The 56,189-nt window shown below is 58.9% G+C and carries 53 protein-coding genes, 1 pseudogene and 1 riboswitch (1 of these 55 running past the window's edge); of the genes and pseudogenes, 27 read left to right on the top strand and 27 right to left on the bottom strand.

Going from position 1 to position 56,189, the window contains the following annotated elements; all coding sequences use genetic code 11:
- The 3 genes in view from QZ766_RS00845 to QZ766_RS00835 are tightly spaced (each overlapping or abutting the next) and all read left to right on the top strand, a layout consistent with a single transcriptional unit that may run on beyond the window.
- Window positions 1-513 carry the 3' portion of a SprT-like domain-containing protein gene (locus QZ766_RS00845; protein ID WP_297196262.1) on the top strand. 87 nt of this gene lie to the left of the window's left edge, so only the last 513 of its 600 coding nucleotides appear in the window; its start codon lies beyond the left edge, outside the window; its stop codon occupies window positions 511-513.
- Window positions 500-1,900 carry a DEAD/DEAH box helicase gene (locus QZ766_RS00840; protein ID WP_297196261.1) on the top strand — a complete coding sequence of 467 codons (1,401 nt, stop codon included), beginning with the start codon at window positions 500-502 and terminating at the stop codon, window positions 1,898-1,900. The genes QZ766_RS00845 and QZ766_RS00840 overlap by 14 nt, the downstream gene beginning before the upstream one ends.
- Complete coding sequence (locus QZ766_RS00835; protein WP_297196260.1) at window positions 1,897-2,148, top strand: pyocin activator PrtN family protein; 252 nt, start codon at window positions 1,897-1,899, stop codon at window positions 2,146-2,148. The genes QZ766_RS00840 and QZ766_RS00835 overlap by 4 nt, the downstream gene beginning before the upstream one ends.
- A gap of 64 nt (window positions 2,149-2,212) precedes the next feature.
- On the opposite strand, the pseudogene QZ766_RS00830 reads toward QZ766_RS00835, so the two are convergent.
- Both QZ766_RS00830 and QZ766_RS00825 read right to left on the bottom strand, forming a co-directional pair.
- Window positions 2,213-2,284: pseudogene (locus QZ766_RS00830) on the bottom strand (hypothetical protein); the annotation flags it as partial.
- 94 nt (window positions 2,285-2,378) lie between these two features.
- Entirely contained in the window at window positions 2,379-2,867 is a 489-nt protein-coding gene (locus QZ766_RS00825) for a cupin domain-containing protein (protein WP_297196259.1), read from the bottom strand.
- 114 nt (window positions 2,868-2,981) lie between these two features.
- Between QZ766_RS00825 and zur the strand changes: the two genes are divergently transcribed.
- The gene (gene zur, locus QZ766_RS00820; RefSeq protein WP_297196258.1) at window positions 2,982-3,506 is read left to right on the top strand and encodes a zinc uptake transcriptional repressor Zur; all 525 of its coding nucleotides are present in this window, start codon (window positions 2,982-2,984) and stop codon (window positions 3,504-3,506) included.
- A gap of 70 nt (window positions 3,507-3,576) precedes the next feature.
- Here zur and QZ766_RS00815 read toward each other — a convergent pair whose 3' ends face one another.
- The 4 genes from QZ766_RS00815 to QZ766_RS00800 form a co-directional block, all read right to left on the bottom strand.
- Window positions 3,577-3,786: a CsbD family protein gene (locus QZ766_RS00815; protein ID WP_297196257.1), complete on the bottom strand. Its 210-nt coding sequence runs from the start codon at window positions 3,784-3,786 to the stop codon at window positions 3,577-3,579.
- 153 nt (window positions 3,787-3,939) lie between these two features.
- Window positions 3,940-5,259 carry an MATE family efflux transporter DinF gene (gene dinF / locus QZ766_RS00810; RefSeq protein ID WP_297196256.1) on the bottom strand — a complete coding sequence of 440 codons (1,320 nt, stop codon included), beginning with the start codon at window positions 5,257-5,259 and terminating at the stop codon, window positions 3,940-3,942.
- Window positions 5,260-5,332: 73 nt separating this feature from the next.
- Complete coding sequence (lexA, locus tag QZ766_RS00805) at window positions 5,333-5,941, bottom strand: transcriptional repressor LexA (protein ID WP_297196255.1); 609 nt, start codon at window positions 5,939-5,941, stop codon at window positions 5,333-5,335.
- Window positions 5,942-6,097: 156 nt separating this feature from the next.
- Window positions 6,098-6,466 carry a diacylglycerol kinase gene (locus tag QZ766_RS00800; protein ID WP_297196254.1) on the bottom strand — a complete coding sequence of 123 codons (369 nt, stop codon included), beginning with the start codon at window positions 6,464-6,466 and terminating at the stop codon, window positions 6,098-6,100.
- A 131-nt stretch (window positions 6,467-6,597) separates the two neighbouring features.
- On the opposite strand from QZ766_RS00800, the gene plsB reads away from it, so the two are divergent.
- Window positions 6,598-9,021 carry a glycerol-3-phosphate 1-O-acyltransferase PlsB gene (gene plsB, locus QZ766_RS00795; protein ID WP_297196253.1) on the top strand — a complete coding sequence of 808 codons (2,424 nt, stop codon included), beginning with the start codon at window positions 6,598-6,600 and terminating at the stop codon, window positions 9,019-9,021.
- Between the two features lie 81 nt (window positions 9,022-9,102).
- Here the strand turns inward: plsB and ubiA are convergent, their stop codons facing one another.
- The 5 genes from ubiA to malK form a co-directional block, all read right to left on the bottom strand.
- Entirely contained in the window at window positions 9,103-9,972 is an 870-nt protein-coding gene (gene ubiA, locus QZ766_RS00790) for a 4-hydroxybenzoate octaprenyltransferase (RefSeq protein WP_297196252.1), read from the bottom strand.
- Window positions 9,973-9,985: 13 nt separating this feature from the next.
- Window positions 9,986-10,483, bottom strand: a complete 498-nt coding sequence (gene ubiC, locus QZ766_RS00785; protein ID WP_297196250.1) for a chorismate lyase — start codon at window positions 10,481-10,483, stop codon at window positions 9,986-9,988.
- A gap of 207 nt (window positions 10,484-10,690) precedes the next feature.
- Complete coding sequence (malM, locus tag QZ766_RS00780) at window positions 10,691-11,644, bottom strand: maltose operon protein MalM (protein ID WP_297196249.1); 954 nt, start codon at window positions 11,642-11,644, stop codon at window positions 10,691-10,693.
- Between the two features lie 112 nt (window positions 11,645-11,756).
- Complete coding sequence (locus QZ766_RS00775) at window positions 11,757-13,073, bottom strand: maltoporin (RefSeq protein ID WP_297196247.1); 1,317 nt, start codon at window positions 13,071-13,073, stop codon at window positions 11,757-11,759.
- A gap of 83 nt (window positions 13,074-13,156) precedes the next feature.
- Window positions 13,157-14,266 carry a maltose/maltodextrin ABC transporter ATP-binding protein MalK gene (malK, locus tag QZ766_RS00770; RefSeq protein WP_297196245.1) on the bottom strand — a complete coding sequence of 370 codons (1,110 nt, stop codon included), beginning with the start codon at window positions 14,264-14,266 and terminating at the stop codon, window positions 13,157-13,159.
- Window positions 14,267-14,614: 348 nt separating this feature from the next.
- On the opposite strand from malK, the gene malE reads away from it, so the two are divergent.
- The 3 genes from malE to malG all read left to right on the top strand — a co-directional run bounded on the left by malE (window position 14,615) and on the right by malG (window position 18,437).
- On the top strand, window positions 14,615-15,805 hold the full coding sequence (malE, locus tag QZ766_RS00765; RefSeq protein WP_297196243.1) for a maltose/maltodextrin ABC transporter substrate-binding protein MalE: 1,191 nt from the start codon (window positions 14,615-14,617) through the stop codon (window positions 15,803-15,805).
- 100 nt (window positions 15,806-15,905) lie between these two features.
- On the top strand, window positions 15,906-17,450 hold the full coding sequence (malF, locus tag QZ766_RS00760; RefSeq protein ID WP_297196241.1) for a maltose ABC transporter permease MalF: 1,545 nt from the start codon (window positions 15,906-15,908) through the stop codon (window positions 17,448-17,450).
- A 96-nt stretch (window positions 17,451-17,546) separates the two neighbouring features.
- The gene (gene malG / locus QZ766_RS00755; RefSeq protein WP_297196239.1) at window positions 17,547-18,437 is read left to right on the top strand and encodes a maltose ABC transporter permease MalG; all 891 of its coding nucleotides are present in this window, start codon (window positions 17,547-17,549) and stop codon (window positions 18,435-18,437) included.
- A gap of 107 nt (window positions 18,438-18,544) precedes the next feature.
- On the opposite strand, the gene QZ766_RS00750 is transcribed toward malG, so the two are convergent.
- The 5 genes from QZ766_RS00750 to ltnD form a co-directional block, all read right to left on the bottom strand.
- Window positions 18,545-19,906 carry a GntP family transporter gene (locus QZ766_RS00750; RefSeq protein WP_297196238.1) on the bottom strand — a complete coding sequence of 454 codons (1,362 nt, stop codon included), beginning with the start codon at window positions 19,904-19,906 and terminating at the stop codon, window positions 18,545-18,547.
- Between the two features lie 120 nt (window positions 19,907-20,026).
- On the bottom strand, window positions 20,027-20,806 hold the full coding sequence (locus tag QZ766_RS00745; RefSeq protein ID WP_297196236.1) for an HPr family phosphocarrier protein: 780 nt from the start codon (window positions 20,804-20,806) through the stop codon (window positions 20,027-20,029).
- A complete protein-coding gene (locus tag QZ766_RS00740) occupies window positions 20,806-21,432 on the bottom strand; it encodes an aldolase (protein WP_297196234.1) in 627 nt (208 codons plus the stop codon). The genes QZ766_RS00745 and QZ766_RS00740 overlap by 1 nt, the downstream gene beginning before the upstream one ends.
- Window positions 21,429-22,697 carry a 3-oxo-tetronate kinase gene (otnK, locus tag QZ766_RS00735; protein WP_297196232.1) on the bottom strand — a complete coding sequence of 423 codons (1,269 nt, stop codon included), beginning with the start codon at window positions 22,695-22,697 and terminating at the stop codon, window positions 21,429-21,431. The genes QZ766_RS00740 and otnK overlap by 4 nt, the downstream gene beginning before the upstream one ends.
- Complete coding sequence (gene ltnD / locus QZ766_RS00730) at window positions 22,694-23,605, bottom strand: L-threonate dehydrogenase (RefSeq protein WP_297196230.1); 912 nt, start codon at window positions 23,603-23,605, stop codon at window positions 22,694-22,696. The genes otnK and ltnD overlap by 4 nt, the downstream gene beginning before the upstream one ends.
- A 220-nt stretch (window positions 23,606-23,825) precedes the next feature.
- Between ltnD and QZ766_RS00725 the strand changes: the two genes are divergently transcribed.
- The 4 genes from QZ766_RS00725 to lysM all read left to right on the top strand — a co-directional run bounded on the left by QZ766_RS00725 (window position 23,826) and on the right by lysM (window position 26,143).
- The gene (locus QZ766_RS00725) at window positions 23,826-24,584 is read left to right on the top strand and encodes a DeoR/GlpR family DNA-binding transcription regulator (protein WP_297196228.1); all 759 of its coding nucleotides are present in this window, start codon (window positions 23,826-23,828) and stop codon (window positions 24,582-24,584) included.
- 449 nt (window positions 24,585-25,033) lie between these two features.
- Window positions 25,034-25,282, top strand: coding sequence for a plasmid stabilization protein (locus tag QZ766_RS00720; RefSeq protein WP_297196226.1), 249 nt, complete (start codon window positions 25,034-25,036; stop codon window positions 25,280-25,282).
- The gene (locus QZ766_RS00715) at window positions 25,272-25,556 is read left to right on the top strand and encodes a type II toxin-antitoxin system RelE/ParE family toxin (protein ID WP_297196225.1); all 285 of its coding nucleotides are present in this window, start codon (window positions 25,272-25,274) and stop codon (window positions 25,554-25,556) included. Before QZ766_RS00720 ends, QZ766_RS00715 begins: the two co-directional genes overlap by 11 nt.
- Window positions 25,557-25,693: 137 nt before the next feature.
- The gene (lysM, locus tag QZ766_RS00710; protein WP_297196223.1) at window positions 25,694-26,143 is read left to right on the top strand and encodes a peptidoglycan-binding protein LysM; all 450 of its coding nucleotides are present in this window, start codon (window positions 25,694-25,696) and stop codon (window positions 26,141-26,143) included.
- A gap of 41 nt (window positions 26,144-26,184) precedes the next feature.
- On the opposite strand, the gene psiE is transcribed toward lysM, so the two are convergent.
- Entirely contained in the window at window positions 26,185-26,595 is a 411-nt protein-coding gene (gene psiE, locus QZ766_RS00705) for a phosphate-starvation-inducible protein PsiE (protein ID WP_297196221.1), read from the bottom strand.
- A 136-nt stretch (window positions 26,596-26,731) separates the two neighbouring features.
- Here psiE and QZ766_RS00700 point away from each other — a divergent pair, with 136 nt between their 5' ends.
- The gene (locus QZ766_RS00700) at window positions 26,732-27,238 is read left to right on the top strand and encodes a GNAT family N-acetyltransferase (protein ID WP_297196219.1); all 507 of its coding nucleotides are present in this window, start codon (window positions 26,732-26,734) and stop codon (window positions 27,236-27,238) included.
- Window positions 27,239-27,383: 145 nt separating this feature from the next.
- Window positions 27,384-28,805 (top strand): L-fucose/L-arabinose isomerase family protein, encoded by a 1,422-nt coding sequence (locus QZ766_RS00695; RefSeq protein ID WP_297196218.1) that lies wholly within the window; start codon window positions 27,384-27,386, stop codon window positions 28,803-28,805.
- A gap of 49 nt (window positions 28,806-28,854) precedes the next feature.
- On the opposite strand, the gene pgi is transcribed toward QZ766_RS00695, so the two are convergent.
- Window positions 28,855-30,504, bottom strand: a complete 1,650-nt coding sequence (pgi, locus tag QZ766_RS00690; RefSeq protein WP_297196216.1) for a glucose-6-phosphate isomerase — start codon at window positions 30,502-30,504, stop codon at window positions 28,855-28,857.
- A 481-nt stretch (window positions 30,505-30,985) separates the two neighbouring features.
- Window positions 30,986-31,179: riboswitch (Lysine riboswitch) on the top strand.
- An 88-nt stretch (window positions 31,180-31,267) separates the two neighbouring features.
- On the opposite strand from pgi, the gene lysC reads away from it, so the two are divergent.
- The 3 genes from lysC (at window position 31,268) to QZ766_RS00675 (ending at window position 34,128) form a co-directional block, all read left to right on the top strand.
- Window positions 31,268-32,629, top strand: a complete 1,362-nt coding sequence (gene lysC, locus QZ766_RS00685; RefSeq protein ID WP_297196213.1) for a lysine-sensitive aspartokinase 3 — start codon at window positions 31,268-31,270, stop codon at window positions 32,627-32,629.
- Window positions 32,630-32,728: 99 nt separating this feature from the next.
- Window positions 32,729-33,667: a ketopantoate/pantoate/pantothenate transporter PanS gene (gene panS, locus QZ766_RS00680; RefSeq protein WP_297196212.1), complete on the top strand. Its 939-nt coding sequence runs from the start codon at window positions 32,729-32,731 to the stop codon at window positions 33,665-33,667.
- A gap of 188 nt (window positions 33,668-33,855) precedes the next feature.
- Complete coding sequence (locus QZ766_RS00675; protein WP_297196210.1) at window positions 33,856-34,128, top strand: DUF3811 domain-containing protein; 273 nt, start codon at window positions 33,856-33,858, stop codon at window positions 34,126-34,128.
- 315 nt (window positions 34,129-34,443) lie between these two features.
- Here QZ766_RS00675 and QZ766_RS00670 read toward each other — a convergent pair whose 3' ends face one another.
- Window positions 34,444-34,716, bottom strand: coding sequence for a hypothetical protein (locus tag QZ766_RS00670; protein WP_297196208.1), 273 nt, complete (start codon window positions 34,714-34,716; stop codon window positions 34,444-34,446).
- 610 nt (window positions 34,717-35,326) lie between these two features.
- Here QZ766_RS00670 and QZ766_RS00665 point away from each other — a divergent pair.
- Window positions 35,327-37,384, top strand: a complete 2,058-nt coding sequence (locus QZ766_RS00665) for an autotransporter outer membrane beta-barrel domain-containing protein (protein ID WP_297196206.1) — start codon at window positions 35,327-35,329, stop codon at window positions 37,382-37,384.
- Between the two features lie 135 nt (window positions 37,385-37,519).
- Here QZ766_RS00665 and rluF read toward each other — a convergent pair whose 3' ends face one another.
- Window positions 37,520-38,398, bottom strand: a complete 879-nt coding sequence (gene rluF, locus QZ766_RS00660; RefSeq protein WP_297196204.1) for a 23S rRNA pseudouridine(2604) synthase RluF — start codon at window positions 38,396-38,398, stop codon at window positions 37,520-37,522.
- Between the two features lie 214 nt (window positions 38,399-38,612).
- On the opposite strand from rluF, the gene QZ766_RS00655 reads away from it, so the two are divergent.
- Window positions 38,613-39,425 (top strand): shikimate 5-dehydrogenase, encoded by an 813-nt coding sequence (locus tag QZ766_RS00655; protein ID WP_297196202.1) that lies wholly within the window; start codon window positions 38,613-38,615, stop codon window positions 39,423-39,425.
- 33 nt (window positions 39,426-39,458) lie between these two features.
- Here the strand turns inward: QZ766_RS00655 and QZ766_RS00650 are convergent, their stop codons facing one another.
- Window positions 39,459-41,090, bottom strand: a complete 1,632-nt coding sequence (locus QZ766_RS00650) for a Na/Pi cotransporter family protein (protein ID WP_297196199.1) — start codon at window positions 41,088-41,090, stop codon at window positions 39,459-39,461.
- 171 nt (window positions 41,091-41,261) lie between these two features.
- Window positions 41,262-44,945 (bottom strand): methionine synthase, encoded by a 3,684-nt coding sequence (gene metH, locus QZ766_RS00645; RefSeq protein WP_297196198.1) that lies wholly within the window; start codon window positions 44,943-44,945, stop codon window positions 41,262-41,264.
- Window positions 44,946-45,125: 180 nt separating this feature from the next.
- On the opposite strand from metH, the gene iclR reads away from it, so the two are divergent.
- From iclR to QZ766_RS00620, 5 genes are all read left to right on the top strand, one after another.
- Window positions 45,126-45,953, top strand: a complete 828-nt coding sequence (gene iclR, locus QZ766_RS00640; RefSeq protein WP_297196196.1) for a glyoxylate bypass operon transcriptional repressor IclR — start codon at window positions 45,126-45,128, stop codon at window positions 45,951-45,953.
- Window positions 45,950-46,366 (top strand): ASCH domain-containing protein, encoded by a 417-nt coding sequence (locus QZ766_RS00635; protein ID WP_297196194.1) that lies wholly within the window; start codon window positions 45,950-45,952, stop codon window positions 46,364-46,366. Before iclR ends, QZ766_RS00635 begins: the two co-directional genes overlap by 4 nt.
- A gap of 85 nt (window positions 46,367-46,451) precedes the next feature.
- Window positions 46,452-47,114, top strand: a complete 663-nt coding sequence (locus QZ766_RS00630; protein WP_297196193.1) for a CDP-alcohol phosphatidyltransferase family protein — start codon at window positions 46,452-46,454, stop codon at window positions 47,112-47,114.
- Window positions 47,111-47,752 carry a lysophospholipid acyltransferase family protein gene (locus QZ766_RS00625; protein ID WP_297196191.1) on the top strand — a complete coding sequence of 214 codons (642 nt, stop codon included), beginning with the start codon at window positions 47,111-47,113 and terminating at the stop codon, window positions 47,750-47,752. Before QZ766_RS00630 ends, QZ766_RS00625 begins: the two co-directional genes overlap by 4 nt.
- Window positions 47,745-48,677, top strand: coding sequence for a phosphatidate cytidylyltransferase (locus QZ766_RS00620; RefSeq protein ID WP_297196189.1), 933 nt, complete (start codon window positions 47,745-47,747; stop codon window positions 48,675-48,677). The genes QZ766_RS00625 and QZ766_RS00620 overlap by 8 nt, the downstream gene beginning before the upstream one ends.
- On the opposite strand, the gene aceK is transcribed toward QZ766_RS00620, so the two are convergent.
- From aceK to metA, 4 genes are all read right to left on the bottom strand, one after another.
- Complete coding sequence (gene aceK / locus QZ766_RS00615; RefSeq protein ID WP_297196187.1) at window positions 48,668-50,416, bottom strand: bifunctional isocitrate dehydrogenase kinase/phosphatase; 1,749 nt, start codon at window positions 50,414-50,416, stop codon at window positions 48,668-48,670. The genes QZ766_RS00620 and aceK overlap by 10 nt on opposite strands.
- 72 nt (window positions 50,417-50,488) lie before the next feature.
- Window positions 50,489-51,793, bottom strand: coding sequence for an isocitrate lyase (gene aceA / locus QZ766_RS00610; RefSeq protein ID WP_297196185.1), 1,305 nt, complete (start codon window positions 51,791-51,793; stop codon window positions 50,489-50,491).
- A 32-nt stretch (window positions 51,794-51,825) separates the two neighbouring features.
- Window positions 51,826-53,427 (bottom strand): malate synthase A, encoded by a 1,602-nt coding sequence (gene aceB, locus QZ766_RS00605; protein WP_297196183.1) that lies wholly within the window; start codon window positions 53,425-53,427, stop codon window positions 51,826-51,828.
- A 270-nt stretch (window positions 53,428-53,697) separates the two neighbouring features.
- Window positions 53,698-54,627 carry a homoserine O-succinyltransferase gene (metA, locus tag QZ766_RS00600; protein ID WP_297196395.1) on the bottom strand — a complete coding sequence of 310 codons (930 nt, stop codon included), beginning with the start codon at window positions 54,625-54,627 and terminating at the stop codon, window positions 53,698-53,700.
- A gap of 320 nt (window positions 54,628-54,947) precedes the next feature.
- Here metA and QZ766_RS00595 point away from each other — a divergent pair, with 320 nt between their 5' ends.
- From QZ766_RS00595 to QZ766_RS00585, 3 genes are read left to right on the top strand one after another with little or no spacing between them, the layout of a single operon-like run.
- On the top strand, window positions 54,948-55,280 hold the full coding sequence (locus tag QZ766_RS00595; RefSeq protein WP_297196181.1) for a DUF1971 domain-containing protein: 333 nt from the start codon (window positions 54,948-54,950) through the stop codon (window positions 55,278-55,280).
- A 16-nt stretch (window positions 55,281-55,296) separates the two neighbouring features.
- Complete coding sequence (locus QZ766_RS00590; RefSeq protein WP_297196180.1) at window positions 55,297-55,629, top strand: DUF1869 domain-containing protein; 333 nt, start codon at window positions 55,297-55,299, stop codon at window positions 55,627-55,629.
- Window positions 55,630-55,638: 9 nt separating this feature from the next.
- Window positions 55,639-55,962 (top strand): DUF1971 domain-containing protein, encoded by a 324-nt coding sequence (locus tag QZ766_RS00585; RefSeq protein WP_297196178.1) that lies wholly within the window; start codon window positions 55,639-55,641, stop codon window positions 55,960-55,962.
- On the opposite strand, the gene QZ766_RS00580 is transcribed toward QZ766_RS00585, so the two are convergent.
- Window positions 55,959-56,189 (bottom strand): hypothetical protein (locus QZ766_RS00580; RefSeq protein WP_297196176.1); only part of this gene is annotated, 231 nt, incomplete at its 5' end. The two genes, QZ766_RS00585 and QZ766_RS00580, sit on opposite strands and share 4 nt — an antisense overlap.

The following is a 56,189-nucleotide window of genomic DNA, read 5'->3' as shown; positions in this document are numbered from 1 at the left end:
CCAAAAATAAGGATCGCGATTGGCTTCCCGTCTGCTGGTTTGCGCGGGCGGGCAATTGGCGAGTGCTGGAGTAAGGAGTGTTCCGAGGATGAGCATTTCGAAATCTTCATCCGTCCGGATTACAGCGACCACGAAAATTTCACCATGCAGGTGCTGGCAACGCTGGCGCATGAACTTATCCACGCTGCGCTCGGCATTGAGGAAGGCCACGGCCCTAACTTCAAACGCGTGTATAAAGCAATCGGCCTCGCCGGTCGCGCAACCGCAACGTATGCGGGGCCTGAGTTTATCGAGGCAATGCGTCCGGTTATCGCCAAAATAGGCGAAATCCCTCACGGCGTAATGAAATCAGATCGTGGCGTGTCCACGCGCAAGAAAAAGCAAAAGAACCGCTATCACAAATGCGCTTGCTCAGAATGTGGCTACACCGTACGCGCTGCAAAAAAGTGGCTCGAGCTGGGGCCTCCCTGCTGCCCCTTCCACGGAGAAATGATCATCGATGGTGACCTCTAAACTTTTCACCCCCCGCCCCTATCAGGATCTCATTATCAACCACGAAATTGACATCCAACGCTGCAACATCTGGGCGGGCATGGGCATGGGTAAAACCGTGGCGACGCTCACCACGCTGGAAGATCTCTTTATGGCGGGAGCGGAGACACAGCCGGCGCTGGTTCTCGCGCCGCTGCGCGTGGCGGCCAGCACCTGGCCGGATGAATCGGAGAAATGGGGGCATCTGCGCAATATCGAAGTGCAGGCCGTTGTCGGCACGGCCAAAGCGCGTGCGGCGGCGCTGGCGAACAGAAACGCCAGCGTGTTCACCATTAATTACGACAATCTGGCGTGGCTGATTGAGGAACTCGGCGGACGCTGGCCGTTCGGTACCGTCATCCCGGACGAGAGCACCCGGCTTAAGTCGTTCCGGCTGCGCGGCGGTGGTAAGCGTGCTGCAGCGCTCGGAAAAGTTGCGCATAAGCACGTTCGGCGCTGGATGAATCTCACCGGCACGCCAGCGCCAAACGGCCTTGTAGATCTCTGGGGGCAAGCGTGGTTCGTAGACCAGGGCCAGCGCCTCGGGCGCACGTACGGCGCGTTTACCTCTCGCTGGTTCAACTCAATACAGTTCCCCGGCCAGAGCTGGACAAAGCTGGAACCGTTCGCCCATTCGCAGGGCGAGATACAGCGGGCGCTGGCCGATGTGACTATCTCTCTGGACGCTGCCGACTGGTTCGATATTGCAGAACCTATCCATAACGTGATTCGCGTGGACATGCCACCAAAGGCCCGCCAGCAGTATCGCGAGATGGAAAAAGAAATGTTCCTGGAGCTGGACGGTGAAGGTATCGAAGCGCCGAACGCCGCGGCGAAGACGGTGAAGTGTCTGCAGATCGCCAGCGGCGCGGTGTACACCGACGACGCCGGGGCGTGGTCAGAACTGCACGACGCAAAGCTGCAGGCGCTGGACAGCATACTCACCGAAGCCGCCGGGGCGCCGGTGCTGGTCGCCTACCACTGGAAGCATGATCTCGCGCGATTGCTCAAAGCGTTTCCCCGCGGCCGCCATCTTGACCAGGACCCGCAGACGCTGCGCGACTGGAACACCGGAAAAATACCGATGCTGTTCGCCCACCCGGCCAGCGCCGGCCACGGCCTGAACATGCAGGACGGCGGCAACATACTGGTGTTTTTCTCGCACTGGTGGGATCTGGAGCAGTACCAGCAAATTATCGAACGCATCGGGCCAACCCGGCAGATCCAGGCCGGACACAACCGCCCGGTGTTCATTCACCACATTATAGCCGCCGACACTATGGACGAAATGGTGATGGAGCGGCGCAACTCAAAACGAACGGTGCAGGACATCCTGCTCGATGCCATGAAGAAGAGAGGTATAGCATGAACACAATGTTTTTGCTGATGGCGGAATATGAGACGTCCACGATCCCATTGTCGGTAATCGCAGAAAGATATCTGGGAATGCGGCCATCAACGGCGGACAAGAAAGCCGGTGCGGGTCAGCTATCTATACCCACGTTTCGTATGGGGGATGGGCAAAAATCGCCGCGGATGGTGCATGTTAGCGATCTGGCCGACTTCATCGACGCCCGCCGAAAAGCAGCAAGAGAAGAGTTAAAATCCTGCCAGTAATAACCCCTTCGGTACACCATTAGTACACCGAAAGCGTTCAACCAACTGATTTTTATACTGTACACGTCCAGTCGAGCATCGGCGCAATGGAGAAGCGGTGAGCAGGCAAAACGGAAGTGTGAGTCTCTGGCTGCATGATGAAAATTTAGGCGTCCGGTTAAAAAGGGGCGCTACTATAGCATAAAGATGAACGCGTGGCGCACGGCCCGCCTGCACCGCACGCCGCGCATTTACTTGCGTCCCGGCCTGCCGTTATGGGGACCAAAAAACTGCGGCGGATGGTCTATCCAGCGGTCGGCGCGGGTCGCGGCATACTCCTGATTGAGCGGATAGTAGATGCGGTTGTGCTTTTTGTTCACCTCGCCCACCACCAGCAGGCAAACTTCCTCTTCGGTATTGTTAAGGAAGGTATGACACACGCCGGTACCGGCCGGGAAGGAGACACAGTCGCCGGGCTCCAGCGGCCAGAGGTAGCCGTTGATCCACGCCTGGGGGCGTCCTTCGAGCACGTAGATAAACTCCTCTTCGTCGCTCTCGGCGTGGGGATAAGAGGTTCGCCGCCCGGGCGGCAGGCGCTCGTGGTGAATGCCGAGCCGCAGCAGCCCCATTTTGCGTGCCAGGGGCGCGCCCACGGCAAACAGCTCGCGGCTGTCGGGATAGCCCGGCGCGTCCTGTTCCTCCAGGTCCCGCCAGTGGCGAATGCAGTCCGGTCTTTTCATCGTGGATACCCGCACAGTGTGATGAAACAGGTATAGCACAGCGCCCGCTATCTCGGTGTTTTTGCCATTCCATGATAGAATATAGGCTTACTTTTTTCCGATTCGAGAGTGCCCATGGACAAGACCACTTCGCAGAGCATGCTGGCGCAGGCTGAAAGGCTTTGCGCCCAGCGCAACGTACGTCTGACGCCCCAGCGTCTCGAAGTACTGCGTCTGCTGACCCTGCAAAAAGGGGCGATTAGCGCCTACGACCTGCTGGATCTGCTTAAAATTAACGAGCCGCAGGCTAAACCGCCTACCGTTTATCGCGCGCTGGATTTCCTGCTCGAGCAGGGTTTCGTGCACAAAGTGGAGTCCACCAACAGCTACGTGCTGTGCCACCTGTTCGACAAGCCAGCGCATACCTCGGCGATGTTTATCTGCGATCGCTGCGGCAGCGTGAAGGAACAGGGAGCGGAAGGCGTGGAAGATATCATGCACGACCTGGCGGCGAAGATGGGCTTTGCCCTGCGCCACAACGTCATTGAGGCTCACGGCCTGTGCGCCGAGTGCGTGGAAGTGGAAGCGTGCGGCAGCCAGGAGTGCTGCGATCACGATCACTCCATTCAGATCAAGCGCAAGCCGGGACACAAACACTAAAAAGGGCGGCTTGCGCCGCCCTTCAGGGTCTACTTCCTTGTACTCTTGGGGGTATGAGTCAGAAACCGGATTACCAGCGGTAATCGTTATGGGTTTCCCAGTCTTTCACTTCTTTTTCGGCCTGGTCTTTACCGTAGCCGTAGCGTTCCTGGATTTTGCCGACCAGCTGATCGCGTTTCCCTTCCATTACCGTGAAGTCGTCATCGGTCAGCTTGCCCCATTTCTCTTTCACTTTACCTTTGATCTGTTTCCAGTTGCCGCTGGCTTCGTCTTTATTCATGATCAAATCCTCGTCATTCAGTGATACAGAGTGAATTTTTATCGTCCCGTTAGCATCGTTTTATGCTGGACGTGAGAATAAGTGTAGATAAGGATTTTACCGACCGGGAAAAACTCAGAATCTTTTACCATCGGCGGCTTAAAACAAAGCGGATCAGGAAAACCAGGTGTTATTTTGCCAGTGCCGACGCCAGATCCACGCCAGCGACAGTCCGCGCAGGGCGAGAAATACGGCCAGCGCCAGCCACAATCCGTGGTTGCCGAGATACGGCACGCTCAGCAGCGTAAGGCCAAACCCCAGCGCCGCCACTGCCATGCTGTTGCGCATTTCAGCCCCCCGGGTGGCACCAATAAACATGCCGTCGAGCAGGTAGCACCAGACGCCCACCACCGGCAAAATCATCTGCCAGACCAGATAGCGATCCGCCAGCTGCTGCAGCTCCGGCAGCGAGGTCAGCAGCGCCACAATTCGCTCGCCGCATAAAGCATAGACCAGCGCAAACGCCAGCGCGACCAGCTCGGACTGGCGGATGGCCGCTTTCCATACCCGCGCCAGCTGGCTGCCGTCCCGGGCGCCGTAGGCCTGACCAGAGTGGGCTTCAACCGCATAGGCGAAGCCGTCCAGCGCGTAGGCGGTAAAGGTGAGCATTGTCATCAGCACGGCGTTGATCGCCACGATGTCGCCGCCGAGCCGGGCGCCGTAAACCGTCAGCGCGCCGAAGCAGAGCTGCAGCAGCAGCGAGCGCAGCATAATGTCGCGGTTGAGGGCCAGCAGGCGGCGGAGGTTGCCGCGCCAGGCATCTTTCAGCAGCGCGAAAGAGATACCGCGCAGGCGCAGCACTTTTGCCACCATCAGCAGCCCCACCAGCAGCGTGGCGTACTCGGCGCACATGGTCGCCAGCGCCGCGCCGCGCACGTTCATCTGCAGGCCCATCACCAGCCACAGATCGAGGGCAATATTGAGCACGTTGCCCACCACCAGCAGGATCACCGGGGCGCGGGCGTACTGCACGCCGAGCAGCCAGCCGAGCAGCACCAGGTTCGCCAGCGAGGCCGGCGCGCTGAGCCAGCGGATTTCCAGAAAGCGCCGGGCCTGCTCAAGCACCGCGTCGCTGCCGCCGACCACGTAAAGCGCGAGTTCGATTAGCGGGCCGCGCAGCAGCACGATAGCTATCCCCGCGCCGAACGCCAGCAGCAGGGGCTGCACCAGCGCCCGGGCGAGAGCGAGGGGATCTTTCGCGCCGAACGCCTGCGCGGTCAGACCGGTGGTGCTCATGCGCAGAAACAGCAGCAGCATAAACAGGAAGCTGGTGGCGGTAGCGCCGACGGCAACGCCGCCCAGATAGACGGCGCTGTCGAGATGGCCAATCACGGCGGTATCCACCAGCCCCAGCAGCGGAACGGTGACATTAGACAGGATCATCGGCAGCGCGAGGCGCCACAGGGCTTTATCCGCGTCGTTGAGCAGAGTCATGGGAAGAGATCGCCGGGGTCGGTAAGCAGGGAGAAATAATATGGCGCCGGAGAGGCGCCATAAACAGGCAGCGTTACTGCCAGTTGCCGTTGCGGATCACGCCGACCGCAAGACCTTCAATGGAGAAGCTCTGCTGGCGAAGATCGACAACGATAGGGGAAAAGTCGCTGTTTTCAGGCAGCAGCTCAACGGTGCTGCCCTGCTTTTTCAGGCGTTTGACGGTCACTTCGTCGTCAATGCGCGCCACCACCACCTGGCCGTTACGCACGTCCTGGGTTTTGTGAACCGCCAGCAGATCGCCGTCGAGAATGCCGATATCGCGCATCGACATCCCGCTAACCCGCAGCAGGAAATCAGCGCTCGGTTTGAACATGTCGGGAGCGACCTGATAATGCCCTTCGATGTGCTGCTGGGCCAGCAGCGGCTCGCCTGCCGCAACGCGGCCGATCAGCGGCAGCCCAACTTCTTCTTCCACCAGCAGACGAATGCCGCGGGAAGCGCCGGAAACAATCTCGATAACGCCCTTGCGCGCCAGCGCCTTGAGATGCTCTTCAGCAGCGTTCGGGGACTTAAACCCCAGGCGCTGCGCAATTTCTGCACGCGTTGGTGGCATGCCGGTTTGAGCGATGTGATCCCGGATGAGATCGAACACCTCTTGCTGCCTGGTCGTTAACGCTTTCATTCCGCCCCCTGGGTGTATATACAGTTATGCTGTGAGTATATACAGCTAATGGTGATTTTGGAACCGCAAAATGCACAAAAAACCAGGCAGTTGTGGCTGTCTGGCGCGAACGGATACCTGATGCGCGGGAAATCATGCACAAAAAGTGCGGAAATATCAGTGGTAGCGCGCCCACAGCAGCATCGCCCAGGTAAAAGCGGCGATAATAATTGCCAGCAGCACCGCCGCAGAGGCCATATCTTTTGCCCGTCCTGAGAGTTCGTGATGCTCCGGGCCGATGCGATCGACCACCGCTTCAATGGCGCTGTTGAGGATCTCCGTTAGCACGATGAGCAGCATGGAGCCAATCATCAGCACCCGGGAGATGGCGTCAACATCCAGCCAGCAGGCCACAATAATCGCGACGACGCTGAGCGCGGTTTCCTGGCGGAAGGCGGCTTCATATTTCCACGCGGCGTGAAAACCTTTCCAGGAGTAGCCTGCTGCTTTGATGATTCGGGTTAAGCCGGTGTTATCATTGGCCATTGGGAAGAACCTTTTCGTTTATTAAGCGTCATATGTTACTGCGCGCCGGGCGAGGCACAACAGAAATCGTCTCTTCTTTCTGTTATCCTTCCGGCGCAATTGCTCGATTAACCAGAGGCTTTACATCGTCTATGTCTGGCTGGCCAAGAATTTACTACAAATTACTGAATTTACCATTAGGCTTGCTGGTGAAAAGCAAGTCTATTCCGGCAGAACCTGCGCAGGAGCTGGGGCTCGACACGTCGCGACCTATCATGTACGTGCTCCCCTATCACTCCAAGGCAGATCTGCTTACCCTGCGCGCCCAGTGCCTGGCGCACGATCTTCCGGATCCGCTTGAACCGCTGGAAATCGACGGGACGCTGCTGCCGCGCTACGTCTTTATCCACGGCGGGCCGCGCGTGTTCACCTACTACACGCCGAAAGAAGAGTCTATCAAGCTGTTCCACGACTATCTCGATCTGCACCGCAGCAACCCGTCGCTCGACGTGCAGATGGTGCCGGTGTCGGTGATGTTTGGCCGCTCGCCGGGGCGCGAGAAGGGCGAGGAAAATCCGCCGCTGCGGATGCTCAACGGCGTGCAGAAGTTCTTCGCCGTCACCTGGCTCGGCCGCGACAGCTTCGTCCGCTTCTCGCCGTCGCTCTCCCTGCGCCGGATGGCCACCGAGCACGGCACCGATAAAATCATCGCCCAAAAGCTGGCCCGCGTGGCGCGCATGCACTTTGCCCGCCAGCGCCTGGCCGCGGTCGGCCCGCGCCTGCCCGCCCGTCACGATCTGTTCAATAAGCTGCTGGCGTCGAAGGCTATCGCCAAAGCGGTAGAAGACGAAGCGCGCAGCAAGAAAATTTCCCACGAGAAAGCGCAGCAGAATGCGGTCGCGCTGATGGAAGAGATTGCGGCGAACTTCTCCTACGAGATGATCCGCCTCACCGACCGCGTGCTGGGTTTTACCTGGAACCGGCTGTATCAGGGGATTAACGTCCACAACGCCGAGCGCGTGCGCCAGCTGGCCCACGACGGCCACGAAATTGTTTACGTGCCCTGCCACCGCAGCCACATGGACTACCTGCTGCTCTCTTACGTGCTCTATCATCAGGGCCTGGTGCCGCCGCACATCGCCGCCGGCATCAACCTGAACTTCTGGCCCGCCGGGCCGATTTTCCGCCGCCTGGGCGCCTTCTTTATTCGCCGCACCTTTAAGGGCAACAAGCTCTACTCCACCGTCTTCCGGGAATATCTCGGCGAGCTGTTTAACCGCGGCTACTCGGTGGAATACTTTGTAGAAGGTGGACGCTCGCGCACCGGCCGCCTGCTGGATCCGAAAACCGGCACCCTGTCGATGACCATTCAGGCGATGCTGCGCGGCGGCTCGCGCCCGATTACCCTGGTGCCGATCTACATCGGCTACGAGCACGTAATGGAAGTAGGCACCTACGCGAAAGAGCTGCGCGGCGCAACCAAAGAGAAAGAGAGCCTGCCGCAGATGCTGAAAGGCCTGAGCAAGCTGCGCAATCTCGGCCAGGGCTACGTTAACTTCGGCGAACCGATGCCGCTGATGACCTACCTCAACCAGCACGTTCCGGAGTGGCGCGAGTCTATCGATCCTATCGAAGCCACGCGCCCGGCCTGGCTGACGCCGACGGTGAATAATATCGCTGCCGACCTGATGGTGCGCATCAACAACGCCGGGGCGGCCAACGCCATGAACCTGTGCGTAACCGCCCTGCTCGCCTCGCGCCAGCGCTCGCTCACCCGCGAGCAGCTGACTCAGCAGCTGGAGTGCTATCTGCAGCTGATGCGCAACGTGCCGTACTCGCCGGATTCAACCACGCCGTCAGTGAGCGCCAGCGCGCTTATCGATCACGCGCTGCAGATGAACAAGTTCGAGGTGGAGCAGGATACCATCGGCGAAATTATCGTTCTGCCGCGCGAGCAGGCGGTGCTGATGACCTACTACCGCAACAACATCACCCACATGCTGATGATCCCGTCCCTGCTGGCGGCGATTGTCACCCAGCACCGCAAGATTAGCCGCGCCGAACTGGTGACCCATGTGGAAATGCTCTATCCGATGCTGAAAGCCGAGCTGTTCCTGCGCTGGGACAGCGCCGAGTTGGCGGGGGTTATCGATCTGCTGCTGGCTGAAATGCAGCGCCAGGAGATGATTTCGATTGCGGACGACGCGATAAGCGTTAATCCGTCCCACGCGCGCATTCTCCAGCTGCTGGCCGCCGGCGCCCGGGAAACGCTGCAGCGCTACGCCATCACCTTCTGGCTGCTGAGCGCCAATCCGTCCATGAACCGCAGCACGCTGGAGAAAGAGAGCCGCACGCTGGCCCAGCGCCTGTCGGTGCTGCACGGTATCAACGCGCCGGAGTTCTTTGATAAAGCGGTATTTAGTACGCTGGTGCTGACCCTGCGTGACGAGGGCTATATCAGCGATACCGGAGATGCGGAACCGGAAGAGACGATGAAGGTGTACCAGATCCTGGCGGAGCTGATCACCTCCGACGTGCGCCTGACGATTGAGAGTGCTACGCAGGACGCGGTGTAACGCAAACTGCCCCGGCCTGCCGCGCGGTAACGCGCGTTCAGGCCGGATGCCAAAACAAAAAACGCCCGGCGGGCGTTTTTTTTAGCGCAGGAAACTGACCGCCAGACCGACAAACAGCGCCAGCCCAACGTAGTTATTGTTGAGGAACGCCTTAAAGCAGGCATCGCGATCGCGGTGTTTAATCAGCTGCTGCTGGTAGATAAACAGGCCTCCCGCCACCGCAATTGCCGCGTAGTACGGCCATCCCAGACCGCTCAGCGCACCTACCGCGGCCATCAGCGCCATCACCACCACCTGCAGAATGCCGATAATCAGCTTGTCGTACTGGCCGAACAGAATGGCCGTCGACTTCACGCCGATTTTAATATCGTCGTCCCTGTCCACCATCGCATACTGGGTGTCGTACACCACCGACCAGCAAATGTTGGCGAGGAACATCAGCCAACAGCTCAGGGGCAGGGTTTGGCTAACGGCGGCGTACGCCATCGGGATCGCCCAGCCGAACGCGGCACCCAACACCACCTGCGGCAGATGGGTGTAGCGCTTCATAAACGGATAGACCCACGCCAGCGCCAGGCCGCCCACCGAGAGCACAATGGTCATGGTGTTGAGCGTCAGCACCAGCAGAAACGACAGCACCACCAGCACCACAAACAGGGTGCGGGCCTCTTTCTCGCTGACGTCGCCACTGGGCATTGGCCGCCGGGCGGTACGCTTAACGTGGCCGTCGATTTTGCGGTCCGCGTAGTCGTTAACCACGCAGCCGGCGGCACGCATCAGCCACACCCCCGCCACAAACACCGCTAAAATCCACACCGGCGGCACCCCGGGGGTTGCGACCCACAGCGCCCACAGGGTGGGCCACAGCAGCAGCAGCGCGCCGATAGGCTTGTCGGTGCGCATCAGGCGGTGATAGGCCAGCAGCTTATTCTGCGTCAGACTCCTCTCCATATTCTCCTTCCTCTCAGTACAGCGGCGATGCAGGTAAAAAAAGTTCGGTCAGCAGCAGCGGCTTGCCGCCCAGGCGCAGGCGCGAGCGGCGCCCCCACAGTTCATCACATCTTCCCACCTCGATAAAATCCCGCGTCAGGGACGAGGCGGTGAACAGGTAGCGGCCCAGCGGCGTGTTGCCCAACTGCTTCAGGGCCAGTTCCGGCCCGTTGAGTGTAGACTCAGGCACCACCGTTCGCCCGGCCAGCCACGGTTCGCCGTCGGCGCAAAGCAGGATTTCCCGCAGCCAGTAGCGCGGTTCCTGGCCGAGCAGCGGCTGCTCCAGCGTTATGTCATCCGGCCCAACCCAGGATTCACCCAGCATCGTGACGGTGATGCGCTTTCCCTGCTGTTCAAAACGTTGGGTCATCGAGTCCTCGTGCAGCAGCCAGTCCAGCTGGCGCGCGTCGGGAGGGGGAGGGGTTGCGTCGTAGCGTAGCGCGCGCAGCTGCGCCAGCGCGGGGTGTGGCATGGCTGTCTCTCCGGTACCTGATCAGAAGGCATTGTATCTCAGAAACGGCGCGGCGAAAGGAGTAAAGGGCAATATACGATCGTTGTAGCAACACCCGTGCAACAACTCAGCGAAATGGCGTAGCAGAATCCGTCCAGCACAAAAAAAGGCGCACCCGCCCGGGCGCGCCTAATGGCTAAGGCCAAACATCAACAATGCGGGGTGCGATCACCCCTTGCCTTTTACACTGCTGATAAAGGTGGAACGCGCGGAGGTCGAGCCGAGGCGCTCGGCTTCGTTCAGCAATTTCAGCGCTTTATCAATATTGCCCTCTTTCACCGCCTGCTTAATGGCGCGGTTGAAGTAGGTTTCAGTGTCGTTAAGGACCGGCGCGGCTTTTGCCGGCGCAGAGGCCGGGGCTGGCGCGGCGACAGGTGCGGGCGCTGCCGCGGGCGCGCTGTAGGCCGGTGCCGCGGTATTGCCGACGGTAACCGGCGCCGGGCCGGAGGAGCCGAACAGCGGGCCGACCAGCACGCTGGAACTGGTATTAGTTTTCACTTTCAGCTTCACCACGCCGTCGGTGGTGTGGCGGGCGATCGGGTCAGGAATATCCGGCACCGCGTTGCCGGTGCCTTTGGCGTAGGCTTTGGCCGGATCGAGCAGCGTGGTGGTTTTCTGCAGATCCTGGGCGGTGGTGAAGACCAGCACGTAAATTTTCTGCTGGCCCAGCGCCGGGGTCAGGCGCATCACGCCCTCAAGACGATCGGCGCTCATCACGCCCGGCTCCTGATACGGGAAGTAGCTGCTGGGGAAGAAGGCGGACGGCGTCATGTTCTGATCGAGGATCAGCACGTTCGGTGCGAAGACGCTGGCCTGCTTATTCACTTCGCTGGTCAGCGTCAGGGTTATCTCGCCGATATTGGCCGGGACGCTGTAGGCGGCCACCGGCCCGGAAATACCGGGGACGTTAAGATGCTGCCCGCCGGTTGCGAGCGGCGTGGTCTGGGTTTTGGATTGATCCACCGGCGTCCACACCAGCTGCTGCAGGGCAGCGGCGGGAATGGCCGGGGCGGCCGTGGTGTTCTGCGGCACCACGTTAACATCGGCAAAGCTGACTGCCGGAGCGCAGGCCATCAGGCCGGCGGAGAGGCAGAGGGCAACGAGCGTTTTATTCATTTTCATTGTTATCACCTCAAAGCGGGGCGCAGCGGTAGCCTGGCAATAGCGCGCTGGGCCGAAGGAGAGGGGCTTGCGCCCCTCTTTGGTTCAGGCATGACAGTGGGTTAACGGACGATTACCACCAGATTTCCATCTGGGCACCGAAGGTGACTTCGTCGTCGTTGCCGCGGCTGGTGGTATTAAAACCGGAGCCGTTAGCGGCAGCGTAGCGGGTCGCAGAGTCGCCGGTTTTCACGTAGCCCCAGTTCTCATCCCACTTGGCGTAGGTGGCGAACACGCGGATAGCCGGACGGGACCAGATGCTGTCCCCCGCCTGCCACTGCTGCGCCAGGGTAATTTTGTACTGGCCGTTGCGCTTGTCGGCCTGCTCGGACTTGACGTTGTCGTAGCCCACTTCCAGCAGGGTGCTCATGATCGGCGTCCATTTGAACATCGGGCGCACGCCGACGGTCCACCACTTGGTGCCCATCTTGTTGTCCAGATTCACGTCCTGGTACATGCCGACGTACATCAGATCCCAACGGTCAGAAAGAGTGATCGCCCCGTGATCGAGCACGCGCCACAGGTGTCCGTCGTTGTTGATATTGCGATCGATAGCGTCAGAGAACGATCCCTGCGGGATCCCTTTGCCCTGCGCGGTCATCGCGTCGGTGCCGTACTGCAGCACAAATTTGTTGTAGCCCTTGAGCATGCTCTGGGTATGCTCGGCGGTGAACAGCCAGCCCTTCTTGCTGGCGCCGTCCGCCAGCTTGTAGTGATCGGTGGTGTTGGTGTGGCCGTAGTCAACGCCCAGCTCCAGCACGCCGTCCGGGTTGGTTTCAATGCCTGCCAGGCGCACGTCGAACACGTCGTTGGCGGTGTCTTTCACTTCTTTACGCGCGTCGTCGCTGCGGAAGGAGGTAGAACCGCCGGATTCCTGAGAGCGGGTCGCCGCTAAAGAGAGTTTACCGAAGCCGAGATCGATATTTTCGATACCCGCGCCCGGGCCGGAGATATCCCAGTAGTAGAAGTCGATCATGTGAACATCATGACGCTGATAGAAGCGCTTACCGGCCCAGATGGTGGAGCCCGGCAGCCATTCGATCAGGTTTTTACCCTGCACGTTAGCTTCGCGGAACGCCGGGTCGGTTGCTTCCCAGTCGTTCTGCTGTGCCACGGAGTACGCCACGTTAGTGTCGAAGTAGAAGCTCTTATCGCCCTCCTTCCACACTTCCTGGCCCAGCTTCAGTTCGGCATAGGTTTCACATTCGTTACCGAGGCGGTATTTGCTTTGCGCCCCGGTTGCCTGGAAACACTTCTGCTCGCCGCCGCTGCCGGTCCAGCCGATACCGGAACGGGCATAGCCGTGGAAATCCACCGCCAGCGCCTGAGCTGACAGCACGCCTGCCGCGACGGCCACCGCCAGAGGAAGTTTGCGCAGAGTTATCATCATTTTCTCCTGAGATCGTTGCTTTTCTTTGGACACTTCCCCCTTCTCCAGGAAGGGCTTTGTGCTTTTATTGTCATTGGGAAGCCTTATACGCCCGGCTCTTTATGCAGCCGACGACAGGCCGTACCGTCCTCGCGGAACAGATGACAGCGCTCTGGCGGCAAACCGATGGCGAATGTGGCTCCCTCTTCTACCAGCACCACGTCGGCCTGGCGGTACACCAGGTTTTGACGAATTGCGGGGATCTGGATATGAATTTGCGTTTCATGACCGAGCTGCTCGACCACCTGCACGTCGCCTTCAAGAGTGACGTCGGCGATCTCGCTGGGCAGCAGGTGCTCCGGACGAATGCCCAGCGACATGTTGCTTCCCGGCTGCACGCCGCCGCTCTCCACCGGCAGCCAGATTTGCTGGCGGTTGGGCAGCTCAACCTGCACCTGATCGATAGCGGTGGCGGTGACTTTCACCGGCAGGAAGTTCATTTTTGGCGAGCCGATAAAGCCCGCCACGAAGCGGTCGGCCGGATAGTGGTACAGCTCCAGCGGCTTACCCACCTGCGCCACGCGCCCGGCATCCAGCACCACGATTTTGTCGGCAAGGGTCATCGCCTCCACCTGATCGTGGGTGACGTAAATCATGGTGCGGCCCAGGCGCTTGTGCAGGCGGGAGATTTCAATGCGCATCTGCACGCGCAGCGCGGCGTCGAGGTTGGAGAGTGGCTCATCGAGCAGAAACACCCGCGGTTCGGCCACCAGCGTTCGCCCGATAGCCACGCGCTGGCGCTGGCCGCCGGAGAGCGCCTTCGGCTTTCTGTCGAGCAGGTGCGCCAGTTGCAGCACTTCCGCCACCTGGTTGACCCGCTGCTGGATCAACGCTTTGTTCGCCCCGGCAAGCTTGAGGCCGAACGACATATTCTCGGCGACAGAAAGATGGGGATAGAGCGCGTAGGACTGGAACACCATGCCGATACCGCGCTCCGCCGGCGGCGTGTCGTTCATCCGCTTATCGCCAATCAGCAGCTCGCCGCTGGTGATGGTTTCAAGCCCGGCGATCATGCGCAGCAGGGTTGATTTGCCGCAGCCCGACGGCCCGACAAACACCACGAACTCGCCGTCGGCGATGTCGAGATTGATATTTTTCGACACCACGACGTCGCCCCAGGCTTTTGTCACATCTCTAAGCTGAACGCTCGCCATGCCCTTCTCCCTCATTCCTTCATGTTGGCCCGACTATGCGTTATCGCCGCCCGGCGTAAATCCTCCACCCGGGCGCTTTTTTGTGGGGGAGGAGGCGGGAGGATGAGGAGGTCGGAGGGATTTGGCCGCGCGGCGGGGCTGGCGAAAAATCGTGATGCCGCCTGCAAAATTCAGCGGGGTTTTATGTGCGCCAGGACTCATAACGGCGATTTATGCAATGCAGATCACACAAAGCGCCCCCGGGGCGTAGGCGCGGGGAGGATGGAAAGAGGATGTCATATAAAGAAACTAAACGACGTTAAGCCACCGAAGCATATCCACGAGCACATCATCAGAAGGATGGGAGATATGAAAATGAAAACCGGCGCGCGCGTTCTCGCGCTGTCTGCACTGACCACGATACTGTTTTCCGCCTCTGCCCTGGCAAAGATTGAGGAAGGGAAGCTGGTCATCTGGATCAACGGCGATAAAGGCTATAACGGCCTCGCAGAGGTTGGTAAGAAATTCGAAAAAGATACCGGCATTAAAGTCACCGTTGAGCATCCGGACAAGCTGGAAGAGAAATTCCCGCAGGTCGCCGCCACCGGCGACGGCCCGGACATTATTTTCTGGGCCCACGACCGCTTCGGCGGCTACGCCCAGTCCGGGCTGCTGGCAGAAATCACGCCGGACAACGCCTTCCAGCAGAAAATCTATCCGTTCACCTGGGACGCCGTGCGCTACAACGGCAAGCTGATCGCCTACCCGATCGCGGTGGAAGCGCTGTCGCTTATCTACAACAAAGACCTGGTGCCCGAGCCGCCGAAAACCTGGGAAGAGATCCCGGCGCTGGATAAATCCCTGAAGGCGAAAGGCAAGTCGGCGCTGATGTTCAACCTGCAGGAGCCGTACTTCACCTGGCCGCTGATTGCCGCCGACGGCGGGTACGCCTTCAAGTTTGAAAACGGCAAATACGACGTGAAAGACGTCGGCGTCGATAACGCGGGGGCGAAAGCGGGCCTGAACTTCCTGGTCGACCTGATCAAGAACAAGCACATGAACGCCGATACTGACTACTCCATCGCCGAAGCAGCTTTTAACAAGGGCGATACCGCGATGACCATTAACGGTCCGTGGGCGTGGGCGAACATCGACAAGAGCAAGGTGAACTACGGCGTTACGCTGCTGCCGACCTTCAAAGGCAAAGCCTCTAAGCCGTTCGTGGGCGTGCTGAGCGCCGGTATCAACGCCGCCAGCCCGAACAAAGAGCTGGCGAAGGAGTTTCTGGAAAACTATCTCCTGACCGATCAGGGTCTGGAAGAGGTGAACAAGGACAAGCCGCTGGGCGCCGTGGCGCTGAAATCTTACCAGGAGAAGCTGGAAAAAGATCCGCGCATCGCAGCCACCATGAGCAACGCCAAGTCCGGCGAAATTATGCCTAACATTCCGCAGATGTCGGCCTTCTGGTACGCGGTACGCACGGCGGTGATCAACGCCACCAGCGGACGCCAGACCACCGATGCCGCGCTGAAAGATGCCCAGAGCCGCATCACCAAGTAGTGTTGTCACCTCCCCGCTCCCGGCCCTGCTTCTGTATGCAGGGTCGCGGCGGCGGGGAATGTACTAAACAGGCCGCAGCTGTAAGTTAAGGAAACTCTCCATGGATGTTGTTAAAAAGCGTCACTGGTGGCAAAGCAGTGCCCTGGCATGGTCCATCATCGGACTGCTGGGCGCGCTGACCGGCTATCTTATTATTTTGATGTACGCCCAGGGGGAGTACCTGTTTGCCATCATGACGCTGATTTTAAGCTCTGCTGGCCTCTACATTTTCGCCAACCGCAAAACCTACGCCTGGCGCTACGTCTATCCGGGCCTTGCCGGAATGGGGCTGTTCGTCCTGTTCCCGCTGATTTGCACTATCGCTATCGCCTTCACCAACTACAGCAGCACCAACCAGCTCACCCAGGAGCGGGCGCAGCAGGTGCTGATGGACCGCTCTTATGAGGCGGGCAAGGCCTACAGCTTTGGCCTCTATCCGGCGGGCAGCCAGTGGCGGCTGGCGCTGACCGACGGCGACAGCGGTAAATACTACGTCTCCGACGCCTTTACCCTCGGCGGCGAGCAAAAAATCGTGCTGAAAGAAGCCGCGGCCCTGCCGGACGGCGAGCGCGGCAACCTGCGGGTTATTACCCAGAATCGTCAGGCCCTGAGCCAGCTCACCGCCAGCCTGCCTGACCACAGCAAGGTAGTGATGAGCTCCCTGCGCCAGTTCTCCGGCACCCGCCCGCTCTACACCCTGACCGACAGCGGCGATTTAACCAACAATCAGACTCGCGTTACCTACCGGGCCAACAACCACGTCGGCTTTTATGAGTCGATTAACGCCGACGGCAGCTGGGCCGGCGACAGGCTGAGTCCGGGTTATACCGTCAGCATCGGCGTGGATAACTTCACCCGGGTCTTTACCGACGAAGGTATTCAGAAGCCGTTTATGGCGATTTTCGTCTGGACCGTGGTGTTCTCGATACTGACGGTGATCCTCACCGTGGCGGTGGGAATGGTGCTGGCGTGCCTGGTGCAGTGGGAATCCCTGCGCGGCAAGGCCATCTACCGGGTGCTGCTGATCCTGCCCTACGCCGTGCCGTCGTTCATCTCGATCCTGATTTTCAAGGGCCTGTTTAACCAGAGCTTTGGCGAGATCAACATGATGCTGAGCGCACTGTTCGGCATCAAGCCGGCGTGGTTCAGCGATCCGACCACTGCCAGAACCATGATCGTGATTGTGAATACCTGGCTCGGCTATCCGTACATGATGATCCTGTGTATGGGCCTGCTGAAAGCGATCCCCGAGGATCTGTATGAAGCCTCGGCGATGGACGGCGCGGGCCCGTTCCAGAACTTCTTTAAGATAACGCTGCCGCTGCTGATCAAGCCGCTGACGCCGCTGATGATCGCCAGCTTCGCGTTTAACTTTAACAACTTCGTGCTGATCCAGCTGCTGACCAACGGCGGCCCGGACCGGCTCGGTACCACCACCCCGGCGGGCTATACCGACCTGCTGGTGAGCTACACCTACCGCATTGCCTTCGAGGGCGGCGGCGGGCAGGACTTCGGGCTGGCGGCGGCAATTGCCACGCTGATCTTCCTGCTGGTGGGCGCGCTGGCGGTCGTGAACCTGAAAGCCACGCGGATGAAATTCGATTAACAGCCTGTCGCGCTCTGCGCCCCGGACCGCGCCGTCGTCCGGGGCCGGCGCGGCACCGGAGTAAGCCTGCCGGGCAGGCATTGAGGGAGAAAAGTTATGGCAATGGTGCAACCAAAATCGCAGAAGCTGCGGCTGTTTACCACCCACCTGCTGCTGCTGCTGTTTATTGCCGCAATCATGTTTCCGCTGCTGATGGTGATTGCCATCTCCCTGCGCGAGGGGAATTTCGCCACCGGCAGCCTGATCCCGGAGACCATTTCCTGGGAGCACTGGAAGCTGGCGCTCGGCTTTAGCGTCGAGCACGCCGACGGGCGGGTAACGCCGCCGCCGTTCCCGGTACTGCTGTGGCTGTGGAACTCGGTGAAGATCGCCGGCATTACCGCGGTGGGCATCGTGGCACTCTCCACCACCTGCGCCTACGCCTTTGCGCGGATGAAATTTCCCGGCAAGGCAACGCTGCTGAAAGGGATGCTGATTTTCCAGATGTTCCCGGCGGTGCTGTCGCTGGTGGCGCTGTACGCCCTGTTTGACCGCCTGGGCCAGTACATTCCGTTTATCGGCCTCAACACCCACGGCGGGGTGATCTTCGCCTATCTCGGCGGTATCGCCCTGCATGTGTGGACCATTAAGGGCTACTTCGAAACCATCGACAATTCGCTGGAAGAGGCCGCCGCGCTGGACGGCGCCACGCCGTGGCAGGCGTTTCGCCTGGTGCTGCTGCCGCTGTCGGTGCCGATCCTGGCGGTGGTATTTATCCTGTCGTTTATCGCCGCCATTACCGAAGTGCCGGTAGCCTCGCTGCTGCTGCGCGACGTGGACAGCTATACGCTGGCGGTGGGTATGCAGCAGTATCTCAATCCGCAGAACTACCTGTGGGGCGACTTTGCCGCCGCGGCGGTGCTGTCCGCCATTCCGATTACCGTTGTTTTCCTGCTGGCCCAGCGCTGGCTGGTGAACGGACTGACCGCCGGAGGCGTGAAGGGCTAAGTTTCATCATTGTTATTGCCACTGCAGTTATTGCCACTGTTATTTGCTTCATTTGATCCTGTAAGACCGTTTGTCGCGATGGCTTCCACCATCGCGATTTTTTTTGACTACAGTATTTCCCACAGCAGCCAGACAAAGGCGAAGCCGCTCAGGCCCATCACCGTCGTCAGCACCGTCCAGGTTTTCAGTCCGTCCGCCACCGACAGGCCGAGATAGCGGGTTACTACCCAGAATCCGGCGTCGTTGACGTGGGACAGGCCCAGACCGCCGAAGCAGGCTGCCAGCGTCACCAGCACCCGCTGCATGTCGGTCACGTCGCCCACCGCCTGGCTCAGCAGGCCGCTGGTGGTGAGAATGGCCACAGTGGCCGAGCCCTGCGAAGCGCGCAGCGCCAGCGACAGAATAAACGCCGCCGGGATCAGCGGCAGATGCAGGGTTTCCAGCGTCAGGGCCAGCGCCTTGCCGACGCCGGACTCCACCAGCACTTTGCCGAACGCGCCGCCCGCGCCTGCCACCAGAATAACGCTCGCCGAGCCGGGAATCGCGTTGCCGGTCAGCGCCTCCAGCTTGTCTTTACTCCAGCCGCGGCGGATACCCAGCAGCCACGCCGCCAGCGCAAGGGCAATCAGCAGCGCGACCGGCGGGTTGCCGATCACCATCATCACCGAGCGCAGCGGGTTGCCGTCTGCCAGAATCGAGTGCGCGAGGGTGCCCAGCACGATCAGTACAATCGGCACCACGATCAGCCCGGCGATCGTCATCGCTCCCGGCGGCGGCACCTCGGACTTTGGTTTCGCCTCCGGATCGGCGGGATCGGCCAGCTGGAGCTGCTCCAGAACATCAAGGGAGAGGTGATACTGGCGGCGGTTCATGGCTTTTGCCACATAGTAGCCCACCGCCCCCACCGGAATGGAGACCAGGATCCCCAGCATCATCAGCCAGCCCATATCGCTGTGCAGGATCCCCGCCGCTGCCGCCGCGCCCGGATGGGTTGGCAGCGCCACGTGTACCGTCAGCATGACCCCCGCCATCGGCAGCCCGAACTTCATTGGCGAGACGCGGGCCACTTTGGTAAAGCCGTAGATCAGCGGGATCACGATGATGAAGCCCACTTCAAAAAAGACCGGGATCCCGAGAATAAAGGCCGCGATGGTCAGCGCGGCGACGGTGCGTTTCATGCCCAGCGATTTGCTGAAGTGCTGCGCCAGGGACTCCGCGCCGCCGGAGGCTTCAATCACCGCCCCGAGCATCGCCCCCAGCACGATAATAATCGTAATGTGCCCCAGCAGGCCGCCCATCCCGCTGAAGATAGTTTCCATGATCTTATCCGCCGGAATGCCGGTGGCGATCGCCACCAGCAGGCTGACCACCAGCAGGGCAACGAAGGGATGAACTTTGGCTTTGATCACCAGCAGCAGCAAAATCAGTATGCTGGCGGTAGCAATGGTTAACAGCATCGCGGTAGACATTATAATCACCTGATTTAATTAGAATAATAGGGTAAATCGGTTTCTGGTATCGAGGTATTCAGGGCACAGTTTTCCCGGACGCAGCGCGGGTGCGCTGCGCCGGGCAGTAATATCAATGCGTTATTTCAGGTAGGGCGCGAGCCAGCCGAGCCCGTCTTCCGTGCGGCCGCGCGGGATGTACTCGCAGCCGATCCAGCCGTCGTAGCCCACCGCGTCCAGCAGGTTGAACAGCCACGGATAGTTAATTTCGCCCTCGTCCGGCTCGTGCCGGTCCGGGGCGGACGCTATCTGAATATGGCGGTAGCGCCCCGCGTACTCGCGGATCAGATGGCTCAGATTGCCGTCCACCAGTTGGGCGTGGAACAGGTCGAGCTGGGTGAAGACGTTTGGCCTGTCGATGCGCGCCGCCAGGTCCAGCGTCTGGTACTGGCTGGCGTATAGATAGTTGGGCTTGGTGACCGGATTGAGCGCCTCCAGCAGCAGGTTAACGCCGTGCGGCGCGAAGCGTTCGGCGGCGTAGCGCATGTTGGCAATCATCGTCGCTTCATACGCGGCGCGGTCGGCACCGGGGGGCACAACGCCTGCCATGACGTGAACCTGCGGGCAGCCCAGAGCCAGCGCGTACTCCAGCGCCCGGTCAATATCGGCGCGGGTCTCCTGCTCAAGACCGGGCACCGCCGCCAGGCCCCACTGCCCCGCCGCAATATCCCCCGGCGCGGTGTTGAACAGCACCAGCGCGAGCTGGTGCTTCTCCAGCTCGGCCTTAATCACCTCCGCCGGATAGTCGTAGGGAAACAGAAACTCGACGGCGCGAAATCCGGCTTTCGCGGCGGCGCCGAAGCGTTCCAGAAACGGGTACTCGTTAAACTGCGTGGATAAGTTAGCTGCAAATTTAGGCATCAGTTGTTCCTTAATTCTGCCACTTCGCTATCGGTGAGATAGCGAATCGAGCGGTCGCCGAGCGTGAACATCAGACGCGCGGTCTCCTCCAGTTCTTCCAGATTATCGGCGGCCTGCCGCAGGGACGCACCCGTCACCACCGGGCCGTGATTGGCCAGCAGAAACGCGCGGTAGCGCGCGGCCCGCCGGGCCAGCTCCTGCGCCAGCCGAATATCGCCGGGCTTGTAGTAGGGCACCACCGGCACGTCGCCTACCCGCATCACCACGTAAGGAGTGAACGGGCGGATGCAGTTCTGCTCGTCCAGCCCGCTCAGGCAGGAGAGCGCGGTCAGATAGTGGCAGTGCAGGTGCACCACCGCTTTGCACTGCGGGTTGTTGAGATATAGCTCCCGGTGAAAGGCGATCTCTTTCGACGGCTTGTCCCCCGACAGCCACTCGCCGTCCAGGGTCACCTTCGAGAGCCGGTCGGCCTCCAGCTCGCCGAGGCAGGAGCCGGTGGGGGTTGCCAGCAGCATGCCGTCCTCCAGCAGCAGGGAGAGGTTGCCCGCCGAGCCGGTGGCGTAGCCGCGCTGGAAAAACGACGCTCCGAGTTTCACCATCTGCTGGCGGGCCTGTTGTTCACTCATAGCGGAAACTCCGTCTGGGCGCGGGCGAAGAACGCCTCATCGCCAAAGTTGCCTGATTTCAGGGCCAGAGAGAGCGGCTGACGGATATCCCGCACCCAGGGCACGCCGGGGGAGATGGCCGGGCCGATGTGGAAAGCGGTGACGCCAAGCGCCTGCGCCACCACGCCGGAGGTTTCCCCGCCGGCCACGATAAAGCGCTGCCAGCCGCGGGCGTGCAGCGTGCGGGCCACCGCGGCAAACAGCTGTTCTACCGCCTCGCTGCTGCGGGCGGCGCCGTGCTGCTGCTGAATGGCCTGCAGCGCCCCCGCGTCGGCGGTAGCGTACAGCAGCGGCGCCAGAGCGGCCCCGGCGCTGGCCTCTTCCACCCAGCCGCACAGCTCGCAGGCGTAGCCGTCCGCGTCTTCAAGACAGCGCGCTACCTCCACGCTGCGGGCCGGAGCGATGCGGCGGTAGGCCTCCACCTGCCGGTTGGTCATCTGCGAACAGGAGCCTGACAGCACCACCGCTCTCGCGCCCTGCGGCCAGCCTGCCTGCTGGGCATCAGCGCCCTGCTGCGGTTCAACCGCCCACGCCCGGGCAATGCCGATGGCCAGCCCCGAGCCGCCGGTGACCAGCGTCATCGCCTTCAGCGCCTCGCCCTGGGTAACCAGATGCTGCTCGCAGGTGGCGTCCAGCACCGCATAGCTGATGCCCTGCGCCGCGAGCGCGTCGAGCCTGTCGCGCACCGCCGCCGGGCCCTTGTCCATCACCGCGGTATTAACCACCGCCGCCCTGCCCCGCGCCTGGCGTTCCATCAGCCGCACCAGGCTGCTGTCGGTCATCGGCGTCACCGGATGATGGCGCATGCCGGACTCCGCCAGCAGCTGGTCGCCGACGAAGAGGTAGCCCTGATACACCGTGCGCCCGTTCACCGGCAGCGCCGGCGAAATAACCGTTCGGGTTTCCCCCAGCGCGTCCAGCAGCGCGTCGGTCACCGGACCGATATTGCCTTCGGCGGTGCTGTCGAAAGTGGAGCAGTATTTAAAGTAGAAGCGATCGCAGCCCTGCTGGCGCAGCCACGCCAGCGCCGCCAGCGCCTGTTCGATAGCCTGCGGCACCGGGCAGGAGCGGGATTTGAGGCTGACAACGATAACCCGCGCGTCCGGCGCGTCGAACTGCTCGGGGACGCCGTTCACCTGGATAACCGACAGGCCGTTCTGCACCATAAAGCTGGCGATATCGGTGGCGCCGGTAAAGTCGTCGGCAATAACGCCTATGCGCTTCATACTGCCTCCCCGGCACCCGGCAGGGTGATGCCGCTGAAAATTTTAATTACCGCGCTGTCGTCCTCGCGTCCGTGCCCGGCGTTGCTGGCTTCGGTAAACATGTTCAGCGCGGTGGAGGCCAGCGGCAGCGGGAAGTGCAGCGATTTGGCGGTGTCCGCCACCAGGTTCAGATCTTTAACAAAGATATCGACCGCAGATTTCGGCGAGTAGTCACCGTCCACTACGTGGCGCATGCGGTTTTCAAACATCCACGAGTTTCCGGCGGCGTTGGTGACCACCTGATACATGGTTTCCAGCGGGATCCCCGCGCGGGCGGCCAGCGCCATCGCCTCGGCGCCGACGGCAATGTGCACCCCGGCCAGCAGCTGGTGGATAATTTTCACCGTGGCGCCGAGGCCGATTTTATCTCCGACGCGGTAAACCTTCGCCGCCACCGCGTCCAGCACCGGCTGCAGGCGGGCAAAAACTTCGTCGCTGCCGGCGGCCATCACCGTCATCTCGCCCAGCGCCGCCTTTGCCGCACCGCCGGAGACCGGCGCGTCCAGCATCAGCAGCTGATGCTCCGCCAGCCGCTGCTCGATGGCCTGCGCGTCGGCGGCGGAAATGGTGGACGAGACCATCACCACAGAGCCCGGGCGCAGCTGCGCCGCCAGGCCGTCATCGCCAAACAGGATGCTGTTGACCTGAGCGGCGTTAACTACCAGCAGCAGCACCGCGTCCAGCTCGCGGGCGAACCCGGCGGCAGAAGGCTGTGCATCCCGCGCGCCGGCCTGGCGCAGGGTTTCCAGCGCCTGCGGATTGATATCCACGCCCCAGGTATTCAGCCCGGCGCGGATGCACGACTGCGCCGCGCCCATTCCCATCGATCCCAGGCCGACAACGGCGACATTTTTTACGGTTGCTGACACGGCACACCTCCTGGTGTTAAATTAAGTGATATTTTGTTCATATGAGTTAACTTTGCCGCAGCAGGCGGCAGATAAAAGTGCTCATTATCACAAAAATTAACTTATCAACGTTTGAAGTAACAAATATTCACATCAAGAGCAGTCCTGTTCTGCGCTAAAAGCGCCGTTGCAGCGCAACGCAGGATGTGCTGAATGTGAAAAAATGATAAAGCGAGCCGCTATGATCCCCACCGAACGCCATCAAAAAATTTTAGCCCTGGTCGCCGAGCGCGGCGTGGTCAGCATTGCCGAGATGACCGAGCGCCTGGGCGTGTCGCATATGACCATCCGCCGGGACGTGCAGAAGCTGGAGGAACAGGGGGCGCTGCTGTCGGTCTCCGGCGGGGTGCGCTCGCCCGACAGGCTGGCGGCGGAGCCGACTCACCTGGCAAAAACCGGGATGTACAGCAGCGAGAAAACGGCCATCGGCCGCTGCGCCGCCCGCACTATCCCGCGCAACAGCTGTATCTATCTGGATGCCGGAACCACCACTCTGGCGCTGGCGCGGGAGCTGCTGGATCGCGACGATTTACAGATTATCACCAACGATTTCGTCATTGGCCGCCTGCTGATGGAAAGCAGCCGCTGCCGCCTGATCCACATTGGCGGCACCGTTTGCCGGGAGAACTGCTCCACCGTGGGCGAGTCTGCCGCCCGCAGCCTGCGCCAGCTGGCTATCGACATCGCCTTTATTTCGGCGTCATGCTGGGGCCCGCGGGGATTGTTTACGCCGAATGAAGAGAAAGTCCCGGTCAAGCAGGCGGCCAGCGACGTCAGCAGCAAGCGGGTGCTGCTGAGCGATAGCTCGAAATACAACAAGATTGCCACCCACCTGGCGCTGCCGCTGGCGCAATTTGACCTGCTTATTACCGACGGTGGCCTGAGCAAAGCCGGACGCGAGGCGCTGGAGGGCGGGCGCTGGGAGCTGGTGATTGCCTGAGCGGCGTGAGGCACTGAGCGGCCTGCAGCAGTGTAGTCTGTTCGGCATTAAGCCCGTGTTTACACAAAAGTCATAAGGATTGTCATGGCATCTCCCGATTTGCAAACCCAATTTACCCGCGTCCCTGCGTCAATTTTTTACGGCACATCAGAGCGTTAACGTTGGCGGCATTGCGGGAGAATTAATGCTAGCAAAGGTTAATTACAACTGGACGACCTGTTGTTCATTAGCGTCCTGAGCAAGGTAGCATGCGGACATACTTATCCCGTAAACGCATGTGAATATCACTGAAAGCAACAGACTTATGGCCGCCCGATCTCCCTTCCTGCCGGTGTTGTGATTTTCCCCGGCAAATCACCTAACGTCATTTGAAAAGCGTCGAGCTAAGACACTTTTAAACGTGCGTTTAAATGATCTATAGTTAACCCTCTTACCGAGGAGCTCACATTATGGCATTTCAGGTTCTGACCACCACGGCAGCGAGTATTACCGAACTAAAACGCGATCCTATGGGCACTTTCTACGCCGGAGAAGGCGCAGCGGTAGCTATTCTTAATCGCAATGAACCCGCATTCTACTGTGTTCCCCCTGCCCTCTATGCACAGCTAATGGAACTGCTCGAAGATGAAGAATTGGGCCGGATTGTGGATGAACGATCCGACGAAAGGGTTATTGAGGTTAATATTGATGACCTATAGGTTGGCCTTTAGTGAAACGGCGCTGAAAGAGTGGAAGAAACTGGGCCACACGCTGCAGGAGCAGTTCAAAAAGAAGCTCAGGGAGCGCCTGGAAAATCCTCGGGTTCCGGCATCTCAGCTGCACGGACGTAAGGATCAATATAAAATTAAGCTGCGCGGCGCCGGGTACCGTCTGGTCTACCGGGTCGAGGACGGTATTTTGACGATTATCGTTGTCGGCATTGGCAAGCGCGAAAACGACGATATTTATAACATGACGCAAAACCGTACCTAACCTTGCGCTGCAAACACGCTTCCCGCCTGAATAAACAGGACTTTCGGTCATTTCTGCATTGCTCCCTGAGCGCATCCGGCCTACCCTTTTAGGGTCTGGAACATATGTTCCTTCCTATGCACTACCTGGAGGTTAGGATGAGTCTCTTTAGTTTTGTCAAAGATGCGGGCGAAAAACTGTGGGATACCGTGAGCGGTAAAACCCCGGAAAACATGAGCGAAAAGCTGAAATCGCACCTCGAAAAACTGAATCTACCCGGCGCGGAAAACGTTAACGTCAACGTTGATGAGAGCGGCAAAGCCGAGGTTACGGGCGAGGGCCTGAGCCAGGAAGCGAAAGAAAAAGTGCTGGTGGCGGTAGGTAACGTCTCCGGTATTTCTGAGGTTGTGAACAACCTGAAAACCACCGACGGCGCGGAAGAGAGCACCTACTACACCGTGAAATCCGGCGATACCCTGAGCGCGATTGCCAAATCGCAGTACGGCGACGCCAACGCCTACAATAAAATCTTCGAAGCCAACAAGCCGATGCTGAGCCATCCGGATAAAATCTATCCCGGCCAGACGCTGATCATTCCGAAGAAGTAATACTGTATACCGCAAAGATCGCCCGATCTTTGCGGTTTTTATTACTCCCGCCGCAGCCGCGCCGAATTACAAATCCACAGCGTCACCACCAGCAGCAAAATCGCCGCTGAATAGATAAGCACGTCAATGGGAGACTGGTGATCGACGATGATCAGCCGGACGATAGCGGTAATGCCGATATAGACGAAATAGCGCAGCGGAAAGTGAAAGCCCGACTGGAAGTACTTCACGATCAGCGCAATAAACTCAAAGTAGAGGAAGTAAACCACCAGCCCTTCCACCAGCTCATATTTGCTGGCCCGCTCCGGGGTGAACAGCACATCCGCAAGATGTACGGTCTCTTTACCGAGGAATACAATAAGAATCAGGCCCAGGCACAGCAGGCCGAGGTTCAGCACGCTTTGCAGAACCGTGGAGATAAAAGTCACTTTGGGTGACGGTGTGGATGTCATGAACGTTTTTCCGGAGTAAACATGGAACGTGATATAGCGCAAATATGTGACGCAGATCTACATTTTTTACTTATCTTTTGTGATGCTTCGCTAACATACGCCACTCTCAGCCTGTTTGCCTACGCTGGATATTCCCATGCTACACATCCGCCCCGCGATGCCCGAAGATGCCCGCCTGCTCTCAGAGATGGGCAGAACAAGCTATCCCTATTATTTTGCCCACCTGTGGCAGAACCCGCAGGAGCTTGCCGATTTTGTACAGCAGGAGTATGACCCGCAGGCCATTGCCGCAACCCTGTCCCGGAGCCGCTGGCTGCTGGCGACCTGGGACGGCGCGCCGGTAGGGTTCGCTAAACTGTCGCTGCATCAGGCTGCCGCCGTCGGCACTATCGCCGGCACGCTGCTGCACAAGCTGTATCTGATGCCGGAGCAAACGGGCAAAGGCATCGGTGAAGCGCTGTTTCAGGCCGCAGAACGTGAGGCAAAAGCCGGTGGCGACCGCTGCCTGTGGCTGGAGGTGCTGGTGGATAATCCGCGCGCCCGGCGCTTCTACGAGCGGCAGGGAATGCATTACGCCGGCGCCACGCAGTTCACCTCTGCCACCCAGACCAGCGTGCTGCATATTCTGGCCAAAATGCTGTAAGCCCCGTGAATAAGCTGTGAATCCCGTCGCCGGGATCATTGCAAAATCGCCACTCACGTCCGCCTCCTGTCCACCAGCCGCAGGTTTTCATTTCTCAACCGCTCTACAGTGGAGAAAAAATAACCCATCGATAGTGAGGTGAGACATGAATACGCTGACCGTCGGGCTTTTCGGCATCGGCCTGGATACCTACTGGCCGCAGTTTACAGGGCTGCGCGCGCGGCTTGAAGGCTATCTCGGCGAGGTAGAAAACCGGCTGCAGAGCGAGCACGTTACCGCGGTCAGCGGCGGGCTGGTGGATAATCTGGCTTCTATGGAACGCGCGGCGGCGCTGTTTGCCGAACGCCGGGTGGACGCGCTGGTGCTGTACGTGACCACCTACGCCCTGAGCTCAACCGTGCTGCCGCTGGTGCAGCAGCTCAACGTGCCGGTGCTGATCCTTGCTCTGCAGCCGCAGCAGCGCCTGCCCGCTGCGGCGATCAATCAGCTAAACGATCGCGGAGCGCGCACCGGCGAGTGGCTCGCCCACTGCCAGGCGTGCAGCGCGCCGGAGCTGACCAACGTTTTCCAGCGCAGCGGCATTGATTACACCCTGGTTCCCGGCTATCTGCATGATGATATCGCCTGGCGGGAAGTGGACAACTGGCTCGCGGCGCTGCGCACCGTCCGGGCGCTGAAGCAGACCAATATCGGCGTGCTCGGCCGCTACTATAACGGCATGTACGACGTCTATTCCGATATGACCAACCTGTCGGCGCGGTTCGGCGTGCGCTTTAACGTGCTGGAGATTTGCGAACTGACAGAGGCGCTGCCTGCCGTCAGCGACGAAGAGCGCCGGCAGAAGCGGCTTCAGATGCAGCAGGTGCTGGAGGTAGACCCGGCCTGTGAAGCGGATGAGCTGCGGCGCGCCGTTGATACCGCGGTAGTGCTGGATAAAACCATCGCTCGCCACCGTCTCGGGGCAATGGCCTACTACTACGAGGGCAGCAGCGGCTCGGCGCAGGAGAACATCATCACCTCGGTGATCCTCGGCAATACGCTACTTACCGCCAGGGGCATCCCGGTGGCAGGTGAGTGCGAAATCAAAAACGTTATCGCCATGAAGATCCTCAGCCTGCTGGGTGCCGGAGGCTCGTTCTCCGAGCCTTACGGTATCGACTTTGAGCAGGACACGGTACAGTGGGGCCACGACGGACCGGCGCATCCGCTGATGGCCGCGGGCAAGGTGCGGCTGGTGCCGCTGCCGATGTATCACGGTAAGCCGGGGAAAGGCGTCTCCATCCAGATGACCGTGGCCGAAGGGCCAATAACCTTTCTGTCGGTGGTGGAGCATCGGGACGGCAGCGTGACCCTGCAGTATGCCGAAGGCGAGGCGGTACCGGGCGAAGTGCTGGACATCGGCAACACTAACAGCCACTACCGCTTTGGCCTGTCGGCGCGGGAGTTTACCCGCCGCTGGTGCGAAGGCGGTCCTGCCCACCACTGCGCCATCGGCGCGGGGCACGTCGGGGAGAAGTTAGAGGCGATAGCGAAGCTGCTGGGGATAGAAACGCTGCGGGTAGGCTAAGCGGAGAAGAGTGAAAAGCGCCCTTCTCCGCAGAGAAGGGCGTAAGGTTTTAACCGCGCCAGGCTTTGTAGCGGTTGATCAGCCCGTTAGTGGAGCTGTCGTGGCTTTCAATCTCTTTACCATCTACCAGTTCAGGCAGGATGCGGCTGGCAAGCTGTTTGCCAAGCTCAACACCCCACTGGTCGAAGGTGAAGATGTTCAGGATTGCGCCCTGGGTGAAGATTTTGTGCTCGTACAGGGCAATCAGCGCGCCGAGGCTGAACGGCGTGATTTCGCGCAGCAGGATAGAGTTGGTCGGGCGGTTGCCTTCGAACACTTTAAACGGCACCACGTAATCGAGGGTGGCCGGATCTTTACCCTGATCGCGGTACTCCTGCTCAACCACCTCGCGGGATTTACCGAACGCCAGCGCTTCGGTCTGGGCGAAGAAGTTAGACAGCAGCTTCTGATGGTGATCGGAAAGCGGGTTGTGGCTGATGGCCGGAGCGATAAAGTCGCACGGCACGATTTTGGTGCCCTGGTGGATCAGCTGGTAGAACGCGTGCTGGCCGTTGGTGCCCGGCTCGCCCCAGATAATTGGGCCAGTCTGGTGATCGACTTTATTGCCGTTGCGGTCAACGTACTTGCCGTTGGACTCCATGTTGCCCTGCTGGAAATAGGCGGCAAACCGGTGCATGTACTGGTCGTACGGCAGGATCGCTTCGGTTTCGGTGCCGAAGAAGTTGTTGTACCAGATGCCAATCAGCGCCAGCAGCACCGGCAGGTTTTTCTCGGCAGGCGTCGTGGAGAAGTGTTTGTCCATCGCATGCGCGCCGGAGAGCAGCTGCACGAAGTTGTCGAAGCCCACGGAAAGAATAATCGACAGGCCAATCGCCGACCACAGAGAGTAGCGGCCGCCGACCCAGTCCCAGAACTCGAACATGTTGTCGGTATCAATGCCGAACTCGCTCACCGCTTTGCCGTTGGTGGACAGCGCGGCAAAGTGCTTCGCGACGTGCTTCTCGTCACCGGCGGTTTTCAGGAACCAGTCGCGCGCGCTGTGGGCGTTGGTCATGGTTTCCTGAGTGGTGAAGGTTTTAGAGGCCACCAGGAACAGCGTGGTTTCCGGGTCGGTCGCTTTCAGCACTTCGGCGATGTGGGTGCCATCGACGTTAGAAACGAAGTGCATGTTAAGGTGGTTTTTATACGGGCGCAGCGCCTCGGTCACCATGAAAGGACCGAGATCTGACCCGCCGATGCCGATGTTAACCACGTCGGTAATCGGCTTACCGGTGTAGCCTTTCCAGCTGCCGGAAATAATGGCTTCAGAGAAATGCTTCATCTTCTCCAGCACCGCGTTCACTTCTGGCATCACGTCTTTGCCATCCACCAGAATCGGCGTGTTGCTGCGGTTGCGCAGGGCAACGTGCAGCACGGCGCGGTCTTCGGTACGGTTGATTTTCTCACCGGAGAACATGGATTTAATCGCACCGGCAAGATCGGTTTCTTTCGCCAGGTCCTGCAGCTTGCTCAGAGTCTCTTCGGTGATGCGGTTTTTAGAGAAATCCACCAGCATCAGATCGTCAAACGTCGCGGAGAACTTTGCAAAGCGATCGCTATCTTTGGCGAACAGCTCGGCAATGGTAACGTCCTTCATTTCATTGAAATGGTTCTGTAGTGCCTGCCAGGCCGCAGTCTGGGTTGGGTTGATGTTTTTCATAGCAATACTCTTTCTGGTGTGAGAATTGTAACCTTGCTCGATTGTAGCGCCTGCAATTTAAATTGTGATGGTTTTTATACCCTAAATAATTCGAGTTGCTTGCAGGCGGCAAGCGAGCGAATCCCCGGGAGCTTACTGAAGTAAGTGACCGGGGTGAGCGAGCGCAGCCAACGCACAAGCAGCTTAAAGTATGACGGGTATATAACACTGGCGAGGTGGTAAAGCGTTATCCGTAAAATGCCCCGTAAAGTATATACCCTTAAAAAGCCGCGCCGCAGGCACTGAAACGCCTGGATACATACTGATACCCGCGTCCTTAGTATGCGTATACCTCCAGCAGAGGTGCTGCGCGAAATACGATAAATCGCTTTTTTATAAGCGCTGTTTCTGAGGGCCCGGAGTGCATGAAAAATCCGCATAATTGTAACGTTGACAGCACACGCCATTAACCCGTATTTATTATGTACAACCTGCACTTACGCAGGCCAGAAGAGGCGCGTTGCCCAGGGACGGTGTTTGAGAAGCCGGTTCGACGAAAGCACCTGAGGGGGAGCAACGCCGAGGTGAAAAGACGTCCCGGCACGCCAATCACCGGCTACAGGGGCTGAATCCCCTGGGCTGTCACCAGAAACGTTCCCAGTCGGGCGTTTCGCAAGGTGGAGCACTTCTGGGTGAATTCGTAGCTGTTGACCGCTCTGCGCCCACCCCGTTTTTCGCTCTTCACTTGTGCCATGGCTGAATACTTGACACGAGGTTTTACACAATGACTACAACACTTCCCTCATTCGTCGTGGCGAAATTCGGCGGCACCAGCGTGGCAGATTACGATGCCATGCACCGCAGCGCCGATGTCGTGCTCGCCGACAGCACCGTGCGCCTGGTGGTGCTTTCCGCCTCTGCCGGCGTAACCAACCTGCTGGTGGCCCTGTCGGAAGGGCTGGAGGCCACCGAGCGCTTCGTTAAGCTCGACGCCCTGCGCAAAATCCAGTTCGATATTCTTGAGCGAATGAAAAGCCCGAACGTGATCCGCGAAGAGGTGGAGCGCCTGCTGGAGAACATCACCACCCTCGCGGAAGCCGCGTCGCTGGCCAACTCACCGGCCCTGACCGACGAACTGGTGAGCCACGGGGAGCTGATGTCCACCCTGCTGTTCGTTGAGATCCTGCGCGAGCGCAGCATCGAGGCGCGCTGGTTTGACGTACGTAAAGTGATGCGCACCAGCCACCAGTTTGGCCGCGCCGAGCCGGATGTGCCGGCACTTGCCGAGCTCGCCGCGCAGCAGCTTGCGCCGCGTCTGGCCGAAGGGCTGGTAGTCACCCAGGGCTTTATCGGCAGCGAAGCTAAAGGCCGCACTACTACGCTGGGACGCGGCGGCAGCGACTATACCGCCGCGCTGCTGGCGGAAGCCCTGCAGGCCAGCCGCGTTGATATCTGGACCGACGTTCCCGGCATCTACACTACCGATCCACGCATTGTTTCCGCGGCCCGCCGCATTGATGTAATCGCCTTTGAAGAGGCCGCTGAAATGGCGACTTTCGGCGCTAAAGTGCTGCATCCGGCTACCCTGCTGCCCGCCGTACGCAGCGATATTCCGGTGTTCGTCGGATCCAGCAAAGAGCCGAAAGCGGGCGGCACGCTGGTGTGTAATAAAACCGACAATCCGCCGCTGTTCCGCGCCCTTGCCCTGCGCCGCAAGCAGACGCTGCTGACGCTGCACAGCCTGAACATGCTGCACTCCCGCGGCTTCCTCGCGGAAGTGTTCGGCATTCTCGCCCGCCACAGCATTTCGGTGGATCTGATCACCACCTCCGAAGTGAGCGTGGCCCTGACGCTGGACACCACCGGCTCAACGTCCACCGCCGATACCCTGCTCACCCAGGCGCTGCTTACCGAGCTATCGTCCCTGTGCCGGGTTGAGGTGGAGCAGAATCAGGCGCTGGTGGCGCTGATCGGCAATAATCTGGTCAATGCCCGCGGCGTCGGCAACGAGGTATTTGGCGTGCTGGCACCGTTCAACATCCGCATGATTTGCTACGGCGCATCCAGCAACAACCTCTGCTTCCTGGTGCCGGGCGAAGATGCCGAGCAGGTGGTGCAGACGCTGCATCGTAATTTGTTTGAATAAATCGCCGCCGCGCGATAAACAATATCTACAGCCGGGCTCGAACCCGGCTTTTTTTATAAAAAACACAACAACAACGCGCATAACCACAAGGATATTCACATGTTACCGACGCTGACGCGGCTGTTTCCGCTCTGGGCGCTGCTGCTCTCCGTGCTGGCGTACTACACGCCTTCTACCTTCACGCCGATTGGCCCCTGGGTGACCACGCTGCTGATGCTGATTATGTTCGGCATGGGCGTGCATCTGAAAATTGATGATTTTAAGCGGGTGCTGTCGCGCCCGGCACCGGTGATCGCCTGTACCTTCCTGCACTATCTGATAATGCCGCTCGCGGCGTGGCTGCTGGCAATGATTTTTCACATGCCGCCGGAACTGTCCTCGGGCATGGTGCTGGTGGGTAGCGTGGCCAGCGGAACGGCATCCAACGTGATGATTTATCTGGCTAAAGGCGACGTTGCGCTGTCGGTCACTATCTCTTCGGTCTCCACGCTGGTGGGCGTTGTCGCCACGCCGCTGCTGACCCGCCTGTACGTGGATGCCCATATTCAGGTGGATGTACTGGGGATGCTGCTCAGCATCCTGCAGATTGTGGTTATTCCGATTGGACTTGGGCTGATCGTCCACCACCTGCTGCCGCGGGTGGTGAAGGCGATAGAGCCCTGGCTGCCGGCGTTTTCCATGCTCTGCATTCTGGCGATTATCAGCGCTGTGGTAGCGGGCTCCGCGTCGCATATCGCCTCGGTGGGAACGGTGGTAATTGCCGCGGTGATCCTGCACAACGCTATCGGGCTGCTCAGCGGCTACTGGGGCGGGCGCCTGTTCGGTTTTGACGAGTCCACCTGCCGCACGCTGGCGATCGAAGTGGGGATGCAGAACTCCGGCCTGGCCGCCGCGCTGGGCAAGCTCTACTTCGGCCCGCTGGCCGCCCTGCCGGGGGCGCTGTTCTCGGTGTGGCACAACCTGTCCGGCTCGCTGCTGGCGGGTTACTGGTCCGGGAAACCGATTGAGAAATCTGAACCCGGCGGGACAGGCCGCTAATGCAAAGAGGGAAGGCCCGGCCTTCCCTCTTTCATCTCGCATTATCCAGCGCACGCTCTGCAGGCCACTCCGCTTTTATTCACCATTTATTTCCTTCGTCTGCCACGCTAATACCCCGAAAAATAAATAGACACGTTCAGATCCGGTTTCTGCGGTAAACTCAGCATTAAACAACCCGGAGGTTACCTATGGCCACTCCCCGTCTTACCCAGCAGGATATGACCGAACAAGAGCAGCGCGAGCTGAAAACCCGCCTGAATCGCGCCCGAATCGCGCACGGCCGCGTGCTGACCAACGCTGAAACCAACCATATCAAGAAAGAGTATATCGACATGCTGATAGCGGCCCGCGAGGCGGAGGCGAAAAAAGCCCGCCAGCTGAAGAAGAAGCAGGCTTATAAGGTGGATAAAGAAGCGACGTTCTCCTGGTCGGCTAATGCACCGGTGCGCGGCAGGCGCTAACGCGGCGCCCGGAAACAGGCCTGTTTTCTTTTTATTTTATCTGCTCAGGGACAGGATAGAAAAGGAAGCAGGCTTATTACTTCAGTGAATTTAAAAGCAGAGATAAACTCATCACCTGTCAAAATAACTAACCAACTAAATCAATACCCCCCTTAACATTAGCCTGATAATAATATAGAGAATACTAACCCCTCTAAATATATGTTATTAACAACATCAGATATACGAATAATTGACCATTTCAAAACACTAGCACACTACTCAATAACCACATTTACTTATTTGAATGTAACCCTAATGAGTTATCACGCGCATCTATTTAGAATAATCGGTTAAAGTCCATATTTCGATACAAATCAAAGATGTTACAGTGCTCTTCTGAGCAACAATCCAATCAAGGAAAGGTGAGTGCTCAGGCGCAATGAAGGATATAAAATATCTATTTATGAAATTTTTTATATCTAACATATTGATGATAGCAAAAACAAAGGGACATTTGATGAAAGTAAAAAATCTGGCAATTGCAATATCGGCAGCTTTAGTCATCTCACCGCTACCGGCGCTGGCAAAGTGCATCACGGATGGCATGGGCAATATTTCATGTAAATCCAGCGGATTCAACGATGTGTTTTATGTCCAGGAAGGACAAGAAGTTGATAAATACAGCCTTGAAACGAAAGGCTATACGACTATGGAGAACAGGGGGGATATTGATACTACCAGGTTTACTGGAAGTGGCACCCTGCTAAACATTAATAATTACGGGCACATTCACAATCTGGACGCGTCAATTACTTCAGGCGATATTAACTTCCACAACTACGCTAAGATTGGAGGTGACGAGGTAAATTCTGGAGGGATGGATATCATTAAATTATCGAGCACAACCGGTAAAGTATCGTTAGTAAATGACGGTGAATACAAAGGTGACTATGTAGTTCTCAGAAGCCCCACAAGTGCTTACCTGGAAAATAACGGATCTATGCATGGCTGGATATTAGATATAAGAGCAGGAGGAAGGGAAGGAAATGGCCCAATAAGCCTAACGAATACTGGAGAACTTGATTTTTCCAATATCTATCTAGCCAGCTGGAACTCTGATATATCTTTTATCAATCACGGAACTGTCTCTAGCGAGTATGCTTTTAGCATGTCCAACTCAAAAAATTCAGCTCTCACCCTTATCAATACCGGCTTAATGAGTACATCATCAACTATTTCAGCCGGAGAAAATTCATCCGCCAGCATTGTTAATACCGGAACTATATCAAATAGTCCTGAACACTCGTCTACATTAAACGTTCAGTCAGATCTTACAGAAATTTATAACTCCGGCATTATCGAAAACACGCTCGAAGGTGGCTATGCAATTCAAGGCGGTGGCGATAATGCCAGCCTTTACCTGGCCGGCGACTGGCAAATCAACGGTCACGTCAGTTTGGGCGGAAAGGTTTCCAAACTCGGCCTGACCGGCGATAGCGACTCCTTCCTTGATATCTCCCGCATTCGTACCCCGGACTGGTATAACTTACCTCCGGACTCAATCATGGGCTTCAACACCCTCGAGAAAACCGGCTCATCCCTCTGGACGCTGTACGGTGAGCAGGCCTCCGGCGGCTTTACTACCGCCACTATTGATGAAGGTGGTCTGCTACTGAGCAATGCCACTCTGCGTATGGCCCCTGTAACCGGCGAAGACACGGATGATTCAACCGCGCCCCGCCACGCCCTGACAAACAACGCCGCGCTCTACAGTGAAGGCACCTCCGTGCTTAACGGCAGCCTGGTGAACAACGGCGCCGTGTTTATGAACAACGGCGCGACAACCCGCCCCGTCTTTAACACCCTCACCGTCACCGGCGACTATACCGGCCAGAAGGGCAGCACCCTGGTGTTTAACACTCGCCTGGGCAACGATCGCTCGCAGACAGACCGGCTGATGATCAAAGGCAACACCGCCGGTGAATCGCAGGTTATTGTGAATAACCTCGGCGGCAAAGGTGCCCAGACGGTAGAGGGCATCAAGCTGATTAGCGTTGACGGGCAGTCCGACGGCGTGTTCCGCAAAGCGGACGGCACGCGCATTGTCGCCGGTGCCTACGATTATGACCTGGCAAAAAGCGACGGTCAGAACTGGTATCTGAGCAGCTCTGCCGCCAAAACCAGCCCAATGATGCTGTCTGCAGAGATGGCGAACGGCGTCGCGCCCGCCGCCGTAACTGCAGCCGGTGCTGCGCCGACGCTGACAGCCGCCGCCGGGCCAGCCGAAAAAGTATGGCGTCCGGAAAGCGGCAGCTACGCCGCCAACCTGCTGGCGGCCAACACGCTGTTTAACACCACCCTGCACGACCGCGCGGGCGAGAGCCAGTACACCGACATCCTGACCGGCGAGCAGCGGGTCACCAGCATGTGGCTGCGCAATGTCGGCGGCCACCAGCGCAGTAAAATGAGCGACGGCCAGAATAAAACCCAGGCAAACCGCTATGTCATGCAGCTGGGCGGCGACGTCGCGCAGTGGAGCAGCAGCGGCAGCGATCGTTATCATCTGGGCGTTATGGCGGGCTATGCTAACCAGAAAAGCCGCACCCGCTCTTCGGTGTCGGATTACAGCTCGCGCGGCCAGATTAACGGCTACTCCGCGGGGCTGTACGGCACCTGGTATGCGAACAACGCCGATAAGTCGGGCCTGTACGTGGACAGCTGGCTGCAGTACGGCTGGTTTAACAACAGTGTTAAAGGCGACGCCATCGCCAGCGAGAGCTACAAATCCCGCGGCCTGACCGGCTCGCTGGAAACCGGCTACGCCTTTAAAGTTGGTGAAACGACGTCGCGTAATAATGTGGTGAACAGCTTCTGGCTGCAGCCGCAGGCGCAGGCGACCTGGATGGGCGTGAAGGCGAAGAAACATACCGAAACTAACGGCACCCGCGTCGAAGGTAAAGGGCAGGATAACGTACAGACCCGCCTGGGCCTGAAAGCCTATATGCAGGGCCACAGCGCGCTGGATAACAACAAGGAACGCACCTTCCAGCCTTACGTTGCCGCAAACTGGATCCACAACACCAAAAAAATGGGCGTGACCATGGACGGCGAGAGCAACCACATCAGCGGTACGAAAAATCTCGGCGAGGTTAAAGTGGGCGTGGAAGGCCAGCTGAATCGCAACCTGAACCTGTGGGGCGGTTTCGCGCAGCAGATCGGCACTGAGGGGTATAGCGATAGCCAGGCGTCCGTTGGCATCAAATACCAGTTCTAATGGTGAAGCGCGTCAGGCATGGAGTAACGGCCTGCATTGAGGCTGACATCGTTTAACCAATAAAAAAGCGGGAGCATGTATCTCCCGCTTTTTCTTTTGCTCGGCTAAAAGGCCCGACCTTAACCGCTCATGGGATCAGCGCCCTTTCTTCTTGCGCCCCGGCGCCGTAAAGCGCTTGCGGGCCGCCATTTCGGCAGGCGTTTTAGCCATATTCTTGGCGCCGGCCGCCGGTTTTTTCACAGCGGCGGACGTTGCTTTTGGCTTCGCCTTTACTTTCGCCGGTTTGGCCTCAGAGGTTGAACCCTCTATGAGCTTAAACAGCTCAATCAGCTCGTCGTCGGTCAGATCCCGCCATTCGCCCACCGGCAGCCCCTTCAGGCTGACGTTCATAATTCGCGTGCGCTCAAGCTTGGTCACTTCGAATCCGAAATGCTCGCACATGCGGCGGATCTGGCGATTCAGCCCCTGCACCAGGGTGATGCGAAAGGTAAAAGGCGCCTCTTTTTTCACTTTGCACTTCCTGGTGACCGTGCCGAGGATCGGTACCCCCGCTCCCATGCCGCGCACGAACTCGTCGGTCACGGGTTTGTTGACCGTGACCAGATACTCTTTCTCGTGGTTGTTGCCGGCGCGCAGGATCTTGTTCACCAGATCACCGTGGTTGGTGAGGAAAATCAGCCCCTGCGAGTCTTTGTCCAGCCGCCCAATCGGGAAAACGCGTTTGCTGTGGTTAACATAATCCACGATGTTGTCGCGCTCGCCCTCTTCGGTGGTGCTGACGATACCGACCGGCTTGTTGAGAGCAATTAACACCAGATCGTCCGCTTCGCGCGGTTCAATCGCCTGTCCGTTAACTTTAACGACATCGCCGGGCATCACCTGGTCGCCAATGCTCGCGCGCTTGCCGTTGATGAACACGTTTCCCTGCTCAATGTAGCGGTCGGCGTCGCGGCGGGAGCAGATGCCGCTCTCGCTGATGTACTTATTTAAACGGATGGATTGGGCTGGCAGCATAGTGTCTCCTGTCAATGGCCGCGCAATATACCGCATATTGTGACGCCGAAAAAACGGGGATTTTTAGCCATCGGGTGAAAATATGTGACCAGGAGCACTCTTTTTAATAAAAAACGCATTAAATCAGGGCAATAACATTTCAATGCGTCCCTATGCAGCCCGACGACAGAGGTGCTAATGTCAGGGCATTCCGTCATATCCCTGGAGATTTAGGATGATCAATCGCGATACCCTGCTGTGCATGTCGCTCGCCGGACGCCCTGGTAATTTCGGCACCCGCTTTCACAACTATCTGTATCAAAAGCTCGACCTGAACTTTATCTACAAAGCCTTTACTACCGAGGATATTGAAGCGGCAGTGAAGGGCGTCAGGGCGCTGGGCATCCGCGGCTGCGCGGTGTCCATGCCGTTCAAAGAGGTCTGCATCCCGTTTCTCGACGCGGTTGATCCATCGGCAAAAGTGATCGACTCGGTGAATACTATCGTCAACGACCACGGCAGGCTGACCGGTTTCAATACCGACTACATTGCGGTGAAGAGCCTGATTGAGAGTCATCAGCTCGATACCGCCGCCCGGGTAATCATCCGCGGCAGCGGCGGGATGGGAAAAGCGGTGATTGCCGCCTTCCGCGACGCCGGTTTTAAGCACGTCACCATCGCCGCCCGCAATGAGAAAAACGGCACCGCGCTGGCGCAGCAGTACGGTTTTCAGTGGCGGCCGGAAGCGGAAGGGATAGCAGGCGATATTCTGGTTAACGTCACGCCGATCGGCATGGCGGGCGGCGCGGAGAGCGAGGCGCTGGCCTTCAGCAGCGACATGGTGTCTGCCGCGAGCGTGGTGTTTGACGTGGTCGCCCTGCCGGCGCACACCCCGGTTATCAATCTAGCCCAGCGCCTCGGCAAGAAAACCATCAGCGGCGCTGAGGTCATCGCCCTGCAGGCGGTAGAGCAGTTCGTGATGTACACCGGCGTGCGCCCGGACGACGCGCTGGTTGCGGAAGCTGCCGCCTTCGCCCGCGCCGGCTAACGCCCTTCAGGCAGCCCGGCGGGCTGCCTCTTATTAATATTCGTCGCGCTTATCGTCTTCGTCCGGCTGCTCCAGCACGCTGTAGGCCACCGCGCAGAACAGCGAGTTCAGACGCTTCATATCCCCCAGCAGCCCCAGGTGCAGGGAGCTGGTTTCAATACTCTGCACATTTTGCTGATGCAGGCGATCGACGTGGGCGTGGGAGTAGCGCCGGTTGAGCAGCCGGAAGCGGTGCTTGTTGCGGCGCAAGCGGCGGGCGCTGTCCACGTCGCCGGAGAAAAAGACCGACATCGCCAGCTGCAGGTTGCTGAGCAGCTGGTCGTACAGGGCGTCCAGCTCTTTTAAACCTTCCACTGAAAACGCCCGCCGCGCGGCCAGGGATTTATCGGCAATTTCGCTGCCCATGCGCTCAAGAATATCTGCCGCCTGCTCCAGGTTCAGGGACATCTCGATAATCTCCGCCCAGCGCCGGGACTCCTCTTCCGCCAGCTCGTCTTTCGGCATTCTGGCCAGGTAAAGCTTAATGGCGGTGTACAGCACGTTGATATCGTCGGCGATTTTGCGCAGCTCTTTCTCTTGCCGCGGCTCGCCGTGCATGATTATGTGCAGCCCCGCCATCATGTTTTCCATCGCATCGCCGATGCGCAGGGCTTCGCGGGCGGCGTTCGCCAGCGCCAGGGTTGGCGTATCCAGCGCGGAGGTATCGAGATGCTTCGGCTTCAGCCGCGCGTCCAGCTCGGGCTCTTCGCGGATCATCCGCTTGCAAAAGCGCGCCATCGGCTCGGCGAATGGCACCATTGCCAGGCAGCGGATCAGGTTGTAGAAGACGTGGAAATAGATAACCAGCTCGGATTCAGGCAAGCCCAGCTTGCTCATGAGCCCCGCCAGCGGGTGGATAAACGGCAGCACGATCAGGCTGCCCACCAGCTTGAACAGCAAGCTGCCGAGGGCAACCCGTCGGGCGGCGGCGTTCGCGGCGCTGTTGTTGAGCATCGCCAGCAGGCCGGAACCGAGATTCGCGCCGATCACCAGGCACAGCGCCACCGGGAAAGAGATAACGCCGGTCGCCGTCAGGGTCGCGGTCAGCAGCACCGCCGCCAGGCTGGAGTAGGTAATGATGGCAAACACCGCGCCAATCAGCGCATCCAGCATGATATCGCCGGTCAGCGAGGCGAAAATCACCTGCACGCCGTTGGCCTGGGTTATCGGGTGCACCGCCTGGACGATAAGCTCCAGCGCCAGCAGGATCAGCCCGAGGCCGATACCGACGCGGCCGAGCTGACCGGCGCGGGTCTGCCGGCGGCCGAGAAAGAAGATCACGCCGACGAAAATCAGCAGCGGCGACAGCCACGACAGATCAAAGGTCAGCACGCGGGCCATCAGGGCGGTACCGACATCGGCACCGAGAACGATCACCAGCGCGGGCGTCAGCGCCACCAGATCCTGAGCGACAAACGAGGTCACCAGCATGGTGGTGGCGTTGCTGCTCTGTACCAGCGCGGTCACGCCGATCCCGGCACAGAACGCCAGCGGCTTTTTCTCAACGCTGCGGCTGAGCACGGTACGCAGGCGCGCGCCGAAAACGCGCATGACGCCGGTTCGCACAATATGGGTTCCCCACACCAGCAGGGATACAGCAGAAAGCAAGTGTAACAAGATCAACACGGGTTCTTATTCTCCTTATCATTATTAAGATTCCTGCAGCGCTTTTCGGGCCTCTTCCTGAGGCTATGGCGAAAAACGCGATCATTCAGTATAGGGGGTTATGGCTTAGAAAGAGACAGAGCACCCTTGCGGTGCCCTGTTTGTTGTAAAGAAAAATGACAGTTTTGTGAATCAGTCCGCGTCGTAGCCCAGATTTGGCGCCAGCCAGCGTTCGGTTTCCGCCACGCTCATGCCTTTACGCCGCGCGTAGTCCTCCACCTGGTCGCGCTGGATCTGCGCCACGGCAAAGTATTTGCTGTCCGGATGGCTGAAGTACCAGCCGGAGACCGACGCCCCCGGCCACATGGCGTAAGACTCGGTGAGCTTCATACCGGTGTGGGTCTCGACGTCCAGCAGCTGCCAGATGGTGGCCTTTTCTGTGTGCTCCGGGCAGGCCGGGTAGCCCGGTGCCGGGCGAATGCCCTGATAGTTTTCGCGGATCAGATCTTCATTGCTGAGGTTTTCATTGGCGGCATAGCCCCAGTAGACCTTGCGCACCCGCTCGTGCAGGTATTCGGTAAAGGCTTCCGCCAGCCGATCGGCCACCGCTTTAATCATGATTTTGTTGTAGTCGTCATGCTGCGCGTCGTAGGCGTCGGCGAGGGCGTCCTCCTCCAGCCCGCCGGTGACGGCGAAGGCGCCGATGTAGTCCGCTTTGCCGCTCGATTTCGGCGCAACAAAATCCGCGAGGCAGTAGTTGGCAAAACCCACTTTCTCAGTCTGCTGGCGCAGGTGGCAGCCGACCGCCTGCACGCGAGTGCGGGTTTCGTCGTGGTAAATCTCTACATCGTCATCAACGCGGTTGGCCGGGAACAGCCCGACCACGCCGCGCGGGTTGAGGGATTTCTCTGCGCTGAGCTTGTCCAGCAGATCGTTGGCGTCCTTGAACAGGCGCTGCGCTTCTTCGCCAACCACCTCGTCTTCGAGAATGCGCGGGTATTTGCCCGCCAGCGACCAGGTCATAAAGAATGGCGTCCAGTCGATGTAGTTGCGCAAAGTATCAATACTGGCGCTGACCTCCTGCACTCCGAGACGATGAGCCACCGGCGGCGTATAGCTCTCCCAGTCGAAGGCCAGGTCGTTATCCCGCGCGGCCTGCAGGGTAACCGGCGGCGTGCGCGGCTTCTTGCGGGCGTGCTGGACGCGCACCGTTTCGTACTCCTTGCGGGTGCGGGCAACAAAGTCGTCGCGCTGGGCCGCGGAGAGCAGCGCGGAGACCACGCCGACGGTGCGCGAGGCATTCTGCACGTACACTGTCGGGCCGCTGTAGTTCTGCTCGATTTTCACCGCGGTGTGGGCTTTGGAGGTGGTCGCGCCGCCGATCAGCAGCGGAATGGTAAAGCCCTGGCGCTCCATCTCTTTTGCCACGTTGACCATTTCGTCCAGCGACGGCGTGATAAGCCCCGAGAGACCAATCAGGTCGGCGTTCACTTCCCGGGCGGTTTTAAGAATTTTGTCCGTCGGCACCATCACGCCGAGATCGATAATTTCGTAGTTGTTGCACTGCAGCACCACGCCAACGATGTTTTTGCCGATGTCGTGCACGTCACCCTTCACGGTGGCGATCACCATCTTGCCGTTGGTGCTGCCCTTCTCTTTGCTGGCTTCGATGTAGGGTTCCAGATAGGCCACCGCCTGCTTCATCACCCGGGCGGACTTCACCACCTGGGGCAGGAACATCTTGCCTTCGCCGAACAGGTCGCCCACCACATTCATGCCGTCCATCAGCGGGCCTTCGATCACTTCGATGGGGCGCGCCGCCTGCTGGCGGGCCTCTTCGGTATCCAGCTCGATAAACTCGGTGATGCCCTTCACCAGCGAGTACTCCAGCCGCTTTTTCACCTCCCAGCCGCGCCACTCCGCCTGCTGGATATTCGCCGCCTCGTCGCTCTTGCTGCCGCGGTACTTCTCCGCCAGATCGAGCAGCCGCTCGGTGCTGTCGTCCCGGCGGTTGAGAATAACGTCCTCCACCGCGTCGCGCAGCTCGCCGGGCAGATCGTCGTAAATCGCCAGCTGGCCGGCGTTAACAATGCCCATGTCCATGCCGTTGCGAATGGCGTAGTAGAGGAACACCGCGTGGATGGCTTCGCGTACCGGATCGTTGCCGCGAAACGAGAACGACACGTTGGAGACGCCGCCGGAGATCAGGGCGTGGGGCAGCTCGCGCTTGATGTCCTCGCAGGCGCCGATAAAGTCCTGGGCGTAGTTGTTGTGCTCTTCGATGCCGGTGGCGACGGCGAAGATGTTGGGGTCGAAGATAATATCTTCCGGCGGAAAGCCCACCTCTTCGGTGAGAATTTTGTAGGCCCGGCGGCAGATCTCGATTTTACGCTCCCGGGTATCCGCCTGCCCCACTTCGTCAAAGGCCATCACCACCACCGCCGCACCGTAGCGCCGCACCTGCTTCGCATGGTGGATAAAGGCCTCCACGCCCTCTTTCATGGAGATGGAGTTGACGATACCTTTGCCCTGAATGCACTTCAGCCCTTTCTCGATGACGTCCCACTTCGAGGAGTCGATCATGATGGGCACCCGGGCGATGTCCGGCTCGCCGGCAATCAGGTTGAGAAAGCGCACCATTGCCGCTTCGGCGTCGAGCATCCCCTCATCCATGTTGATGTCGATAATCTGCGCGCCGCTTTCCACCTGCTGGCGGGCAACATCCAGCGCCTCGCCGTATTTCTCTTCTTTTATCAGCCGCTTAAACTTAGCCGAACCGGTAACGTTAGTACGTTCGCCGACGTTCACAAACAGGCTCTCTTCGCCGATATTCAGCGGCTCCAGGCCAGACAGCCGGCAGGCCACCGGAAGCTCGGGCAGCCGGCGCGGCGGCAGGCCGGCAACGGCCCGGCTCATGGCCGCAATGTGCTCGGGGGTGGTGCCGCAGCAGCCGCCAACGATATTGAGAAAGCCGGACTCGGCCCACTCGCGGATCTGCGCCGCCATGGTGTCGGCATCGAGATCGTACTCGCCAAAGGCGTTCGGCAGACCGGCGTTCGGATGGGCGGTAACGTAGCACTCCGCGATGCGCGACAGCTCCTGCACGTACTGGCGCAGCTCGTCCGGGCCGAGGGCGCAGTTGAGGCCGAAGGTCAGCGCGTCGGCGTGGCGCAGGGAGTTGTAGAAGGCTTCGGTGGTTTGCCCGGACAGCGTGCGCCCGGAAGCATCGGTAATGGTGCCGGAAATCATGATCGGCAGTTCGACACCCAGCGCTTCAAATTCTGCTTTCACCGCGTAGATGGCGGCTTTAGCGTTCAGAGTATCGAACACCGTTTCAATCATGATCAGATCCGCTCCGCCCTCCACCAGCGCTTTCGTAGACTCCCGGTAGGCGGCCACCAGCTGATCAAAAGTGACGTTGCGAAACGCCGGATCGTTAACGTCCGGTGAGATGGAGGCAGTGCGGTTGGTCGGGCCGAGCACCCCGGCAACGTAGCGCGGCTTGTGCGGATCTCTGGCAGTCCATTCGTCGGCGCAGGTGCGGGCAAGCCTGGCAGCGGCAAAGTTAATTTCTGCCGACAGGGACTCCATCTGGTAGTCCGCCATCGCGATGGTGGTCGAGTTAAAGGTGTTGGTCTCGACGATATCCGCCCCGGCGTCAAAATAGGCGTTGTGGATCGCGGCGATAGTGTCCGGCTGGGTCAATACCAGCAGATCGTTATTGCCTTTCAGATCGCAGGGCCAGTCGGCGAAACGCTCGCCGCGGAATGCTTCTTCGCTCAGGCGGTAGCTCTGGATCATGGTGCCCATGCCCCCGTCCAGCACGAGGATCCGGTCATTCAATTGCTGCTCAAGCTGCTTTTTTATAATGCTCACATCCACTCCGACAACGCGCTAATCAACAAGGCATAGTGGCACAATCACCGTAAGGGGAAAAGAGAGCCTCGCTGAACATGAAAGATGTTCACAGGCACTGATCCGATCAGTTTTAAAGCGGTTGCAATGTAGCCAGATAAAACGAAAATGATTTCCACGATACAGAAAATGGAGTTCAGCATGATAGCTACCGTTCCCGCCAAACGCGGCAGAAAACCTGCCGCAAACGTCGCTGCCCAGGCCGGCGGCCAGGTTCAGTCCTTAACCCGCGGCCTGACGCTGCTGGAGTATATCGCCGAAGCGCACGGCAGCGTGGCATTAACCGAGCTGGCCCAGCAGGCCGGGCTGCCAAACTCCACCACTCATCGTCTGCTGAGCACCATGCAGCAGCAGGGTTTTGTGCGCCAGGTGGGCGATCTCGGGCACTGGACCATCGGCGCCCACGCCTTTATTGTCGGCAGCAGCTTTCTGCAGAGCCGCAACCTGCTGGCCATCGTCCATCCGATATTGCGCGCGCTGATGGAAGAGTCCGGCGAAACGGTGAATCTCGCAGTGCTCGACCCGAGCGATCACGAAGCCATTATTATCGACCAGGTGCAGTGCACCCAGCTGATGCGCATGTCGGCGCCCATCGGCGGCAAGCTGCCGATGCACGCTTCCGGCGCGGGCAAGGCATTTCTCTCCCGGCTCAGCGAGGAGCAGGTCAGCGGCCTGCTGCACCGAAAAGGGCTGCACGCCTATACCCACGCGACGCTGGTCTCGCCTGTGCATCTGAAAGAGGATCTGGCCCTGACCCGCAAGCGCGGCTACTCCTTTGACGACGAAGAGCACGCCCTGGGCCTGCGCTGCGTCGCCTCCTGCATCTTCGACGAGCACCGCGAGCCGTTTGCCGCGATCTCGATTTCCGGGCCGATTTCCCGCATGACCGATGACCGGGTCACCGAGATCGGCGCGATGGTGATTAAAGCCGCAAAGGAAGTGACGCTGGCCTACGGTGGCACCCGATGACGGCGCTGAAAACCGCGTGGCTGGAGAAATATCCGGCGGCGCACTGCTGGTCCTTCGGCGACTCTCCGGCGCTTGCCGACGAGCTGCTGGCGCTGGTTATCGCCGGTAAAAAACGCGGTACCTGCGGCTCACTGGCAAGCTTCCGTCAGGAAACACCGGCAGTCACGCCCGGCGCGTACCACATCGTGCTCAACGGGCGCGGCGAGGCGGCGTGTGTCATCCGCACGCTCTCCCTGACGCTGGTGCGCTTTGATGAGGTCAGCGCGGCGCAGGCGGCGCTGGAAGGCGAAGGGGATCTCAGCCTCGACTACTGGCGGCAGGCCCACCGGGAATTTTTCGAGCGCGAGGGCTGTTTCGCACCCGATATGGAGCTGGTTTATGAAACTTTTACGCTGGTTGAGGCCGCCCCGTAGAAAGAGTTCGAAACCGGATAACTGTTAGTTTTTTGTTCACTGCGCCTATATTATGCACTCTCTCATTTCAAAGAAGAGTTTGCATATGGACAAGGACATCCAGGATCGCCGTCCGATTAAAGCACGGCAGACCCGCTGGGCTTCGGGCGCCGCCCGCTATCTTCGCGCGAAGGGCTGCACGCCCAACGGCATCTCGCTATTTAGTATTCTCTTTGCTGCCGTTTCTGCACTCTGCTATCTGGCGGTCTGGCACTGCGCCAGCGTGCCGGGGCAGCGCATTCTGTTTATTGTTGCCGCGCTGGGCATTCAGGGCCGGCTTATCTGCAACCTGCTCGACGGTATGGTGGCGGTGGAAGGCGGGCTGAGAAGCCCGGCGGGCGCGGTCTATAACGAACTCCCGGATCGCGTTTCCGACACGCTGCTGCTGCTCGGCGCAGGCTACGGCATCACCCTTTATCCCGCCGCCGCGCCGCTGGGCTGGGCATGCGCCCTGCTGGCCATCGCCACCGCCTACGTGCGCCTGCTGGGCGGCACCTGCGGGCTGGCCCAGCGCTTCAGCGGCCCGATGGCCAAGCAGCACCGCATGGCGCTGCTGACCGGCACCTCAGTAATAGCAGCGATCGCCCCGTCGTGGAGCCAGCAGCTGTTTCTGGCAGTATTAATCATTATTGCGGCGGGCAGCGCCCTCACCTGCATCACCCGTACCCGCAGTATCATTCGCGATCTGAACGCCGGGGGCCCGCAATGAGTTTCTGTCCCGATAAAGCCGTGGTGCGCGCGCTGCTGGTGAGCATCTGCCGCCTGCTGACGGGCATCAAGTCCCGCTGGAAAGTGCTGCCGGAGGCGCAGCAGGCCACCATTTACTTCGCCAACCACAGCAGCCACCTTGATGGCCTGGTGATCTGGGCCAGCCTGCCGACCTCAATGCGCGAGCAGGTGCACCCCGTGGCCGCCGCCGATTACTGGGAGAAAACCCGCCTGCGCCGCTACCTGGCCGGGCGCATTTTTGGCGCAGTATTGATCGCCCGCGGTGGAAAAGCCGCCAGAAGCGAGGCCGGCGACGATCCGCTGGCGCCGCTGGTTGGCGTGCTGGAGAAAAACCAGTCGCTGATTTTCTTTCCGGAGGGGACCCGCGGCAGTGGGGAAAACCTGGCCGAGTTTAAAAGCGGTCTCTATCACCTGACCCAGCGCTATCCCGGCGTCAGGCTGGTGCCGGTGTGGCTCGAAAACCTCAATCGCGTGTTGCCAAAAGGTTCCAGGCTGGTAGTACCGGTTATCTGCAGCGCCACCTTTGGCGAGCCGCTGGCGGGACCAGAGGAAGGAGAAACCAAAGCGGCATTTTTAGCCCGCGCAAAAACCGCGCTGGAGGCGCTTTCCGATGCGTAATATCGATAATCAGCTGCTCTATCTGCTGGGCGGGCTCTTCTCGGTGCTGGTTATCGCCAGCCTGATTGGCTACCTGCTCTCCCTGCGCAAGCAGAATGAAACCATTGCCAACCTGAATGCCCGCATCAGGGCCTGGTGGGTGATGTGTACCGTTTCCGTAGTGGCAATGCTTATCGGCCCGATAGGTTCGGTGGTGCTGTTTGCGCTGATGTCGTTTTATGCCCTGCGGGAGTGCATCACCCTGACGCCAACCCGCAGAGGCGATCACGAGGCGCTGTTCTGGTGCTTCTTCGTTATTCTGCCCGTGCAGTACCTGCTGGTCGGCATCGAGTGGTATAACCTGTTCGTGATCTTTATTCCGGTCTATGCCTTCCTGTTTATCCCCGCCCGCATCGCGCTGGCCAGCGACACCACCCACTTTCTCGAACGCAGCGCTAAAATTCAGTGGAGCCTGATGATTGCGGTGTACTGCGTCAGCCACGCGCCCGCGCTGCTGATGATTGATATTCCGGGATTTGCGGGCGGCAACATTAAGCTGGTGTTGTTCATGATGATTGTGGTGCAGATCTCCGACGTGCTGCAGTACGTGTTCGGCAAGCTGTGGGGCAAGCGGCCCATTGTGCCGAAGCTCAGCCCGAATAAGACGGTCGAAGGCTTTATCGGCGGCATTCTCAGCGCCAGCCTGGTGGGCGCCGGTCTGTTCTGGATCACCCCGTTCAATCCCGTTGAGGCTTTCTTTATTTCGCTGCTGATAACCCTGCTCGGCTTTGCCGGCGGGCTGTGCATGTCGGCTATCAAGCGCGATCGCGGCATTAAGGATTTTGGCGCCATGATCGAAGGTCACGGCGGCATGATGGACCGCATTGACTCCCTCTGCTTTGCCGCGCCGGTCTTTTTCCACGTGGTGCGCTACTTTTACACCTGATCCTCAGATTGATGCTTACCGTAGCGCATGCTGAAACGCTGGCGCCTGCGGTAGGCATACACATCCTCTATGTGCCCGCTCTTGATGCGGGCCTGTAACGCCCGCCAGTATGCAGCGCTGAACAGGTCGGCGTGCATCTCTTCGAACAGCGGACGGATGCGCGGATCGGCACACAGCCAGTGGCGAAATTCCTGGGGAAAGACGTCCCCTGGCGATACGCTGTACCAGGGTTCGGCGGCAAGTTCGTCTTCCGGATAGCGCGCCGGCGGGATGTCGCGAAAATTCACTTCGGTCATGTAGCAGATTTCGTCGTAGTCGTAAAACACCACCCGGCCGTGGCGCGTCACGCCAAAGTTTTTAAACAGCATATCCCCGGGAAAGATATTGGCGGCGGCGAGCTGGCGAATGGCGTTGCCGTACTCTTCAACCGCATCGCGCAGCGGCTGGCCGTCCACCTGCTCCAGCCAGAGGTTTAGCGGCACCATCCGCCGTTCGAGATAGAGGTGGCTGAGGACAATTCTGTCGCCGAGATCGGTGATTTTTTGCGGTACCTCCTGCCAGAGCAGATCCAGCAGCGCCGGCGAGATTTGGCGCTTCTCCAGCACGAAGTTTTCAAACTCCTGGGTATCCGCCATCCGCCCGACGCGATCGTGCTCTTTCACCAGCTGGTAGCAGGCGCGAACGTGGGCGGCGCTCATCTCCTTCTGCGGCGCGAAGCGGTCCTTGATCACCTTAAATACCCGGTCGAATCCCGGCAGGGTAAACACCAGCATCACCATTCCGCGGATCCCCGGCGCTTCAACAAACTGTTCGTCCGTCTGCCGCACATGGTTCAGGTATTCGCGGTAGCTTTCGGTTTTACCGTGCTTCTGGCAGCCGATTGCCATGTACAGTTCGGCAGTGGTTTTGCCGGGCAGGATCTCCCGCAGCCACTCCACCAGCGCTGCCGGGAACGGGGCGTACACCATAAAATAGGAGCGGGCAAAGCCGAACACGATGCTGGCTTCTTCCCCGGTGGTCAGGCAGGTATCGACAAACAGCGCGCCCTCGTCGCTGCGGTGGATCGGCAGCAGCAGCGGTACGGTGCCGGCGGGCGTAAACAGCTTGGCCACCAGCCACGCCGCCTTGTTGCGGTAAAACAGTTCGTTAGCCACCTGCAGGTGCGACTCGCCGAGGGTTACGGCGCCCAATACTTCCGTCAGGTGCGCCGCGATGTAGTCTACATCCCGGCGTTTGTCCTGCCAGGGTAGACGCAGCGGCAGATCGCTCAGGACCTGTTCAAACAGCGCTTGCCAGCCGTTCCCGGGCCAGAAATCTTTGGCCAGCGGGCGCTGTATCGCGCGAAAGCGCCGCTCGGGCTGGGAGCTGAAAATGTATAGCCGCTCGGGAGTAAGGGAGCGGTGATCGAACAGGCGGCAGTAGACGGAATTAAAGAAGCTTTCTGCAATTTCAAAGCGGGGATAGTCGGGCAGCAATTCGGTGTAGCGCGCCTTCACCTGCTGCAGGAAATCAGCCGGCGGGCGCCTGCCGTCAGTAATCAGCCGCAGCTGCTCCACCACCAGGCCGACGTGGTGATCGTAGAGATGGATGCGCTGCTTCATCGCCTGTTGGACAGCGTGCCAGTCCGCCTGCTCGAAACGCTGCTGCGCGCCGGAGGTCACTTCCAGAAAGCGCCCGTACTGGGCATCGAATCCCTGAAGAATAGTGTGGGCGATAAGCAGTTCCAGACCCTGGTGCATGCGCGCTCCTTCTGGTTCGGAATTCGGGGATAAAGGCCTCTCGCGCATCGCAAAGAGGCCTTTCAGCAGCGATCAGAACTGCGACTCTTCCGTTGAGCCGGTCAGTGCGGTCACGGAGGAAGCGCCGCCCTGAATAATGGTGGTCACTTTGTCGAAATAGCCGGTTCCCACTTCCTGCTGGTGCGATACGAAGGTATATCCCCGCTCGGCCGACTCGAACTCCGGCTGCTGGACCTTCTCCACGTAGTGGCGCATCCCCTCGCCCTGGGCATAGGCGTGGGCGAGGTCGAACATGTTGAACCACATGCTGTGAATGCCCGCCAGGGTGATGAACTGGTATTTGTAACCCATATCCGCCAGCTCCTGCTGAAAGCTGGCGATAGTTTTATCATCCAGATTTTTCTTCCAGTTAAACGACGGCGAGCAATTGTAGGCCAGCAGCTTGCCCGGATAGCGGGCGTGAATGGCCTCGGCGAAGCGGCGGGCCATCTCGATATCCGGCTTCGAGGTTTCGCACCACACCAGATCGGCATAGGGCGCATAGGCCAGCCCGCGGCTGATGGCCTGTTCAATGCCCGCGCGGGTGCGGAAAAAGCCCTCGCTGGTGCGCTCGCCGGTGATAAATTCGCTGTCGTAGGGATCGCAATCGGAGGTGATTAAATCCGCGGCATCGGCGTCGGTGCGGGCGATCAGCAGCGTCGGCACGCCCAGCACGTCGGCAGCCAGGCGGGCGGCGACCAGCTTCTGTACCGCTTCCTGCGTGGGAACCAGCACTTTCCCGCCCATGTGACCGCACTTCTTCACCGAGGCCAGCTGATCCTCGTAGTGAACGGCCGCGGCGCCCGCTTCAATCATCGACTTCATGAGCTCAAAAGCGTTCAGGACGCCGCCAAAGCCGGCCTCGGCATCGGCAACGATTGGCAAAAAGTAGTCGATATAGCGCGGATCGTTCGGATCGATGCCCGCCGCCCACTGGATCTGGTCCGCCCGGCGGAAGCTGTTGTTGATCCTGTCTACCACTGCAGGTACGGAGTTTGCCGGATAGAGCGACTGGTCCGGGTACATGCTGGAGGCAAGGTTAGCGTCCGCAGCGACCTGCCAGCCGGAGAGGTAAATCGCTTCGATACCGGCCTTCGCCTGCTGCAGCGCCTGGCCGCCGGTCAGCGCGCCGAGGCTGTTCACGTAGCCTTTTTTCGATTCGCCGTGCAGCAGGCGCCAGAGCTTTTCGGCACCGCGGCGCGCAAGGGTATTTTCAGGATTCACCGAGCCGCGCAGCCTCACCACTTCTTCTGCGCTGTACGGGCGGCAAATGCCCTCCCAGCGCGGGTCGGTCCATGCCTGCATAACATCTTCAATCTGTTGGGTACGGGTTTTCATAGGCAGATGCTCCATATTGTTATGGTGATAAATTAAGCCAGCAGGCGATAGCCGGGCAGGGTTAAGAAATCGATCAGGTTGTCGGAGGTGGTGATTTGCGCCATCAGGCGCGCGGCCTCGTCAAAGCGGCCGCCGCTGAAGCGTGCCTCTCCCACCTCGGCGCGCACCGTCTGCAGCTCTTCGTCAAGCAGCTGGCGAAACAGCGCTTCAGTAACCGGTTTGCCGTTACTCAGGGTTTTCTGGTGGTGTATCCACTGCCAGATAGAGGTGCGGGAGATCTCCGCGGTGGCCGCATCTTCCATCAGGCCATAGATCGGCACGCAGCCGTTGCCCGAGATCCACGCTTCAATGTACTGCACCGCAACGCGAATATTGGCCCGCATTCCCTCTTCGGTGCGCTCGCCGTCGCAGGGCGCCAGCAGCGCATCGGCGGTGACGGGCGCATCCTCTTCGCGGCGAATGTCGAGCTGATTGGCGCGCTCGCCCAGCACCTGGTCGAACACCGCCATTGCCGTATCGGCGAGTCCGGGGTGCGCAATCCAGGTGCCGTCGTGGCCGTTGCGCGCTTCAAGATATTTATCGGCCCGTACTTTATCCAGCACCTGCCTGTTTTGCTGCGGATCTTTACTGGGAATAAGTGCCGCCATGCCGCCCATCGCAAATGCGCCGCGCCGGTGACAGGTTTTGATCAGCAGACGTGAATAGGCGCTGAGAAACGGTTTGTCCATAGTGAGGACCTGGCGGTCCGGCAGGACACGGTCGGGATAGCTTTTCAGGGTCTTGATGTAGCTGAAAATGTAGTCCCAGCGCCCGCAGTTGAGCCCTACCGCGTGATCGCGCAGGGCGTGCAGGATCTCGTTCATTTGAAAGACCGCGGGCAGAGTTTCGATAAGCAACGTGGCCTTAATGGTGCCGCGCGGCAGGCTGAACCTGTCTTCGGCGAAGCTAAATACCTTGCTCCACCAGGCCGCCTCCTGCCAGGCCTGCGTTTTTGGCAGATAAAAGTAAGGGCCGCTGCCTTTAGCCAGCAGGTTTTTATAGTTATGAAAGAAGTAGAGCGCAAAATCGAACAGGCTGCCTGGAATGGCCTCCCCGCGCCAGGTAACGTGTTTTTCATCCAGGTGCAGGCCGCGCACGCGACAGATAAGCACCGCCGGGTTTGCATTAAGGTGATAGCTTTTTCCGGCTTCACTGGTATAGCTGATGGTGCCGCTCACGGCATCGCGCAGGTTAATCTGCCCGTCGATGACTTTATCCCAGCGGGGCGCCAGCGAGTCTTCAAAGTCTGCCATGAAAACTTTCACGTTGGCGTTCAGAGCATTAATGACCATTTTGCGATCTACCGGCCCGGTGATCTCGACTCGCCTGTCCAGCAGATCGGCTGGAATACCGCGTATTTGCCATTCATCCTCTCTAATGGAAGTGGTTTCCGAAATAAAATCAGGCAGCGATCCGCGATCAATTTCCTGCTGCTGTTTAATTCGCGCCGCCAGCAGCTCATTACGTTCCGCCATAAAGCGGGATACCAGCTCGCTCAGAAATTCTACGGCCTCCGGGGTGAGGATCTCCTTCTCCTGCCTGCCAAAGGGCTGGCTAAATGCCAGTTCATCGGTAATGGTTTCCTGCTGCGTCATCGTATCGCTCCTCAGTCGTTGATCGCTAATCTCCGCCAGCGCGATGATTAACGATCGTTGTCTCTTTTTTACTCAGCAAGAATCACTCTATCTGTTTATTTTTCAAAATCAAAAACAATTTCCATTTTTGATAAATTAATCATTTAACTGACTGATATAAATGCATTTAAACATTTATGGTTGTTTGGGGTGTTTTTCGGAAATTAAAAAAGCACCCGAAGGTGCCTGTGGTGGAGTGCTGAATCGCTTTACGATCGCTGGCGCCGAATATTAATCCAGCGTCGGGTTCATATGGCGAAGATCGTACGGCGTGATCTGATAGACGTAGTAGTTCAGCCAGTTAGTGAACAGCAGATTACCGTGGCTGCGCCAGGAGGCGGCCGGGCGATTGCGGGGATCATTTTGCGGGAAATAGTTATAGGGAACTTCGGGTGTCAGTCCGGCATCTACGTCGCGGAAATATTCTCCGGCAAGCGTGTGGGCATCGTATTCCGGATGGCCCGTGACGAAGGCAATGCGCTTGTCTTTGCTGGCAAAGAGGTAGGCGTCTCCGCCTTCTGTCTCTGCAAAAATCTCCAGATCGGTGTAGTCGCGGATCAGCTGCGCCGGAAAATCGGCATAGCGGGAATGCGGGGCCAGGAAAACATCGTCAAATCCGCGGGTCAACAGGGCATGGGGGTGAAGGATGTTGTGTTCGTAGACGCCGGAGAGTTTTTCAGTGCGGGTTTGCTTGGGGATACCATAAAGGATGTTGAGCGCGGCCTGTACCGCCCAACAGACAAACAGCGTCGAGGTGACGTGCTCTTTCGCCCAGGCCAGCACCTGCTCTATCTGCGGCCAGTAGGCCACATCATTAAACTCTACCAGTCCCAGCGGCGCGCCGGTTACGATCAGGCCGTCGTAATTGTCGTGACAGATATCGTCAAAGTTGCAGTAGAAGTTATTTAAATGCTCGGCGGGCGTGTTGCGCGATTCCCTGCCGTCAATGCGCAGGAGCTGGATATCGATCTGCAGCGGCGAATTGGAGAGCAGGCGCAGAAACTGATTCTCCGTTTCGATCTTTTTCGGCATCAGGTTGAGGATCAAAACCTTAAGCGGACGAATTTCCTGCGTGGTTGCGCGCGATGCCGTCATCACAAAGACATTCTCTTCGCGTAAGAAATTAACAGCTGGCAGATCGTCCTGAACCCGAATTGGCATAGCGTAATAACCCTCAAAGCGTACGTTTAAACGTTTAGACATCCAGATAGCCGAAGATAACGAGAATAGCTGTGAATGTCGAGTCTGCAAGTTGAAGGTGAGAAAGTTTCACGTTTATGGATAAGGTTTGCCGGTTTTTAGATAACTACTATTGGAAAGGTTCATGCTTGTGAGCAGGCAGGAGGCAATTGCCTCCATACCCTTGATGAATGGAAATTGAGGGGTAGAAGCGTGCCCGGGCTCACTCAAAGGTGTATATTTAATGCAACATTTCTTTTATCACCGCTTCACTTCAGAGTCGGGATATCGAGGAAAACACCATGCAGCGTATAGCTATTCCCCCGCATTATGTCCACGTTCGTTCTACACCCTTCTGGACAACTGAAACCGCACCGGCATCTATCTGGAAGCGCCATCTCGATGCCGGCACGCGCCAGAGCGTTTTTCCGCGCCTTAGCGTGCTGAGAGGCGCCATTCGCTACAACGGATTTGCTGATGCGACAAGCCCGGCACCTGTAGAAACATTGCTGATTAACGCAGGCGAGTTTGGCGTATTTCCGGCCGAGACGTGGCACAACATTGAGGCGCTGGTGGACGATACCGTTTTCAGCGTCGATTTTTACGTCGATCCGCAAATTTTACTTGAAGACTAAGCCGAGGTAACAACCAATGACATCAGAAAACAGGGGCTATACGCTGCGCGTTTCCGGCCAGGGCACTCATAAAAGTGTGGAAAAAGTCTATTTGAAACCCATGGCGCTTTACGTGCCGGACATTGCCTTTAAGGCGGTATCAGAACTGCTTGCTGAGCTTGCTCTTTCTGCAGAGCAAGAGCTGACGATAACCGTGACGAATAATAATAATGGGGTTTCGGTAGACAAAGATTTTGCTGGTGCAAGCGACCTTAGCGATCCGCAAAACGCGGCCGATGCGGTGAAAGATCTAATTAATATTGTTCGCGGCTACGAGTCAGACGAAGAAACTAACGTCTGCGGCTGGTAGGAGTCCATCATGATTGATACCGAGATCCCACTCCACTTTCACCATCGCCGCGCAACGCCATTCTGGAACCGGAATACCGTACCGCAGGCGCTGCTAACACGTTGTCAGTCTGAAGCTGGTACCTATAGCCGTCTTTCTGTTATGCAGGGCGCGGTTAAGTATCGTCGCTTTGCCAATGCCGCTGGCAACGAGCCCGAGTTTGAGATAGTGATAGAGGCGGGAAGCGCCTGCATAACGCCTCCGCTGGCGTGGTACAGCGTCGAGGTGCTCAGCGAAGAAACCTATTTTAATATCGATGATTTCGCAGAGCCTGCAGATCGCAGCGTGCGCTAATCATTAATAGCGGTAAAAAGCGCTAATTTTTGCTCTAAAAGCGGGGATTTGGCGTTTTTTTGTGCCCGGTGAACGGTGTTCAGGCTTGTGGATAACGCGGTGGACAGGTTGTTGGTAAACGCAAAAAGGCTCAGTCTTTCGACTGAGCCTTCTGCTTTATTTGATGCCTGGCAGTTCCCTACTCTCGCATGGGGAGGCCCCACACTACCATCGGCGCTACGGCGTTT

The organism is uncultured Pluralibacter sp., assembly GCF_913775985.1.
Classification (GTDB): domain Bacteria; phylum Pseudomonadota; class Gammaproteobacteria; order Enterobacterales; family Enterobacteriaceae; genus Pluralibacter.
This window is presented reverse-complemented; position numbering and strand designations above follow the sequence as displayed.

Bases quoted from the DNA above. Each gene is read 5' to 3' on its own strand.
- plsB (WP_297196253.1), top strand. From the start codon at position 6,598: ATGTCTGGCTGGCCAAGAATTTACTACAAATTACTGAATTTACCATTA.
- QZ766_RS00630 (WP_297196193.1), top strand. From the start codon at position 46,452: ATGGACAAGGACATCCAGGATCGCCGTCCGATTAAAGCACGGCAGACC.
- aceK (WP_297196187.1), bottom strand. From the start codon at position 50,416: ATGCACCAGGGTCTGGAACTGCTTATCGCCCACACTATTCTTCAGGGA.
- QZ766_RS00835 (WP_297196260.1), top strand. From the start codon at position 1,897: ATGAACACAATGTTTTTGCTGATGGCGGAATATGAGACGTCCACGATC.
- aceB (WP_297196183.1), bottom strand. From the start codon at position 53,427: ATGACGCAGCAGGAAACCATTACCGATGAACTGGCATTTAGCCAGCCC.
- QZ766_RS00655 (WP_297196202.1), top strand. From the start codon at position 38,613: ATGATCAATCGCGATACCCTGCTGTGCATGTCGCTCGCCGGACGCCCT.
- QZ766_RS00675 (WP_297196210.1), top strand. From the start codon at position 33,856: ATGGCCACTCCCCGTCTTACCCAGCAGGATATGACCGAACAAGAGCAG.
- QZ766_RS00625 (WP_297196191.1), top strand. From the start codon at position 47,111: ATGAGTTTCTGTCCCGATAAAGCCGTGGTGCGCGCGCTGCTGGTGAGC.
- metA (WP_297196395.1), bottom strand. From the start codon at position 54,627: ATGCCAATTCGGGTTCAGGACGATCTGCCAGCTGTTAATTTCTTACGC.
- malF (WP_297196241.1), top strand. From the start codon at position 15,906: ATGGATGTTGTTAAAAAGCGTCACTGGTGGCAAAGCAGTGCCCTGGCA.
- dinF (WP_297196256.1), bottom strand. From the start codon at position 5,259: ATGACTCTGCTCAACGACGCGGATAAAGCCCTGTGGCGCCTCGCGCTG.
- ubiA (WP_297196252.1), bottom strand. From the start codon at position 9,972: ATGGAGAGGAGTCTGACGCAGAATAAGCTGCTGGCCTATCACCGCCTG.
- QZ766_RS00700 (WP_297196219.1), top strand. From the start codon at position 26,732: ATGCTACACATCCGCCCCGCGATGCCCGAAGATGCCCGCCTGCTCTCA.
- lysM (WP_297196223.1), top strand. From the start codon at position 25,694: ATGAGTCTCTTTAGTTTTGTCAAAGATGCGGGCGAAAAACTGTGGGAT.
- QZ766_RS00695 (WP_297196218.1), top strand. From the start codon at position 27,384: ATGAATACGCTGACCGTCGGGCTTTTCGGCATCGGCCTGGATACCTAC.
- QZ766_RS00595 (WP_297196181.1), top strand. From the start codon at position 54,948: ATGCAGCGTATAGCTATTCCCCCGCATTATGTCCACGTTCGTTCTACA.
- QZ766_RS00720 (WP_297196226.1), top strand. From the start codon at position 25,034: ATGGCATTTCAGGTTCTGACCACCACGGCAGCGAGTATTACCGAACTA.
- otnK (WP_297196232.1), bottom strand. From the start codon at position 22,697: ATGAAGCGCATAGGCGTTATTGCCGACGACTTTACCGGCGCCACCGAT.
- QZ766_RS00670 (WP_297196208.1), bottom strand. From the start codon at position 34,716: ATGCCATCCGTGATGCACTTTGCCAGCGCCGGTAGCGGTGAGATGACT.
- ubiC (WP_297196250.1), bottom strand. From the start codon at position 10,483: ATGCCACACCCCGCGCTGGCGCAGCTGCGCGCGCTACGCTACGACGCA.
- lysC (WP_297196213.1), top strand. From the start codon at position 31,268: ATGACTACAACACTTCCCTCATTCGTCGTGGCGAAATTCGGCGGCACC.
- QZ766_RS00750 (WP_297196238.1), bottom strand. From the start codon at position 19,906: ATGTCTACCGCGATGCTGTTAACCATTGCTACCGCCAGCATACTGATT.
- QZ766_RS00825 (WP_297196259.1), bottom strand. From the start codon at position 2,867: ATGAAAAGACCGGACTGCATTCGCCACTGGCGGGACCTGGAGGAACAG.
- zur (WP_297196258.1), top strand. From the start codon at position 2,982: ATGGACAAGACCACTTCGCAGAGCATGCTGGCGCAGGCTGAAAGGCTT.
- malE (WP_297196243.1), top strand. From the start codon at position 14,615: ATGAAAATGAAAACCGGCGCGCGCGTTCTCGCGCTGTCTGCACTGACC.
- QZ766_RS00775 (WP_297196247.1), bottom strand. From the start codon at position 13,073: ATGATGATAACTCTGCGCAAACTTCCTCTGGCGGTGGCCGTCGCGGCA.
- QZ766_RS00815 (WP_297196257.1), bottom strand. From the start codon at position 3,786: ATGAATAAAGACGAAGCCAGCGGCAACTGGAAACAGATCAAAGGTAAA.
- panS (WP_297196212.1), top strand. From the start codon at position 32,729: ATGTTACCGACGCTGACGCGGCTGTTTCCGCTCTGGGCGCTGCTGCTC.
- malK (WP_297196245.1), bottom strand. From the start codon at position 14,266: ATGGCGAGCGTTCAGCTTAGAGATGTGACAAAAGCCTGGGGCGACGTC.
- QZ766_RS00715 (WP_297196225.1), top strand. From the start codon at position 25,272: ATGACCTATAGGTTGGCCTTTAGTGAAACGGCGCTGAAAGAGTGGAAG.
- QZ766_RS00585 (WP_297196178.1), top strand. From the start codon at position 55,639: ATGATTGATACCGAGATCCCACTCCACTTTCACCATCGCCGCGCAACG.
- QZ766_RS00745 (WP_297196236.1), bottom strand. From the start codon at position 20,806: ATGCCTAAATTTGCAGCTAACTTATCCACGCAGTTTAACGAGTACCCG.
- QZ766_RS00725 (WP_297196228.1), top strand. From the start codon at position 23,826: ATGATCCCCACCGAACGCCATCAAAAAATTTTAGCCCTGGTCGCCGAG.
- QZ766_RS00740 (WP_297196234.1), bottom strand. From the start codon at position 21,432: ATGAGTGAACAACAGGCCCGCCAGCAGATGGTGAAACTCGGAGCGTCG.
- psiE (WP_297196221.1), bottom strand. From the start codon at position 26,595: ATGACATCCACACCGTCACCCAAAGTGACTTTTATCTCCACGGTTCTG.
- QZ766_RS00800 (WP_297196254.1), bottom strand. From the start codon at position 6,466: ATGGCCAATGATAACACCGGCTTAACCCGAATCATCAAAGCAGCAGGC.
- aceA (WP_297196185.1), bottom strand. From the start codon at position 51,793: ATGAAAACCCGTACCCAACAGATTGAAGATGTTATGCAGGCATGGACC.
- lexA (WP_297196255.1), bottom strand. From the start codon at position 5,941: ATGAAAGCGTTAACGACCAGGCAGCAAGAGGTGTTCGATCTCATCCGG.
- QZ766_RS00840 (WP_297196261.1), top strand. From the start codon at position 500: ATGGTGACCTCTAAACTTTTCACCCCCCGCCCCTATCAGGATCTCATT.
- QZ766_RS00590 (WP_297196180.1), top strand. From the start codon at position 55,297: ATGACATCAGAAAACAGGGGCTATACGCTGCGCGTTTCCGGCCAGGGC.
- iclR (WP_297196196.1), top strand. From the start codon at position 45,126: ATGATAGCTACCGTTCCCGCCAAACGCGGCAGAAAACCTGCCGCAAAC.
- QZ766_RS00620 (WP_297196189.1), top strand. From the start codon at position 47,745: ATGCGTAATATCGATAATCAGCTGCTCTATCTGCTGGGCGGGCTCTTC.
- QZ766_RS00665 (WP_297196206.1), top strand. From the start codon at position 35,327: ATGAGTACATCATCAACTATTTCAGCCGGAGAAAATTCATCCGCCAGC.
- QZ766_RS00635 (WP_297196194.1), top strand. From the start codon at position 45,950: ATGACGGCGCTGAAAACCGCGTGGCTGGAGAAATATCCGGCGGCGCAC.
- malM (WP_297196249.1), bottom strand. From the start codon at position 11,644: ATGAAAATGAATAAAACGCTCGTTGCCCTCTGCCTCTCCGCCGGCCTG.
- pgi (WP_297196216.1), bottom strand. From the start codon at position 30,504: ATGAAAAACATCAACCCAACCCAGACTGCGGCCTGGCAGGCACTACAG.
- malG (WP_297196239.1), top strand. From the start codon at position 17,547: ATGGCAATGGTGCAACCAAAATCGCAGAAGCTGCGGCTGTTTACCACC.
- rluF (WP_297196204.1), bottom strand. From the start codon at position 38,398: ATGCTGCCAGCCCAATCCATCCGTTTAAATAAGTACATCAGCGAGAGC.